This window comes from Escherichia sp. MOD1-EC6021 (assembly GCF_002965245.1).
Classification (GTDB): domain Bacteria; phylum Pseudomonadota; class Gammaproteobacteria; order Enterobacterales; family Enterobacteriaceae; genus Escherichia; species Escherichia coli_F.
The window spans coordinates 1-41103 of record NZ_PTRU01000031.1; the positions used below are offsets into that span (position 1 = coordinate 1).

31 protein-coding genes and 4 pseudogenes are annotated in these 41103 nt (G+C 49.1%); 28 read left to right on the top strand and 7 right to left on the bottom strand.

What is annotated here, in order from left to right:
- The 11 genes and pseudogenes from BEB54_RS23210 to BEB54_RS23260 form a co-directional block, all read left to right on the top strand.
- Window positions 1-375, top strand: a pseudogene (locus BEB54_RS23210) (glutamate decarboxylase); the annotation flags it as partial.
- A gap of 155 nt (window positions 376-530) precedes the next feature.
- Window positions 531-2066: an acid resistance gamma-aminobutyrate antiporter GadC gene (gadC, locus tag BEB54_RS23215; RefSeq protein WP_000246007.1), complete on the top strand. Its 1536-nt coding sequence runs from the start codon at window positions 531-533 to the stop codon at window positions 2064-2066.
- A gap of 130 nt (window positions 2067-2196) precedes the next feature.
- Entirely contained in the window at window positions 2197-3516 is a 1320-nt protein-coding gene (locus tag BEB54_RS23220; RefSeq protein WP_105277748.1) for a family 10 glycosylhydrolase, read from the top strand.
- Between the two features lie 363 nt (window positions 3517-3879).
- Window positions 3880-5262: a diguanylate cyclase DosC gene (gene dosC, locus BEB54_RS23225; protein ID WP_105272217.1), complete on the top strand. Its 1383-nt coding sequence runs from the start codon at window positions 3880-3882 to the stop codon at window positions 5260-5262.
- 24 nt (window positions 5263-5286) lie between these two features.
- Complete coding sequence (gene dosP / locus BEB54_RS23230) at window positions 5287-7686, top strand: oxygen-sensing cyclic-di-GMP phosphodiesterase DosP (RefSeq protein WP_088542343.1); 2400 nt, start codon at window positions 5287-5289, stop codon at window positions 7684-7686.
- 257 nt (window positions 7687-7943) lie between these two features.
- Window positions 7944-8525 (top strand): D-alanyl-D-alanine dipeptidase, encoded by a 582-nt coding sequence (ddpX, locus tag BEB54_RS23235; protein WP_105277750.1) that lies wholly within the window; start codon window positions 7944-7946, stop codon window positions 8523-8525.
- 13 nt (window positions 8526-8538) lie between these two features.
- Window positions 8539-10088, top strand: a pseudogene (locus BEB54_RS23240) (ABC transporter substrate-binding protein).
- Window position 10089: 1 nt separating this feature from the next.
- Window positions 10090-11112 carry an ABC transporter permease gene (locus BEB54_RS23245; RefSeq protein WP_105277751.1) on the top strand — a complete coding sequence of 341 codons (1023 nt, stop codon included), beginning with the start codon at window positions 10090-10092 and terminating at the stop codon, window positions 11110-11112.
- Window positions 11109-12005: a D,D-dipeptide ABC transporter permease gene (gene ddpC, locus BEB54_RS23250; RefSeq protein WP_105277752.1), complete on the top strand. Its 897-nt coding sequence runs from the start codon at window positions 11109-11111 to the stop codon at window positions 12003-12005. Before BEB54_RS23245 ends, ddpC begins: the two co-directional genes overlap by 4 nt.
- Window positions 12002-12988, top strand: coding sequence for an ABC transporter ATP-binding protein (locus BEB54_RS23255; protein WP_032184224.1), 987 nt, complete (start codon window positions 12002-12004; stop codon window positions 12986-12988). The genes ddpC and BEB54_RS23255 overlap by 4 nt, the downstream gene beginning before the upstream one ends.
- Window positions 12981-13907 carry an oligopeptide/dipeptide ABC transporter ATP-binding protein gene (locus BEB54_RS23260; RefSeq protein ID WP_105277753.1) on the top strand — a complete coding sequence of 309 codons (927 nt, stop codon included), beginning with the start codon at window positions 12981-12983 and terminating at the stop codon, window positions 13905-13907. The genes BEB54_RS23255 and BEB54_RS23260 overlap by 8 nt, the downstream gene beginning before the upstream one ends.
- Before the next feature lie 55 nt (window positions 13908-13962).
- Here the strand turns inward: BEB54_RS23260 and osmC are convergent, their stop codons facing one another.
- Complete coding sequence (gene osmC / locus BEB54_RS23265) at window positions 13963-14394, bottom strand: peroxiredoxin OsmC (protein WP_000152305.1); 432 nt, start codon at window positions 14392-14394, stop codon at window positions 13963-13965.
- Between the two features lie 343 nt (window positions 14395-14737).
- Here osmC and bdm point away from each other — a divergent pair, with 343 nt between their 5' ends.
- The 6 genes and pseudogenes from bdm to BEB54_RS23290 all read left to right on the top strand — a co-directional run bounded on the left by bdm (window position 14738) and on the right by BEB54_RS23290 (window position 18778).
- On the top strand, window positions 14738-14953 hold the full coding sequence (gene bdm, locus BEB54_RS23270) for a biofilm-dependent modulation protein (RefSeq protein ID WP_000495766.1): 216 nt from the start codon (window positions 14738-14740) through the stop codon (window positions 14951-14953).
- A 101-nt stretch (window positions 14954-15054) separates the two neighbouring features.
- On the top strand, window positions 15055-15192 hold the full coding sequence (gene sra / locus BEB54_RS23275) for a stationary-phase-induced ribosome-associated protein (RefSeq protein ID WP_000841554.1): 138 nt from the start codon (window positions 15055-15057) through the stop codon (window positions 15190-15192).
- A gap of 156 nt (window positions 15193-15348) precedes the next feature.
- Window positions 15349-17046 (top strand): malate dehydrogenase, encoded by a 1698-nt coding sequence (maeA, locus tag BEB54_RS23280; RefSeq protein WP_000433464.1) that lies wholly within the window; start codon window positions 15349-15351, stop codon window positions 17044-17046.
- A 134-nt stretch (window positions 17047-17180) separates the two neighbouring features.
- Window positions 17181-18191: an alcohol dehydrogenase AdhP gene (gene adhP, locus BEB54_RS23285; protein WP_000642407.1), complete on the top strand. Its 1011-nt coding sequence runs from the start codon at window positions 17181-17183 to the stop codon at window positions 18189-18191.
- Window positions 18192-18376: 185 nt separating this feature from the next.
- A pseudogene (locus BEB54_RS30005) lies at window positions 18377-18454 on the top strand (type II toxin-antitoxin system RelE/ParE family toxin); the annotation flags it as partial.
- 39 nt (window positions 18455-18493) lie between these two features.
- Window positions 18494-18778 carry a HigA family addiction module antitoxin gene (locus BEB54_RS23290; RefSeq protein ID WP_000781370.1) on the top strand — a complete coding sequence of 95 codons (285 nt, stop codon included), beginning with the start codon at window positions 18494-18496 and terminating at the stop codon, window positions 18776-18778.
- A 50-nt stretch (window positions 18779-18828) separates the two neighbouring features.
- Here BEB54_RS23290 and fdnI read toward each other — a convergent pair whose 3' ends face one another.
- From fdnI to fdnG, 3 genes are read right to left on the bottom strand one after another with little or no spacing between them, the layout of a single operon-like run.
- Window positions 18829-19482 (bottom strand): formate dehydrogenase-N subunit gamma, encoded by a 654-nt coding sequence (fdnI, locus tag BEB54_RS23295; RefSeq protein ID WP_000045648.1) that lies wholly within the window; start codon window positions 19480-19482, stop codon window positions 18829-18831.
- Complete coding sequence (gene fdnH / locus BEB54_RS23300; protein ID WP_001240580.1) at window positions 19475-20359, bottom strand: formate dehydrogenase N subunit beta; 885 nt, start codon at window positions 20357-20359, stop codon at window positions 19475-19477. The genes fdnI and fdnH overlap by 8 nt, the downstream gene beginning before the upstream one ends.
- Before the next feature lie 12 nt (window positions 20360-20371).
- Window positions 20372-23419, bottom strand: coding sequence for a formate dehydrogenase-N subunit alpha (gene fdnG / locus BEB54_RS23305; protein ID WP_015912497.1), 3048 nt, complete (start codon window positions 23417-23419; stop codon window positions 20372-20374).
- A gap of 231 nt (window positions 23420-23650) precedes the next feature.
- On the opposite strand from fdnG, the gene yddG reads away from it, so the two are divergent.
- The 10 genes from yddG (at window position 23651) to BEB54_RS23360 (ending at window position 38061) form a co-directional block, all read left to right on the top strand.
- On the top strand, window positions 23651-24532 hold the full coding sequence (gene yddG, locus BEB54_RS23310; protein ID WP_105277755.1) for an aromatic amino acid efflux DMT transporter YddG: 882 nt from the start codon (window positions 23651-23653) through the stop codon (window positions 24530-24532).
- A 259-nt stretch (window positions 24533-24791) separates the two neighbouring features.
- Complete coding sequence (gene ompC / locus BEB54_RS23315) at window positions 24792-25892, top strand: porin OmpC (protein ID WP_000768391.1); 1101 nt, start codon at window positions 24792-24794, stop codon at window positions 25890-25892.
- 169 nt (window positions 25893-26061) lie between these two features.
- On the top strand, window positions 26062-27315 hold the full coding sequence (locus BEB54_RS28705; RefSeq protein WP_123059761.1) for a leucine-rich repeat domain-containing protein: 1254 nt from the start codon (window positions 26062-26064) through the stop codon (window positions 27313-27315).
- Between the two features lie 61 nt (window positions 27316-27376).
- Window positions 27377-28627: a leucine-rich repeat domain-containing protein gene (locus tag BEB54_RS23330; RefSeq protein ID WP_032184217.1), complete on the top strand. Its 1251-nt coding sequence runs from the start codon at window positions 27377-27379 to the stop codon at window positions 28625-28627.
- A 324-nt stretch (window positions 28628-28951) separates the two neighbouring features.
- Window positions 28952-30340 (top strand): nitrate/nitrite transporter NarU, encoded by a 1389-nt coding sequence (gene narU / locus BEB54_RS23335; RefSeq protein ID WP_105277757.1) that lies wholly within the window; start codon window positions 28952-28954, stop codon window positions 30338-30340.
- Between the two features lie 94 nt (window positions 30341-30434).
- The gene (gene narZ / locus BEB54_RS23340; protein ID WP_105277758.1) at window positions 30435-34175 is read left to right on the top strand and encodes a nitrate reductase Z subunit alpha; all 3741 of its coding nucleotides are present in this window, start codon (window positions 30435-30437) and stop codon (window positions 34173-34175) included.
- The gene (gene narH, locus BEB54_RS23345; protein WP_000702558.1) at window positions 34172-35716 is read left to right on the top strand and encodes a nitrate reductase subunit beta; all 1545 of its coding nucleotides are present in this window, start codon (window positions 34172-34174) and stop codon (window positions 35714-35716) included. The genes narZ and narH overlap by 4 nt, the downstream gene beginning before the upstream one ends.
- Complete coding sequence (narW, locus tag BEB54_RS23350; RefSeq protein WP_001166338.1) at window positions 35716-36411, top strand: nitrate reductase molybdenum cofactor assembly chaperone; 696 nt, start codon at window positions 35716-35718, stop codon at window positions 36409-36411. Before narH ends, narW begins: the two co-directional genes overlap by 1 nt.
- Window positions 36408-37088, top strand: a complete 681-nt coding sequence (gene narI / locus BEB54_RS23355; protein WP_000617115.1) for a respiratory nitrate reductase subunit gamma — start codon at window positions 36408-36410, stop codon at window positions 37086-37088. The genes narW and narI overlap by 4 nt, the downstream gene beginning before the upstream one ends.
- A 79-nt stretch (window positions 37089-37167) precedes the next feature.
- Entirely contained in the window at window positions 37168-38061 is an 894-nt protein-coding gene (locus BEB54_RS23360) for a PhzF family isomerase (RefSeq protein WP_105277759.1), read from the top strand.
- A 95-nt stretch (window positions 38062-38156) separates the two neighbouring features.
- Here the strand turns inward: BEB54_RS23360 and nhoA are convergent, their stop codons facing one another.
- Window positions 38157-39002 carry an N-hydroxyarylamine O-acetyltransferase gene (gene nhoA / locus BEB54_RS23365; RefSeq protein ID WP_032184210.1) on the bottom strand — a complete coding sequence of 282 codons (846 nt, stop codon included), beginning with the start codon at window positions 39000-39002 and terminating at the stop codon, window positions 38157-38159.
- A 174-nt stretch (window positions 39003-39176) separates the two neighbouring features.
- On the opposite strand from nhoA, the gene BEB54_RS23370 reads away from it, so the two are divergent.
- Window positions 39177-39746, top strand: coding sequence for a flavin reductase family protein (locus tag BEB54_RS23370; protein ID WP_032184209.1), 570 nt, complete (start codon window positions 39177-39179; stop codon window positions 39744-39746).
- A gap of 391 nt (window positions 39747-40137) precedes the next feature.
- On the opposite strand, the gene BEB54_RS23380 is transcribed toward BEB54_RS23370, so the two are convergent.
- Window positions 40138-40773 (bottom strand): hypothetical protein, encoded by a 636-nt coding sequence (locus tag BEB54_RS23380; RefSeq protein ID WP_032184207.1) that lies wholly within the window; start codon window positions 40771-40773, stop codon window positions 40138-40140.
- Between the two features lie 213 nt (window positions 40774-40986).
- A pseudogene (locus tag BEB54_RS23385) lies at window positions 40987-41103 on the bottom strand (ISAs1 family transposase); the annotation flags it as partial.

Consider the following 41103-nt stretch of genomic DNA (forward strand, 5'->3'; position numbering starts at 1 on the left):
CAGAACGCTTCCTACCAGGTTGCCGCTTATCTGGCGGATGAAATCGCCAAACTGGGGCCGTATGAGTTCATCTGTACGGGTCGCCCGGACGAAGGCATCCCGGCGGTTTGCTTCAAACTGAAAGATGGTGAAGATCCGGGATACACCCTGTATGACCTCTCTGAACGTCTGCGTCTGCGCGGCTGGCAGGTTCCGGCTTTCACTCTCGGCGGTGAAGCCACTGACATCGTGGTGATGCGCATTATGTGTCGTCGCGGCTTCGAAATGGACTTTGCTGAACTGTTGCTGGAAGACTACAAAGCCTCCCTGAAATATCTCAGCGACCACCCGAAACTGCAGGGTATTGCCCAGCAGAACAGCTTTAAACACACCTGATAACGTTTAACGGTAACGGTGTCCCGAAACGAACCCGTTTCGGGACAATTTCCAAAGTCTGTTCACTGGCATTAGCAACGGAAAATATTGTTCTGAATACGCTTCAGAACAAAACAGGTGCGGTTCCGACAGGAATACCGTTTTAGGGGGATAATATGGCTACATCAGTACAGACAGGTAAAGCTAAGCAGCTCACATTACTCGGATTTTTTGCCATAACGGCATCGATGGTAATGGCTGTTTATGAATACCCTACTTTCGCAACATCGGGCTTTTCATTAGTCTTCTTCCTGCTATTAGGCGGGATTTTATGGTTTATTCCCGTGGGACTTTGTGCTGCGGAAATGGCTACCGTCGACGGCTGGGAAGAAGGTGGCGTCTTCGCCTGGGTATCAAATACTCTGGGGCCGAGATGGGGGTTTGCAGCGATCTCATTTGGCTATCTGCAAATCGCCATCGGTTTTATTCCAATGCTCTATTTCGTGTTAGGGGCACTCTCCTACATTTTGAAATGGCCAGCGTTGAATGAAGACCCCATTACCAAAACTATTGCAGCACTCATCATTCTTTGGGCGCTGGCATTAACACAGTTTGGTGGCACGAAATACACGGCGCGAATTGCTAAAGTTGGCTTCTTCGCCGGTATCCTGTTACCTGCATTTATTTTGATCGCATTAGCGGCTATTTATCTGCACTCCGGTGCTCCCGTTGCTATCGAAATGGATGCGAAAACCTTCTTCCCTGATTTCTCTAAAGTCGGCACCCTGGTTGTGTTTGTTGCCTTCATTTTGAGTTATATGGGGGTAGAAGCTTCCGCAACCCACGTCAATGAAATGCGCAACCCCGGTCGCGATTATCCGCTGGCGATGTTACTGCTGATGGTGGCGGCAATCTGCTTAAGCTCTGTTGGCGGCTTGTCTATTGCGATGGTTATTCCGGGTAATGAAATCAACCTCTCCGCAGGGGTAATGCAAACCTTTACCGTTCTGATGTCACATGTGGCACCGGAAATTGAGTGGACGGTTCGCGTAATTTCCGCTTTGCTGTTGCTGGGTGTTCTGGCGGAGATCGCTTCCTGGATTGTTGGCCCTTCTCGCGGGATGTATGTCACCGCGCAGAAAAACCTGCTGCCAGCGGCGTTCGCTAAAATGAACAAAAATGGCGTACCGGTAACGCTGGTTATTTCGCAGCTGGTGATTACTACTATCGCGTTGATCATCCTCACCAATACTGGTGGCGGTAACAATATGTCCTTCCTGATCGCCCTGGCGCTGACGGTGGTGATTTATCTGTGTGCTTATTTCATGCTGTTTATTGGCTACATTGTGTTGGTTCTTAAACATCCTGACTTAAAACGCACATTTAATATCCCTGGTGGTAAAGGGGTGAAACTGGTCGTGGCAATTGTCGGTCTGCTGACTTCAATTATGGCGTTTATTGTTTCCTTCCTGCCGCCGGATAATATCCAGGGGGACTCTACCGATATGTATGTCGAATTACTGGTCGTTAGTTTCCTGGTGGTACTTGCCCTGCCCTTTATTCTCTATGCTGTTCATGATCGTAAAGGCAAAGCGAATACCGGCGTATCTCTGGAACCAATCAACAGCCAGAACGCACCGAAAGGTCACTTCTTCCTGCACCCGCGTGCACGTTCACCGCACTATATTGTGATGAATGATAAGAAACACTAACCATGTCTGAATGGTAATAATACAAGGGAGCGATAATTCATCGCTCCCTTTTTCATGCCTGTTGTCGTATTGACTTAACCGGGATAAGTACGAGAATGAGCGCACATCTGTTTACCGGAAACCAGCATATATGGATATCTGCTCCCGAAACGTGAAATTAGCGATTAGAAGACCAGCGGCACTGGTTGCACTGGCACTTTTACTGAGTAGTTGTAAAAGCACGCCTCCAGAGTCAATGGTGACACCACCAACAGGTTTGAAGCCACCAGCTACGACGCAACAATCGTCACAACCGATGCGTGGCATCTGGCTGGCCACAGTGTCTCGCCTCGACTGGCCACCGGTTTCCTCGGTTAATATTAGTAACCCCACCAGCCGGGCACGTGTACAACAACAGGCGATGATCGACAAACTGGATCATCTGCAACGTCTCGGCATAAACACGGTCTTTTTCCAGGTCAAGCCGGACGGTACCGCACTATGGCCATCGAAAATTTTGCCGTGGTCCGATCTTATGACCGGTAAGATTGGCGAAAACCCGGGTTACGATCCGTTGCAATTTATGCTCGACGAAGCCCACAAGCGTGGGATGAAAGTACACGCCTGGTTTAACCCTTACCGCGTATCGGTTAATACAAAGCCTGGTACTATCAGGGAACTGAATAGCACCCTGTCTCAACAACCGGCCAGCGTCTATGTGCAACACCGCGACTGGATTAGAACGTCCGGCGATCGCTTTGTCCTCGACCCTGGTATTCCTGAGGTTCAGGACTGGATCACATCAATAGTCGCGGAAGTGGTTTCCCGCTATCCGGTAGATGGCGTGCAGTTTGACGACTATTTCTATACTGAGTCACCAGCTTCACGGCTAAATGATAACGAAACGTACCGCAAATACGGAGGCGCATTTGCGTCAAAAGCAGACTGGCGGCGCAACAATACTCAGCAGTTAATTGCGAAGGTATCGCACACCATTAAAAGCATTAAGCCGGAAGTCGAATTTGGCGTTAGCCCGGCAGGCGTGTGGCGTAACCGATCACACGATCCGCTCGGTTCCGATACCCGAGGCGCGGCAGCCTATGACGAATCCTACGCTGACACGCGCCGATGGGTGGAACAAGGATTGCTGGATTACATTGCTCCCCAAATTTACTGGCCGTTCTCACGGAGTGCCGCACGTTATGACGTTTTGGCAAAATGGTGGGCGGATGTCGTTAAACCGACCAGGACCCGCCTGTATATCGGTATCGCCTTCTATAAAGTGGGTGAACCTTCAAAGATAGAGCCAGACTGGATGATTAACGGTGGCGTACCGGAACTGAAAAAGCAGCTCGATCTTAACGATGCTGTACCAGAAATCAGCGGCACAATCTTGTTCCGTGAGGACTATCTGAACAAACCTCAGACTCAACAAGCGGTCAGCTATTTGCAAAGTCGTTGGGGCAGTTAAACTTGTAACATGGCCGGTGCTTTACTCACCGGCTTGTTATCCTCTTGAAATATCCCACTAATAATCATGCTTATTTAAGCCAAATTAACCACGCAATTAACCACTCTTAGTTTAATAGCCATAAAACCCCTAATAAAAATGTATGAATATGAAAACCCTACGGTATTCGCTGTTTCCGAAAAATAATTACGATGGGCTATACTCTTCTGAAGAACAGTAGCGTAGATTGAAACTGTCCTAAGTCGCTTATTTCTTTTCAGTATATCTTCATATTTCAGGAGAATATGTGCAGTTAGTCGATCTCGCACGTTGCGTTTCGTTTTTGATTCCGTCTGCTTTCCCAGCCTTATAAGGGTGTGAATTATGGAGATGTATTTTAAAAGAATGAAAGATGAGTGGACCGGGCTTGTCGAACAGGCAGATCCGCTCATTCGTGCCAAAGCCGCGGAAATTGCCGTTGCGCATGCCCATTACCTGAGCATTGAGTTTTACCGAATTGTCCGTATCGACCCGCATGCCGAAGAATTCTTGAGTAATGAACAAGTTGAGCGGCAGCTGAAAAGTGCGATGGAACGCTGGATTATTAATGTGCTTTCTGCCCAGGTTGACGATGTTGAAAGGCTAATACAAATCCAGCATACCGTCGCAGAAGTGCATGCCCGCATCGGCATTCCAGTAGAAATTGTCGAGATGGGGTTTCGGGTGCTGAAAAAAATCCTCTATCCGGTCATCTTCTCTTCGGATTATTCCGCCGCAGAAAAACTTCAGGTCTACCATTTCTCTATTAACAGTATTGATATCGCGATGGAAGTGATGACCCGCGCGTTTACCTTTAGTGACAGTAGTGCCTCAAAGGAAGATGAAAACTATCGTATCTTCTCGTTACTGGAAAACGCCGAAGAAGAAAAAGAACGGCAAATAGCCTCAATACTTTCATGGGAAATAGATATTATCTATAAAGTCTTGCTGGATTCTGATTTAGGCAGTAGTTTGCCTTTAAGCCAGGCTGATTTTGGCCTGTGGTTTAACCATAAAGGTCGACATTATTTTAGCGGCATTGCCGAAGTGGGTCATATCTCCCGCCTGATTCAGGATTTCGACGGTATTTTTAATCAAACCATACGTAATGCAAAAAATTTGAGCAACAAAACTCTACGGGTGAGATTTTTATTACAGATAAGAAATACCGTATCGCAAATTATTACCTTGCTGCGTGAATTATTTGAAGAAGTATCTCGCCACGAAGTGGGTATGGATGTACTGACAAAATTACTTAACCGCCGCTTCCTGCCGACCATCTTTAAACGCGAAATTGCCCATGCCAACCGGACCGGAACCCCCCTGTCAGTGCTGATTATTGACGTTGATAAATTCAAAGAGATCAACGATACGTGGGGCCATAACACCGGTGATGAAATTTTGCGTAAAGTTTCTCAGGCCTTTTACGACAACGTCCGCAGTAGTGATTATGTTTTTCGTTACGGGGGAGATGAATTTATCATTGTCCTGACTGAAGCTTCTGAAAACGAAACGTTACGTACCGCAGAACGTATTCGCAGTCGGGTGGAGAAAACCAAACTGAAAGCCGCAAACGGCGAAGATATTGCCCTCTCACTTTCCATCGGTGCCGCCATGTTTAATGGTCATCCTGACTATGAGCGCCTCATTCAAATAGCCGATGAAGCTCTGTATATCGCCAAAAGACGAGGTAGAAACCGTGTTGAACTCTGGAAAGCCAGTCTTTAGATGCGCCAGGATGCAGAGGTAATCATGAAGCTAACCGATGCGGATAATGCCGCCGATGGCATTTTTTTCCCCGCCCTTGAGCAAAATATGATGGGCGCGGTGTTAATTAACGAAAATGATGAAGTGATGTTTTTCAACCCCGCCGCAGAGAAGCTCTGGGGATACAAACGTGAAGAAGTCATTGGCAATAACATTGATATGCTGATTCCGCGGGATTTGCGTCCTGCGCATCCTGAATATATCCGTCACAACCGTGAAGGCGGTAAAGCGCGCGTCGAGGGGATGAGTCGGGAGCTGCAGCTGGAGAAAAAAGACGGCAGTAAAATCTGGACCCGTTTTGCGCTATCGAAAGTGAGCGCCGAGGGTAAAATTTATTACCTGGCGCTGGTACGGGATGCCAGCGTAGAAATGGCGCAAAAAGAACAGACCCGACAATTGATTATTGCTGTTGACCATCTCGACCGACCGGTGATTGTCCTCGATCCGGAACGCCATATTGTGCAGTGCAATCGCGCATTTACCGAAATGTTTGGTTACTGCATTAGCGAAGCCAGCGGTATGCAGCCCGATACACTCCTGAACATTCCTGAATTCCCTGCCGATAACCGCATTCGTTTACAACAGTTGCTATGGAAAACCGCCCGCGATCAGGATGAATTTCTGCTGTTGACGCGCACCGGTGAAAAAATCTGGATTAAAGCCTCTATCAGCCCGGTTTATGATGTGCTCGCGCATCTGCAGAACCTGGTAATGACTTTCTCGGATATCACCGAAGAACGGCAAATCCGCCAGCTTGAAGGCAATATTCTCGCCGCCATGTGCAGCAGCCCGCCATTTCATGAAATGGGGGAAATCATTTGTCGTAACATCGAATCTGTTCTCAACGAATCGCATGTTTCGCTGTTCGCGCTGCGCAACGGGATGCCGATACACTGGGCGTCATCTTCACACGGTGCAGAAGTTCAAAATGCGCAAAGCTGGTCAGCGACCATTCGTCAGCGTGATGGTGCGCCTGCGGGGATCCTGCAAATTAAAACCTCGTCAGGAGCAGAAACCAGCGCCTTTATCGAACGCGTGGCAGATATCAGCCAGCATATGGCCGCGCTGGCGCTGGAACAGGAAAAAAGCCGTCAGCATATTGAACAACTAATCCAATTTGATCCGATGACCGGTCTGCCAAATCGCAATAACCTGCACAATTACCTCGATGACCTGGTCGACAAAGCCGTCTCTCCGGTGGTCTATCTCATCGGTGTTGACCATATTCAGGATGTGATTGATAGCCTTGGCTATGCGTGGGCCGATCAGGCATTGCTGGAAGTGGTCAATCGCTTTCGTGAAAAACTCAAACCGGATCAGTATCTCTGTCGTATCGAAGGTACGCAGTTTGTCCTCGTGAGCCTGGAAAACGACGTCAGTAACATTACCCAAATCGCCGATGAGCTACGGAATGTGGTCAGCAAGCCGATAATGATTGACGATAAACCATTCCCGCTCACCTTGAGCATTGGCATCAGCTACGACGTGGGTAAAAACCGCGATTACCTGCTCTCCACTGCTCACAATGCAATGGATTTTATTCGCAAAAATGGCGGTAATGGCTGGCAGTTCTTCAGCCCGGCGATGAACGAAATGGTAAAAGAGCGTTTGGTTTTAGGCGCGGCGCTCAAAGAAGCGATTAGCAATAACCAACTGAAACTGGTTTACCAGCCACAAATCTTCGCAGAAACGGGTGAACTGTACGGCATCGAAGCCCTTGCTCGCTGGCACGATCCCCTGCATGGTCATGTGCCCCCTTCACGGTTTATTCCTCTCGCAGAAGAGATTGGCGAAATCGAAAATATTGGGCGCTGGGTCATCGCGGAAGCTTGCCGTCAGTTAGCAGAATGGCGTAGCCAGAATATTCATATTCCAGCGTTATCCGTTAACTTGTCTGCGCTGCACTTCCGCAGTAATCAGCTGCCTAATCAGGTGTCTGATGCAATGCAAGTCTGGGGCATTGACGGCCACCAGCTAACGGTGGAAATCACCGAAAGCATGATGATGGAACACGATACGGAAATTTTTAAGCGCATCCAGATCCTGCGCGATATGGGCGTGGGTTTATCGGTAGATGATTTTGGCACGGGTTTTTCCGGGTTATCCCGCTTAGTCAGTCTTCCGGTAACGGAAATCAAAATTGACAAAAGTTTTGTTGATCGTTGTCTGACTGAAAAACGCATCCTTGCCTTACTTGAAGCTATTACCAGCATTGGGCAAAGCCTCAATTTAACCGTCGTAGCGGAAGGCGTCGAAACCAAAGAGCAATTTGAGATGCTACGCAAGATCCACTGTCGCGTTATTCAGGGATATTTCTTTTCCCGGCCCCTTCCCGCCGAAGAAATTCCAGGCTGGATGAGCAGCGTGTTACCGCTGAAAATCTGACAAATCCCTCTCGCCCGCACTCGCGGGTTTTCATTTAACGTGACACTGTCACTTAAATACTGTGATTTCAGCTACGATTCCGGGAGATTCCTTCCTTAACTTCCCCTCTTGCACCAAAACTGCACTACGCTGCACAAATGTTGATCAAAAGTTAAAAAATATAACTTTAAGCCAGCATTCTGGCGCTTATCCCGGCATGGCATGAGATCTGCATAAGCGGAAAGCGCAGCAATTTTTGTCTTATACAGGAACCGTTTATGTCGGATACCACCGAACTGGTTGATTTAGCCGTGATCTTCCCTGATCTGGAGATCGAATTGAAATATGCCTGCGCTGATAACATCACAGGTAAAGCTATTTATCAGCAAGCGCGTTGTCTGTTACACAAGGATGCGATTACCGCGCTGGCGAAAAGTATGAGTATCGCCCAGCTGTCAGGCTTACAACTGGTGATTTACGATGCGTATCGCCCACAACAAGCACAGGCGATGTTGTGGCAAACCTGCCCAGACCCGCAATATGTTGTTGATGTGACGGTCGGTTCTAATCACAGCCGTGGCACCGCGATCGACCTGACGCTTCGTGATGAGCACGGGAACATCCTCGATATGGGCGCAGAGTTCGATGAAATGCACGAACGTTCCCATACTTACCATCCTTCCGTCCCGCCCGCCGCTCAGCGCAATCGCCTGTTGCTGAATGCGATTATGACTGGCGGTGGCTTTGTCGGTATCCCGAGCGAATGGTGGCACTTCGAATTACCCCAGGCAGCGAGTTACCCACTACTCGCTGATCAATTCACCTGTTTTATATCCCCTGGCACACAGCACGCCAGTTAATCAGGAAACTGTCATGAAGAGATCGATTTCGTTTCGTCCTACATTGCTCGCGATCGTCCTTGCCACAACAATGCCGGTTGCGCACGCCGCCGTACCGAAAGATATGCTGGTGATCGGTAAAGCTGCCGACCCACAAACCCTCGACCCGGCGGTAACAATTGATAATAACGACTGGACAGTGACCTACCCGTCTTATCAGCGACTGGTTCAGTACAAAACGGACGGTGATAAAGGCTCAACAGACGTTGAAGGCGATCTGGCGAGTAGCTGGAAAGCGTCTGACGATCAAAAAGAGTGGACGTTCACCCTGAAGGACAATGCTAAATTTGCCGATGGCACACCCGTCACTGCCGAAGCAGTAAAACTCTCTTTTGAGCGGTTACTAAAAATCGGTCAGGGGCCAGCAGAAGCATTTCCCAAAGATTTAAAGATTGATACTCCCGACGAACATACGGTGAGGTTTACCCTTAGCCAGCCATTCGCACCGTTCCTCTACACGCTGGCGAATGACGGTGCATCCATTATCAATCCGGCGGTCTTAAAAGAACATGCGGCGATGATGCCCGTGGTTTCCTCGCGCAAAATACCGCTGGCTCAGGACCGTTTATGCTGAAAAGCTGGCAAAAAGGTCAGCAATTAGTTCTGGTGCCAAATCCGCATTACCCCGGCAATAAACCGAACTTCAAACGGGTATCGGTAAAAATTATCGGTGAAAGTGCCTCCCGTCGCCTGCAACTCTCCCGTGGCGACATTGACATTGCCGATGCGCTGCCGGTGGATCAACTCAACGCCCTGAAGCAGGAAAACAAAGTCAACGTGGCAGAGTATCCGTCACTGCGCGTCACCTATCTGTATCTCAATAACAGCAAAGCGCCACTTAATCAGGCGGATCTGCGTCGGGCCATTTCCTGGTCTACCGATTATCAGGGTATGGTTAACGGCATTCTGAGTGGTAACGGAAAACAAATGCGCGGCCCGATTCCGGAAGGCATGTGGGGATACGATGCGACGGCAATGCAATACAACCATGACGAAACGAAAGCCAAAGCCGAATGGGATAAAGTGACGAGCAAACCCACCAGCCTGACGTTTCTCTACTCCGATAACGACCCGAACTGGGAACCTATTGCTCTGGCAACACAATCCAGCCTCAACAAGCTGGGCATCAATGTGAAGCTGGAAAAGCTGGCGAACGCCACCATGCGCGACAGAGTGGGTAAAGGTGATTACGACATCGCGATTGGCAACTGGAGTCCGGATTTTGCCGACCCGTATATGTTTATGAATTACTGGTTTGAGTCCGACAAAAAAGGTCTGCCGGGTAACCGCTCGTTCTATGAAAACAGTGAGGTCGATAAGCTACTGCGCAATGCGCTAGCGACCACCGACCAGACGCAGCGTACCCGGGACTACCAGCAGGCACAGAAAATCGTCATTGATGACGCTGCTTATGTGTATCTGTTCCAGAAAAACTACCAACTGGCGATGAACAAAGAGGTGAAAGGCTTTGTGTTCAATCCCATGCTGGAACAGGTCTTCAATATCAATACCATGAGTAAATAACGTGACCTTCTGGAGTATTTTACGCCAACGCTGCTGGGGGCTGGTGCTCGTGGTGGCGGGCGTCTGTGTGATTACGTTTATTATCTCGCACCTGATCCCCGGCGACCCGGCGCGGTTACTGGCGGGTGACCGCGCCAGCGATGCTATCGTGGATAATATTCGCCAGCAACTGGGACTGGACCAGCCACTGTACGTACAGTTTTACCGCTACGTCAGCGACCTGTTTCAGGGTGACCTGGGAACATCCATTCGTACCGGGCGTCCGGTGCTGGAAGAGTTGCCCATATTTTTCCCGGCGACGCTGGAACTGGCATTTTGCGCCCTGCTGCTGGCACTCCTGGTTGGTATCCCGCTGGGCATACTCTCTGCAGTCTGGCGAAATCGCTGGCTGGATCATCTGGTGCGAATAATGGCCATTACCGGAATCTCCACGCCTGCGTTCTGGCTTGGGCTGGGCGTCATTGTGCTGTTTTATGGTCATCTGCAAATTCTTCCCGGCGGCGGAAGGCTTGATGACTGGCTGGATCCACCAACGCACGTTACCGGCTTTTATCTGCTCGATGCGCTGCTTGAAGGCAACGGTGAAGTCTTCTTCAATGCGCTGCAACATCTCATCTTACCGGCATTGACGCTGGCGTTCGTTCACCTGGGGATTGTCGCTCGCCAGATCCGCTCAGCTATGCTGGAACAATTGAGTGAAGACTACATTCGTACCGCCCGGGCCAGCGGCTTGCCCGGCTGGTATATCGTTTTATGTTATGCGCTACCCAATGCGTTGATCCCCTCGATTACCGTATTGGGGCTGGCGCTGGGCGATTTGTTGTATGGCGCAGTGCTCACCGAAACCGTTTTTGCCTGGCCCGGAATGGGTGCATGGGTAGTAACATCAATACAGGCGCTCGACTTCCCGGCAGTGATGGGCTTTGCCGTCGTGGTTTCATTTGCTTATGTGCTGGTCAACCTGGTGGTGGATTTGCTCTATTTGTGGATTGATCCGCGTATCGGACGTGGAGGTGATGAATGATGCTAAGCGAGGAAACGTCCGTCGTACGCCCACCAAAACAAACGCGATTTAACGGTGCAAAACTGGTATGGATGCTGAAAGGCAGTCCGCTCACCGTGACCGGCGCAGTCATCATTGTATTAATGCTATTGATGATGATTTTTTCACCGTGGCTGGCGACGCATGATCCCAACGCCATTGATTTAACTGCCCGCCTTTTGCCGCCTTCTGCGGCACACTGGTTTGGTACCGATGAAGTGGGACGCGATCTGTTTAGCCGCGTACTGGTCGGCAGTCAGCAATCAATTCTCGCCGGATTAGTGGTGGTCGCCATTGCGGGTATGATGGGTTCGCTACTCGGGTGTCTATCCGGTGTGCTTGGCGGACGCACAGACGCGATCATCATGCGCATCATGGACATTATGCTGTCGATTCCTTCGCTGGTGCTGACAATGGCGCTGGCTGCCGCACTTGGACCGAGTTTGTTTAACGCCATGCTGGCGATTGCTATCGTGCGAATCCCGTTTTATGTGCGCCTGGCGCGGGGGCAAACATTAGTTGTCCGCCAGTACACTTACGTTCAGGCGGCGAAAACCTTTGGTGCGTCACGCTGGCATCTGATCAACTGGCATATTTTACGTAACTCCCTGCCGCCGCTGATTGTGCAGGCATCGCTGGATATTGGTAGCGCGATTTTAATGGCCGCCACGTTGGGATTTATTGGCCTGGGTGCTCAACAACCGAGTGCTGAATGGGGGGCGATGGTGGCGAATGGTCGCAACTATGTGCTCGATCAATGGTGGTATTGCGCATTTCCGGGGGCAGCGATTTTGCTTACCGCCGTCGGGTTCAATCTCTTTGGTGATGGTATTCGCGATCTGCTTGACCCGAAAGCAGGAGGAAAGCAGTCATGACCCAACCCGTTCTGGACATTCAACAACTGCATTTGAGTTTCTCCGGTTTTAACGGCGACGTTCACGCGCTCAACAATGTGTCATTGAAAATCAACCGCGGTGAAATTGTCGGTCTGGTGGGAGAATCCGGCTCGGGTAAATCAGTCACTGCAATGTTGATTATGCGTCTGTTACCGACGGGCAGTTATTGCGTACATCGGGGACATATTTCACTGCTGGGAGAAGATGCTCTTAACGCTCGGGAAAAACAGCTTCGTCAGTGGCGCGGCGCACGAGTGGCGATGATCTTTCAGGAACCGATGACCGCCCTAAATCCGACACGTCGAATAGGTCTTCAGATGATGGACGTGATCCGCCATCATCAACCAATAAGTCGTCGGGAAGCCAGAGCTAAAGCGATTGCCCTGCTGGAAGAGATGCAAATCCCGGATGCCGTGGAAGTTATGTCGCGCTATCCGTTTGAGCTTTCAGGTGGTATGCGCCAGCGGGTAATGATTGCGCTGGCATTCTCCTGCGAGCCGCAATTGATTATTGCCGACGAACCGACTACGGCGCTGGACGTCACGGTACAGTTGCAGGTACTGCGTCTGCTTAAACATAAAGCCCGCGCCAGTGGAACTGCGGTACTGTTCATCAGCCATGATATGGCCGTGGTGTCGCAACTGTGCGATAGCGTTTACGTGATGTATGCCGGAAGCGTGATCGAGAGCGGTATGACGGCAGACGTTATCCATCATCCCCGGCATCCGTATACCATTGGTTTGCTGCAATGCGCACCGGAACATGGAATACCACGCCAGCCATTACCCGCCATTCCAGGGACGGTACCAAACCTCACCCATTTGCCTGACGGCTGCGCTTTTCGCGATCGTTGCTATGCGGCAGGTACACAGTGTGAAAACGTCCCGGCGCTGACAGCGTGTGGTGACAACAACCACCGCTGCGCCTGTTGGTATCCTCAGCAGGAGGTCATTAGTGTCTGACACGTTATTAACGTTACGCGACGTCTATATCAATTTCCCGGCCCGAAAAAACTGGCTTGGTAAAACTACGGAACATGTTCATGCCATCAATGGTATTGATTTACAGATCCGTCGTGGTGAAACCTTAGGGATCGTCGGTGAGTCAGGCTGCGGCAAAAGCACCCTCGCACAGCTTTTAATGGGTATGCTGCAACCGAGCCACGGGCAGTACATCCGTTCAGGATCACAACGCATTATGCAGATGGTGTTTCAGGACCCGCTCTCTTCGCTTAATCCGCGCTTACCGGTGTGGCGCATCATCACGGAACCGCTCTGGATTGCTAAGCGTAGTAGTGAACAACAGCGGCGAGCGTTGGCAGAGGAGCTGGCTGTGCAGGTGGGTATTCGTCCGGAGTATCTCGACCGCTTGCCTCATGCGTTCTCAGGCGGGCAGCGGCAACGTATCGCCATTGCCAGAGCACTCTCTTCGCAGCCTGACCTGATTGTGCTTGATGAACCCACCTCGGCGCTGGATATCTCCGTGCAGGCGCAGATCCTCAATTTACTGGTAACGCTACAGGAAAATCGCGAGCTGACTTATGTGCTGATTTCACACAATGTCTCGGTGATACGTCATATGAGCGATCGGGTGGCGGTGATGTATCTCGGACAGATTGTGGAACTAGGAGACGCGCAACAGGTGCTGACAGCTCCGGCACATCCATACACCCGATTATTGCTGGATTCCCTCCCCGCCATTGATAAACCGCTGGAGGAAGAATGGGCATTACGTAAAACGGATCTACCAGGAAACCGCACGTTGCCACAAGGCTGTTTTTTCCGTGAACGTTGCCCTCTGGCAACCCACGGATGTGAAGTCCGGCAATCATTAACAATAAGGGAGGACGGACGTGAGATCAGGTGCTGGCGGGCGCTGTAGAGACGCTAACAACGCATCAGGCAATCACGCGCCTGACGCGTCATCCGGCAACGCTTTATGATTTCAACTGGTAATCAAGCGTAATTTCAGCTTTCAGTACCTGAGAAACCGGGCATCCTGCTTTTGCTTTCTGGATAATGCCGTCAAAAGTAGAGGCATCAATACCCGGCACCGCAACTTCACTCTTCAGTGCGATTTTCGTAATTGCAAAACCGGCATCCACTTTATCCAGCGAGACATCGGCGGTGGTATCAATCGATGTTGGCGTGAATCCTGCTTCCCCCAGCATTAATGAAAGCGCCATTGAGAAACATGCTGCATGCGCCGCGCCAATTAGTTCTTCAGGGTTAGTTCCTTTTTCGCCTTCAAAACGCGTATTAAATCCATACGGCTGTTGGTTCAGCACGCCGCTCTCGGTGGATACGGTTCCCTTCCCGCGTTTGATATCGCCTTCCCAGTGTGCCTGACCTTTCTTATGGATTGTCATTGTTGCTCTCCTGTGGGCTTAAAAAGGAAATTATAGACTACGTGAGAAACAGCACGAGGATAAGCAGGATATTCCGAATAAAATCCGGCGAAAATATTACTTCTGCACTTAAATTAAATTCCCACAATAGATAACCGGGAATATATAACTCAAGAGATATTGCATCAATATCAATCAACTCACACCAACAATATTCCCATTAATATCATGGGGTTAAAATATAAAAATCATCAACCAGGACTAATCTTAACAACGAAGCGGCAAATATTTGCCATGCTGAATGTGCTTTATAAATCTGCGATCCGTAGCAGACACCAAAAATAAACAGACACGGAGAATCACTATGTTTACTTATTATCAGGCAGAAAATTCAACAGCAGAACCCGCTCTGGTTAATGCCATTGAGCAAGGCCTTCGGGCAGAACACGGTGTTGTCACTGAAGATGACATTCTCATGGAGCTGACCAAATGGGTGGAAGCTTCTGATAACGACATCCTCAGTGATATCTACCAACAAACGATCAATTATGTGGTCAGTGGCCAGCACCCTACGCTTTAAGGTGCTATGCTTGATCGGCAACCTAATTTAGGGGTTTAGCACGTGTTTCTTCGCTACGGCGATGTTGTCCTTAAAACTAGCAACAGGATTGAGGAGTTAAAATGAAATCGAACCGTCAGGCACGTCATATTCTTGGACTGGACCATAAAATTTCTAACCAGCGCAAAATAGTTACCGAAGGTGATAAATCCAGCGTGGTAAATAACCCAACCGGCAGAAAACGCCCCGCTGAAAAGTAATCTTTAACAATCAGTCCTCAATGACGATTAAACACCATTGCCTGCGCAATGGTGTTTTTGTTTTTAACTGCTTTATACTTGGAGCCGACCCCCTGGCGGTAAAGCAAAGACGATAAAAGCACCCCAGGGATGGATATTCAAAAAAGAGTGAGTGACATGGAACCAAAAACAAAAAAACAGCGTTCGCTTTATATTCCTTACGCTGGCCCTGTACTGCTGGAATTTCCGTTGTTGAATAAAGGCAGCGCCTTCAGCATGGAAGAACGCCGTAACTTCAACCTGCTGGGGTTACTGCCGGAAGTGGTCGAAACCATCGAAGAACAAGCGGAACGCGCATGGATCCAGTATCAGGGATTCAAAACCGAAATCGACAAGCACATCTACCTGCGTAACATCCAGGACACTAACGAAACCCTCTTCTACCGTCTGGTAAACAATCATCTTGATGAGATGATGCCCGTTATTTACACCCCAACCGTCGGCGCAGCCTGTGAGCGTTTTTCTGAGATCTACCGTCGTTCCCGCGGCGTGTTTATCTCATACCAGAACCGCCACAATATGGACGATATTCTGCAAAACGTACCGAACCATAATATTAAAGTGATTGTGGTGACTGACGGCGAACGTATTCTGGGGCTTGGTGACCAGGGCATCGGTGGGATGGGTATTCCGATCGGTAAACTGTCGCTCTATACCGCCTGCGGTGGCATAAGCCCGGCGTATACACTGCCGGTGGTGCTGGATGTCGGGACGAACAACCAGCAGTTGCTTAACGATCCGCTGTATATGGGCTGGCGTAATCCACGTATCACTGACGACGAATACTATGAATTCGTGGATGAATTTATCCAGGCTGTGAAACAACGCTGGCCGGACGTGCTGTTGCAGTTTGAAGACTTCGCACAAAAAAATGCGATGCCGTTACTTAACCGCTATCGCAATGAAATTTGTTCTTTTAACGATGATATTCAGGGCACCGCGGCGGTAACAGTCGGCACGCTGATCGCAGCAAGTCGCGCGGCAGGTGGTCAGTTAAGCGAGAAAAAGATTGTCTTCCTCGGCGCAGGCTCGGCGGGGTGCGGGATTGCCGAAATGATCATCGCCCAGACTCAGCGTGAAGGATTAAGCGAAGAAGCGGCGCGGCAGAAAGTCTTTATGGTCGATCGCTTTGGTCTGCTGACCGACAAGATGCCGAACCTGCTGCCTTTCCAGACCAAACTGGTGCAGAAGCGTGAAAATCTCAGTGACTGGGATACTGACAGCGATGTGCTGTCATTGCTTGATGTGGTGCGCAATGTCAAACCGGATATTCTGATTGGCGTCTCAGGACAGACCGGGCTGTTTACGGAAGAGATCATCCGTGAGATGCACAAACACTGTCCGCGTCCGATCGTGATGCCGCTGTCTAACCCGACTTCACGTGTGGAAGCCACACCGCAGGACATTATCGCCTGGACCGAAGGTAACGCGCTGGTCGCCACCGGCAGTCCGTTTAATCCGGTGGTATGGAAAGATAAAATCTACCCTATCGCGCAATGCAACAACGCTTTTATCTTCCCGGGCATTGGGCTGGGCGTTATTGCTTCCGGCGCGTCACGTATCACCGATGAGATGCTGATGTCGGCAAGCGAAACGCTTGCTCAGTATTCGCCGCTGGTACTGAACGGCGAAGGTCTGGTACTGCCGGAACTGAAAGATATTCAGAAAGTGTCCCGCGCAATTGCGTTTGCGGTTGGCAAAATGGCGCAGCAGCAAGGAGTGGCGGTGAAAACGTCTGCCGAAGCTCTGCAACAGGCCATTGATGATAACTTCTGGCAAGCCGAATACCGCGACTACCGCCGTACATCCATCTAAGCCTGCGCCCGGTAGTGACTGCTACCGGGCAATTTTCCTCTTCCTTTTTCAGTTCTCATCCATACTGGGTAGTGGCGAATAAATCTCATTTGCCTCACCTGCTATGCAGAACATCATCCGAAAAGGAGGAAACTATGAAGGCTGCAGTTGTTACGAAGGATCATCATGTTGACGTTACGGATAAAACACTGCGCTCACTGAAACATGGCGAAGCCCTGCTGAAAATGGAGTGTTGTGGCGTATGTCATACCGATCTTCATGTTAAGAATGGCGATTTTGGTGATAAAACCGGCGTGATTCTGGGCCATGAAGGCATCGGTGTGGTGGCAGAAGTTGGCCCCGGCGTTACCTCATTAAAACCAGGCGATCGCGCCAGCGTGGCGTGGTTTTACGAAGGATGCGGTCATTGCGAATACTGTAACAGTGGTAACGAAACGCTCTGCCGTTCAGTAAAAAATGCCGGATACAGCGTTGATGGCGGCATGGCGGAAGAGTGCATCGTGGTCGCCGATTACGCGGTTAAAGTGCCGGATGGCCTGGACTCCGCGGCGGCCAGCAGCATTACCTGCGCGGGTGTCACCACCTACAAAGCAGTAAAACTGTCAAAAATTCGTCCAGGACAGTGGATTGCTATCTACGGTCTTGGCGGGCTGGGCAACCTCGCCCTGCAATACGCGAAGAATGTCTTTAACGCCAAAGTGATCGCCATTGATGTCAATGATGAGCAGTTGAAACTGGCAACCGAAATGGGTGCTGATTTAGCGATTAACTCACGCACCGAAGACGCCGCCAAAATTGTGCAGGAGAAAACCGGTGGCGCTCACGCAGCGGTGGTGACAGCGGTAGCTAAAGCTGCGTTTAACTCGGCAGTTGATGCTGTCCGTGCTGGCGGTCGTGTTGTGGCAGTCGGTCTGCCGCCAGAGTCTATGAGCCTGGACATCCCACGCCTTGTGCTGGATGGTATTGAAGTGGTCGGTTCGCTAGTTGGCACGCGCCAGGATCTCACCGAAGCCTTCCAGTTTGCCGCCGAAGGCAAAGTGGTGCCGAAAGTCGCCCTGCGTCCGTTAGCGGACATCAACACCATCTTTACTGAGATGGAAGAAGGCAAAATCCGTGGCCGTATGGTGATTGATTTCCGCCGCTAAGAAGCCTTTGCTGCGACTGCCATGTTTGAGTCGCAGCCTGTTTTGCGAGACGCTTTCCGCAATTTCACTCTTCTTCTTTTCCTCCCCCATCTTTCCTCTCACAATTCACGAAAACGTAGCGAAATTTGTTGCGCTGCACGGAACAACAGTGATAGTGTTCCTTTCGAAGGAACAAGGATGAAGAGATGATAATGAATTTCAGACACAAGGGATTGCGTGACTTGTGTCTTCTCGGCAAAACCTCCGGCGTTATACCGAGTCAATGGCGATGCATACATACTGGATTACGAGGACTATCACTGATGAAAATGGCCAATCATCCCCGCCCGGGGGACATTATTCAGGAATCACTGGACGAGCTGAACGTCAGCCTGCGCGAGTTTGCCAGAGCAATGGAAATTGCGCCCTCAACGGCAAGCCGATTGCTGACCGGAAAAGCCGCGTTGACGCCAGAAATGGCGATTAAACTTTCCGTGGTGATCGGCAGTTCGCCGCAAATGTGGCTGAATCTACAAAACGCCTGGAGTCTGGCAGAGGCAGAAAAAACGGTAGATGTGTCGCGACTACGCCGTCTGGTTACGCAATAAAAAAATGGCGCCTTTTACAGCGCCATTTTCAGCTTAAAGTTCAAAAGAGATTATATCCCTTCTTCACTCTCTTTTTTCGCTTCTGCCTTTTCGATTTCACGATACCAGCGTGGATGGTGTTTCTTCGCCCAACGACGGCTCACCTTCCCTTCGATCATCCCTTTAATCGACCCTTTCACCCAGAATGCCATATACATATGGATCAGGATGGCGTGGATCAGGATGATACCCGCAGCCGCGTGAATCAACAGGCTATAACGGACAACCTGCATCGGGAAGTACTGCGCAAAGTACGGACGCCAGATAATCACCCCGGTAACCAGCAGCACGAAAATCATGCTCATGATCGACCAGAACATCATCTTTTGCCCGGCGTTGTACTTACCAACATCCGCCACTTTGTGTTCATTGCCTTTTAATACTTCGACAATGTTCAACAGCCACGGAATATCTTTCTTATCCGGGATGTTGTGATGCACAAAACGCACAAACATAAACATCAGCGCGACGAAAATCGCAATGCCGAAGAACGGGTGCAAAATGCGTCCCATCTGCGGCGTACCGAAGGTTTGTGTCAGCCATTGCAGCGTCGGGAAGAAGAACGAAATCCCGGACAGCGCTACCAGGAAGAAGCAAATCACCACGGTCCAGTGACAGGCGCGATCAATAAACTTGGTGCGCACAATCATTTTCGACTTACTCATGATGATCCTCCTCGTCATCGTCCACTTCCTTATTCGGGCCAATACCGATGTAGTGGAAAATTAACCCGGCAAAAGTGGCGATAAAGCCAGCCGCTGCCAGCGGTTTCAACGCGCCTTTCCACAGATTTACCGATGTATCGATCTTCGGATCTTTCGGCAGACCGTGATACAGCTCCGGCTGATCGGCGTGATGCAGCACGTACATGACGTGCGTACCACCGACCCCTTCCGGGTTGTAGACGCCAGCATGTTCGTAACCACGCGCTTTCAGTTTCGCCACGCGCTGTTCCGCCAGCTCCAGCATCTCCTTCTTGGTGCCGAAGTGGATAGCCCCGGTCGGACAAGTTTTCACACAAGCCGGTTCCTGACCGACGCTGACGCGATCGACGCAGAGTGTGCATTTATATACCCGGTTATCCTCTTTGTTGAGACGCGGAATATTAAACGGACACCCGGCAATGCAGTAACCACAGCCGATGCAGTTTTCCGACTGGAAATCGACAATCCCGTTAGCGTACTGAATGATTGCACCAGCAGACGGGCACGCCTTCAGGCAGCCCGGATCTTCACAGTGCATACAGCCATCTTTACGGATCAGCCACTCCAGCTTGCCGTTCTGTTCGGTTTCGCTAAAGCGCATCACCGTCCAGGACTTGGCGCTCAGATCGGCGGGGTTATCATAAACCCCGACGCAGTGCCCCACTTCATCACGGATATCGTTCCACTCCGAACACGCCACCTGACAGGCTTTACAGCCGATACAGGTGGAAACGTCGATAAGTTTCGCGACTTCTGCTTTGTAATCACGCACCTGAGAAGGCGGCGTGATGGAGTTAGTTGCGGACCTTTTGATAATGTCCTGCGTTTCCATAGCCATCTGTTCGCCCCCTTACGCCTTCTCGATGTTGACTAAGAACGCTTTATATTCCGGCGTTTGCGAGTTTGCATCACCGACATTCGGCGTCAGAGTGTTAGCGATATAACCTTTACGCGCGACACCCTCAAAGCCCCAGTGGATTGGAATACCCACCGTTTCAACCTGCTGACCGTTTACATTCAGTGGTTTCAGACGGCGCGTTACCACAGCCACCGCGCGGATAAAGCCACGCTTGCTGGAGACAGTGACACGATCGCCATTGGCAATACCTTTCGCCGCCGCCAGCGTTTCGCTGATTTCCACAAACTGTTCCGGCTGAGCAATTGCGTTGAGCAACGCGTGCTTGGTCCAGGTGTGGAAGTGCTCGGTCAGACGGTAGGTCGTACCCACATACGGGAACTGCTCTTTTTTACCCATCCGCAGCGCGTCTTGTTCATACAGACGAACCACCGGGTTAGACACCACGTTCGGATGCAGCGGGTTAGTGCCCAGCGGCGTTTCAATTGGCTCGTAGTGTTCCGGGAACGGACCTTCCGCCATTTTGTTGATGGCAAACAGGCGTCCCATCCCTTCCGGCTGCATGATAAACGGCCCGGTTGGCGTACCCGGTGCGGCATTGCCGAAGTCCGGAATATCGTTACCCGTCCACTTGCTGCCGTTCCACTGGATCAGCATCCGTTTCGGATCCCAAGGTTTACCGTTAATATCCGCCGAAGCACGGTTGTACAGCACGCGACGGTTGAGCGGCCACGCCCAGGCCCATCCCAGCGTATTCCCCAGACCGGACGGGTCGGAGTTATCGCGGTTGGCCATCTGGTTGCCCTGCTCTGTCCAGCTACCGGTGTAGATCCAGCAAGACGATGCGGTTGTACCGTCATCACGCAGATGCGCAAAGCTACTCAGTAACTGACCTTTCTTCGCAATCAGCACGCCATTGGCGTCATAGAGATCTTCCAGCGCATAGCCGTTATTCTCTTTCGCCACTTCGTCAGACTGCGGTTCGTGCGGCTGCTTGTAGTTCCAGCTCATCTTCATCAGCGGTTCTACGCCTTTACCACCTTCGGCCTGGTACAGCTCGCGCAGATGATGGTAGATACCCGCCAGAATTTCGCCGTCGTTACGCGCTTCGCCTGGCGCGTCCTGACCTTTCCAGTGCCACTGCAACCAGCGACCGGAGTTAGCGATAGAACCATCTTCTTCAGCAAAGCAGGTCGAAGGCAGACGGAATACCTCTGTCTGAATAGATGCCGGATCGACATCGTTCGACTCGCCGTGGTTCTGCCAGAAAGTAGAGGTTTCAGTCACCAGCGGATCGATAACCACCATGTACTTCAGCTTGCTCAGGCAGCTCACCACTTTGTTTTTGTCCGGGAAGGACGCAACCGGGTTAAAGCCCTGGCAGAAATAACCAGTGACTTTGCCTTCGTCCATCATGTTGAAATACTTGATGACGTCGTAGGTCTGGTCCCACTTGGGCAGCCAGTCGTAGCCCCAGTTGTTCTCTTTCTGCGCAGCATCGCCGTAGAAAGATTTCATCAGACTAACGAAGAACTTCGGATAGTTGCTCCAGTAGTTCACCTGATCAGCCAGCGTCGCTTTCGGCGTGTTCGCTTCCAGATACGACTGCAAATCAACCTGTTTTTCTGACGGCAGCGTCAGATAACCCGGCAGGCTGGTAGAGAGCAGGCCTAAGTCAGTCAGGCCCTGAATGTTGGAGTGACCACGCAACGCGTTCACGCCGCCACCGGCCATACCCATGTTACCGAGCAGCAACTGGATCATCGCCATAGTACGGATGTTCTGCGCACCCACGGTGTGTTGGGTCCAGCCCAGTGCGTACAGGAAGGTGGTTGTGCGATCCGGCGCGCTGGTGGAGGCCAGCACTTCACACACTTTCAGGAAGTCGGCTTTTGGTGTACCGCAGATGTTTTCAACAACGTCCGGCGTGTAACGGGAAACGTGCGCTTTCAGCAAGTTCCACACACAGCGCGGATGAGTCAGTGTTTCATCGCGTTTCGCATAGCCGTTTTCATCGAACTGATAGTTCCAGGACGATTTATCGTATTGCCGTTTTTCAGCGTCGTAGCCGCTGAACAGACCGTCTTCGAAAGCAAAATCATCACGCACCAGCAGGCTGGCGTTGGTGTAATGCTTAACGTATTCGGCGTTGATCTTGTTGTTTTCGATCAGGTAGCGCAAAACGCCAGACAGGAACGTAATGTCCGTACCGGAACGAATAGGTGCGTAAATATCCGCCACAGAAGCGGTACGCGTAAAACGGGGATCGACAACGATCAAGGTTGCATCGTTGTTGTTTTTCGCTTCCATCGCCCATCGGAAACCGACGGGATGCGCTTCAGCAGCGTTACCGCCCATCACCATTACGACGTTAGCGTTTTTGATATCCACCCAGTGGTTGGTCATCGCACCACGACCAAATGTTGGAGCAAGACTTGCTACCGTTGGTCCGTGTCAGACGCGCGCCTGGTTGTCTACCGCCAGCATCCCAAGGGAGCGGGCAAATTTTTGAGTCAGCATCCCGGTTTCGTTGCTGGCACCGGAGGCACACAGCATACCGGTAGAAAGCCAACGGTTTACCGTTACGCCCTGCTCATTCTTTTCAATAAAGTTAGCGTCACGGTCTGCTTTCATCAGCTTCGCAATACGGGAGAATGCTTCTTCCCAGCTAATGCGCTGCCATTTGTCAGAACCTGGCGCACGATATTCCGGATAGCGCAGACGGTTTTCGCTGTTCACGTAATCCAGCAATCCGGCCCCTTTCGGGCACAGCGCACCACGGCTTACCGGATGATCCGGGTCACCTTCAATGTGATAAATCGCTTCTCTGGCGTTTTTCGCGCCATCACCCAGGCTATACATCAATAGCCCGCAACCTACGGAACAGTATGTACAAGTGTTACGGATCTCTTTCGCGCGTAATAATTTGTAGTTTCGCGCCTGAGCCAGTGCTTGCTTCGGGGCAAAACCCAATGCCGCGACTGTTGTTCCAGCCATACCGCCCGCGCAGATTTTAAAAAATTGTCTGCGACTGACGTCCATTGCTTTCCTCTTTTTTCAGGGGTATTACTGCGCGAGGAAACTAACAGTAAAATTCTGAATCTTTTTGCGCGAAATCAAAAAGAACAGCTGTTTGCCACAAAATAATCCGCCTGCGCAAATTGACCTACCTCAATAGCGGTAGAAAAACGCACCACTGCCTGACAGGCCAGTTAAAAAAATGCTATAAAATTCAGCTTAATTTTTAACGGCAAGAGAGACAAAACAGCGAGCATGACACGACAAAAAGCAACGCTCATAGGGCTAATAGCGATCGTCCTGTGGAGCACAATGGTAGGATTGATTCGCGGTGTCAGTGAGGGGCTCGGCCCGGTCGGCGGCGCAGCTGCTATCTATTCATTAAGCGGGCTGCTGTTAATCTTCACGGTTGGATTTCCGCGTATTCGGCAGATCCCGAAAGGCTATTTACTCGCCGGGAGTCTGTTATTCGTCAGCTATGAAATCTGTCTGGCGCTTTCCTTAGGGTATGCGGCGAGCCGTCATCAGGCGATTGAAGTAGGTATGGTGAACTATCTATGGCCCAGTCTGACAATTCTCTTTGCCATTCTGTTTAATGGTCAGAAAACCAACTGGCTGATTGTACCTGGAATATTATTAGCCCTGGTCGGTGTCTGCTGGGTGTTAGGCGGTGACAATGGGTTACACTATGATGAAATCATCAATAATATTACCACCAGTCCATTGAGTTATTTCCTGGCGTTCATTGGCGCTTTTATCTGGGCAGCTTATTGTACAGTAACGAATAAATACGCACGCGGATTTAATGGAATAACCGTTTTTGTCCTGCTAACGGGAGCAAGTCTGTGGGTTTACTATTTTCTCACGCCACAACCAGAAATGGTATTTAGCACACCCGTCATGATTAAACTCATCTCTGCGGCATTTACCTTAGGATTTGCTTACGCTGCGTGGAACGTTGGCATTTTACATGGCAACGTCACCATTATGGCAGTAGGTTCGTATTTTACGCCCGTACTTTCGTCGGCGCTTGCTGCGGTACTGCTTAGTGCTCCGCTATCGTTCTCATTCTGGCAAGGCGCACTGATGGTCTGCGGCGGTTCCCTGCTCTGCTGGCTGGCGACACGTCGTGGATAAAATTATTGTCGGGTCATAGCACCCGGCAGTTAACCCGCTAAATTACGACAATAATAAAAAATAAATTTCAAATACCAGTAATTCACCTTATATCTCATTTCGACTTCGATCACATATCGACAAATAATATTATTTCATCTAGTATTCTCATTGTTTTTAATCACCATTCTATTTTAAAAACAGTATGTCATTTGTAAATGACGCCGTTTAAAATTCGTTTAGAAAATAGGTTTAACGATAATTAAAAGGATACTGTTAAATGAAATTAAAAATAGTTGCGGTGGTTGTAACTGGTTTGTTAGCTGCGAACGTAGCACATGCTGCCGAAGTATATAACAAGGATGGTAATAAACTCGACCTTTATGGCAAGGTTACCGCTCTACGTTATTTTACTGATGATAAGCGTGACGATGGTGATAAAACTTATGCCCGTCTCGGTTTTAAAGGAGAAACGCAAATCAATGATCAAATGATTGGTTTTGGTCACTGGGAATATGATTTTAAAGGCTATAACGATGAAGCCAACGGCTCGCGCGGCAACAAAACCCGCCTTGCCTATGCAGGTTTAAAAATTAGTGAATTTGGCTCTCTGGACTATGGTCGTAACTACGGTGTCGGTTATGACATTGGTTCATGGACCGATATGTTGCCAGAATTTGGTGGCGATACCTGGAGCCAGAAAGATGTCTTCATGACATATCGTACCACTGGTGTGGCAACCTATCGCAACTACGATTTCTTTGGCTTAATTGAAGGGCTGAACTTTGCCGCACAATATCAAGGCAAAAATGAACGCACTGACAACGCTCATCTTTATGGTGCTGACTATACGCGTGCCAATGGTGACGGTTTTGGTATCTCCTCAACTTATGTTTATGATGGTTTTGGGATCGGTGCTGTGTATACCAAATCTGATCGGACAAATGCGCAGGAAAGAGCAGCGGCTAATCCTCTCAATGCCTCCGGTAAGAATGCAGAACTGTGGGCAACAGGTATAAAATATGATGCCAACAACATTTACTTTGCAGCTAATTACGCTGAAACATTAAACATGACCACCTATGGTGATGGTTATATCTCTAACAAAGCACAAAGTTTCGAAGTGGTGGCCCAATATCAATTCGACTTCGGCTTGCGCCCATCACTCGCTTACCTGAAATCAAAAGGCAGAGATCTGGGGCGTTACGGCGATCAGGACATGATTGAGTATATCGACGTTGGTGCAACGTATTTCTTCAACAAAAATATGTCGACCTATGTTGATTATAAAATCAACCTGATCGATGAAAGCGACTTTACCCGTGCCGTAGATATTCGCACCGATAACATCGTCGCAACGGGCATTACCTATCAGTTCTAACATCCTCTCCTGACCAGCCCTTCTCTGGGCTGGTTTTTGATTTAAGTGCTGCTGTATGACTCCTTAAGTAAAAATGAGCAATTTTTGATATTTCTGGTCATTCACCTCAATTAATATTCTTCCATACCCTCCGGGGACATCTTAGTATAATATTTATTGATGAGTGATTATGACCAATATTAATACAGCTTGTGTAAAAAATAATGCCAGTTATCAAGTGAATAACGCATTACCTAACAGAGAAACCATCGCCAGCAATTTTTTTGAACAACTGGCACAATGGGGTGAGAAATCGCTTAATAATGGCGTAGAAAAAAGAACTATTCTAGAGCGAATTAATGAAGCTTACAACTCAAACATGGAATCTCTTAATTTGTCATATCTTGATTTGAGTGAGTTACCGCCTATCCCCCCTACAGTTAAAACATTGAATTTGGAGGGGAATTGTCTAACTTTCCTTGACTTTACCGACAATGCTAGTCTTATCAATATCAACCTCACCTTGAATAATATTGAAACGATAACCTTTCCAAATGAATCAAAACTGGAAAATATTTATATCGATTGCAACAAGCTGGAAAGTTTAGATTTAAAAAATCAGCATTCATTGGTTAATCTGGAAGCGCAAAATAATAATCTAAAAGAAATTAATATTTCTGACAGTTATAAACTGAAATTTCTTAACCTTGATAATAACCAGCTAACATCGCTGGATGTTTCTCAACAAGAATCTCTGATTGAGTTAAGTGCTTGTCACAATATGATCAATGATCTTAAATTACACTATCACCCCATGGTGAAAAAAATCGCTTTAAACGACAACCATATTGCAAATTTAAACGCTAAAAGCACTGCGATACTTGAATATTTAGACTTAAGTAACAACAATTTATTGCCAACAGATAACATTAATGAGTTAATATCATCAAAACATCTTTGGTATTTATCAGTTAACGGTATTAACAATGATCCTATTGCACAAATGCAGTACTGGAATGCAATAATGGATTTAGTTGATAATATTGATGAAGTGACCATTAAGATATCTTATGATCTAGCAATTAAAAATATCGATACTAGTAATAAGCATCTTGTAGAAGTAAGCAAAAATACTGAAGGTGATAATAAAGAAAACAATGATTCAATGTCGATTCGTTACCGTTCAAAACCTTATTTCAGCAATTTAACTTTAACAGAACAAGAAACAACACTTTCTGAAGAAGAATTAAAAGCTATTCTGCCTATGTATCGCGCGTGTCGGTTTGATAACGACACTCCCCTATCCTCATCCTCATCCTCAGAACTCAAGGACGCAACAGGCACCCCTATCTGTTATTACATTTATGATGAGAATAAAACTTCCTTAGGTTATGGACCAACATTTCATAATTGGTTAAGCCAATCCTTTACCACAGAGTTATAAAAAACATCCTGATTAATCAAGGATAATAAATCAAAAAATATATTATTGCCATGGAGTAGTTATGAAGTTTCCTTTAATCTTTTTTAAAACAAAGCAGTCCCTACAGCGACTCCCCGAACAGAATTTATATAGCTGGATGCATGAATTGAATAAATGGAAAGAAAAATGCATAGTCACAGGTGAACTTCATCGTCAAGAATGCCGAAAAGAAGCGGCAGAAAGGATAAACCGTGCTTTTTTGTCGAAGCAGAATGACATTGATTTATCTGGACTTAATTTAACTACTCAACCACCAGGGCTGCAAAACTTCACCTCTATCAATCTTGATGAGAACCAACTCAAACATTTTGATGCAACCAACTACGATAAACTCATCAACCTTAGTCTGAATAGTAATGCTCTTGAGTCTATAAATTTTCCTCAAGGCAGAAATGTAAGCATTAAACATATATCTGTGAATAATAATGCTCTCAGAAATATTGATATAGATGGGCTTTCATCAGTTACTTATTTTAGTGCGGCACATAATCAACTAGAGTTTGTGCAATTAGAATGTTGCGAAAGGCTGCAGTACCTGAATCTCAGCCACAATCAATTAACTGATATTGCTGCAGGAAATAAAGATGAACTCTTACTTCTGGATCTATCCCATAATAAACTAACAAGTTTACATAATGCCTTATTTCCCAACTTGAATACGTTACTTATCAACAACAACTTGCTTTCTGAAATTAAAATATTCTTTAGCAACTTCTGCAATGTACAGACATTAAACGCTGCGAACAATCAGTTGAAAAAAATAAACCTTCATTTCCTGACTTATCTTTCATCTATCAAAAGTTTAAGGCTGGACAATAATAAAATAACCCGCATTGACACTAAGAATACATCCGATATTGGAACTTTATTCCCCATAATAAAACAGAGCAAAAACTTAAATTTTTTAAATGTTTCTGGGAAGAACAATTGCCCTACTATGCAGCTCATGTTATTTAATTTGTTTTCCCCAGCACTTAAGCTTAATACTGGCCTGGCAATTCTTTCGCCTGGTGCATTTGAAGTTCACTCTGACGGAGTAGATGTGGATAACGAATTGTTTCACTATACTTTTAAAGAAGCATACACCCCATATAATATACACACTTATAAAACAGAAGAAGTTGTAAATCAGATGAATATAAAAATTAAAAATATGACCTTAGATGAAATAAACAATACTTACTGTAATAACGATTATTACAATGAGGCGATAAGAGAGGAACCGATAGACTTTCTGGACAGATCGTTTTCCTCCAGCTCATGGCCTTTTTAGTGAATAAATCATCACTAATTCTATAAGTGTCTGGTCTTATTAAGAATATAGTTAATATGCAACCCTTTAGATTCACGATCTGAAGGGTTGAAACATGGCATACGTTCAAAGATTAACCCCCGTTTGAAGGTTAGCCTGTTAGTTACATTTAGTAACACATATCTGTCTGCTTAATCCCCATTCTGCCCCCGCGGTTACACTTTCTTATCTATTCTTTGAATCAGCACTTCACCTAATTCATCCTTAATTCTAATAACTGGCTATTGCGCCTTACCTCCTGTTTTGTCTTTTTTTCATTACCAATGTGTACATGTGAGGAACAATATGGCACTGCAAAATGAGAAAAATAGTCGTTATCTTTTGCGCGACTGGAAACCAGAAAACCCGGCCTTCTGGGAAAATAAAGGAAAGCATATTGCACGAAGAAACCTCTGGATATCAGTCAGTTGTCTACTTCTTGCCTTCTGTGTCTGGATGCTATTTAGCGCAGTTACTGTTAATCTCAATAAAATCGGTTTTAATTTCACTACCGATCAACTCTTTTTATTAACCGCATTACCCTCCGTTTCTGGCGCATTATTGCGTGTCCCCTACTCCTTTATGGTGCCTATATTTGGTGGACGCCGATGGACGGTTTTTAGTACTGCAATCCTGATTATTCCTTGCGTCTGGCTCGGAATTGCCGTGCAGAATCCGAATACTCCTTTTGGGATATTTATCGTTATCGCTTTGCTATGCGGTTTTGCAGGTGCGAACTTTGCTTCGAGCATGGGCAATATCAGTTTCTTCTTCCCAAAAGCCAAACAAGGGAGCGCACTTGGGATTAATGGCGGATTAGGAAACTTAGGTGTAAGTGTGATGCAGCTGGTTGCACCGCTGGTCATTTTTGTACCCGTATTTGCCTTTCTCGGCGTCAATGGCGTACCGCAGGCCGACGGTTCGGTGATGTCGCTGGCGAATGCCGCATGGATTTGGGTGCCATTACTGGCGATTGCCACTATTGCCGCCTGGTTAGGGATGAATGATATCGCCAGTTCACGCGCGTCAATCGCCGATCAATTGCCTGTATTACAACGTCTGCATCTCTGGCTGCTCAGTCTTCTCTATCTCGCCACCTTCGGTTCGTTTATCGGTTTTTCTGCGGGTTTTGCCATGCTGGCGAAAACTCAGTTCCCTGATGTGAATATTCTGCGCCTGGCGTTCTTTGGCCCATTTATTGGTGCCATCGCGCGGTCGGTTGGTGGTGCTATTTCCGATAAATTCGGCGGCGTGCGGGTGACGTTGATCAACTTCATTTTTATGGCGATTTTCAGCGCCCTGCTGTTCCTTACCTTACCGGGCACAGGCTCCGGTAATTTCATCGCATTTTACGCCGTCTTTATGGGGTTGTTTCTGACCGCAGGTCTGGGAAGTGGTTCTACTTTCCAGATGATCGCCGTCATCTTTCGCCAGATAACCATTTATCGGGTGAAGATGAAAGGCGGTAGTGATGAGCAAGCTCAGAGAGAAGCCGTCACCGAAACGGCGGCGGCTCTGGGCTTTATCTCAGCCATTGGCGCAGTGGGCGGCTTTTTCATTCCGCAGGCGTTTGGCATGTCGCTCAATATGACCGGCTCGCCGGTAGGCGCGATGAAAGTGTTTTTAATCTTCTACATCGTTTGTGTGCTGCTGACCTGGCTGGTTTATGGTCGGCGGAAGTTCAGCCAAAAATAAGAAATCGATGCCTGACACGTCTTATCAGGCTACAACCGTGTCGCATCCGACAAGGCATCAGATCCCAATTCATTCCTGGAGCAGGAGTTATGTCATGAGTAAACTTTTGGATCGCTTTCGCTACTTCAAACAAAAGGGCGAAACCTTTGCCGATGGTCACGGACAGGTGATGCATAGCAACCGCGACTGGGAGGACAGCTATCGCCAGCGTTGGCAGTTCGACAAAATCGTGCGTTCCACCCACGGCGTTAACTGTACAGGCTCCTGTAGCTGGAAAATCTACGTTAAAAATGGTCTGGTGACCTGGGAAATCCAACAGACCGACTACCCGCGCACTCGCCCTGACCTGCCCAATCATGAACCTCGCGGCTGCCCGCGTGGCGCAAGTTACTCCTGGTATCTTTACAGCGCTAACCGCCTGAAATACCCGCTCATTCGTAAACGACTGATTGAACTGTGGCGCGAAGCCCTCAAGCAACACAGCGATCCGGTACTGGCGTGGGCATCGATTATGAACGATCCGCAAAAGTGCCTGAGCTACAAACAAGTGCGTGGGCGTGGCGGCTTTATCCGCTCCAACTGGCAGGAGCTAAACCAGTTGATTGCCGCCGCTAACGTCTGGACCATCAAAACTTACGGTCCTGATCGCGTTGCCGGTTTCTCGCCGATTCCGGCGATGTCGATGGTTTCTTACGCCGCCGGAACACGTTATCTGTCGCTGTTAGGTGGCACCTGTTTAAGTTTCTATGACTGGTATTGCGACCTGCCGCCTGCCTCGCCGATGACCTGGGGCGAGCAAACCGACGTGCCAGAATCTGCCGACTGGTATAACTCCAGCTATATCATCGCCTGGGGTTCTAACGTACCGCAAACGCGCACACCAGACGCCCACTTCTTTACCGAAGTACGTTACAAAGGTACCAAAACTATCGCCATTACCCCGGACTACTCTGAAGTAGCCAAATTGTGCGACCAGTGGCTGGCACCGAAACAAGGCACTGATAGCGCCCTGGCAATGGCAATGGGCCATGTGATTTTAAAAGAGTTCCATCTCGATAATCCCAGCGACTACTTTATCAATTACTGCCGCCGCTATAGCGACATGCCGATGCTGGTAATGCTTGAACCGCGCGACGATGGCAGCTACGTTCCCGGACGGATGATCCGTGCATCTGACCTGGTGGATGGGTTGGGCGAAAGCAACAATCCGCAGTGGAAAACCGTAGCAGTTAATACAGCAGGTGAACTGGTGGTGCCGAACGGTTCGATTGGTTTTCGCTGGGGAGAAAAAGGCAAATGGAATCTGGAATCCATTGCCGCCGGTACGGAAACCGAATTGTCGTTAACTCTGCTCGGTCAACATGATGCCGTTGCAGGCGTGGCCTTCCCCTACTTTGGCGGCATTGAAAATCCGCATTTTCGAAGCGTAAAACACAATCCGGTCCTGGTGCGCCAATTGCCCGTTAAAAACCTGACATTAGCCGATGGCAACACCTGTCCGGTCGTCAGCGTTTATGATTTGGTACTGGCGAATTATGGCCTCGATCGCGGGCTGGAAGATGAAAACAGCGCGAAAGATTACGCTGAAATTAAACCTTACACCCCTGCCTGGGGCGAGCAAATTACCGGCGTACCGCGCCAGTATATTGAAACCATCGCCCGTGAATTTGCCGATACCGCCCATAAAACGCATGGGCGCTCGATGATTATCCTCGGTGCTGGCGTCAACCATTGGTATCACATGGACATGAACTACCGTGGGATGATCAACATGCTAATCTTCTGCGGTTGTGTCGGGCAAAGCGGTGGCGGCTGGGCACACTATGTCGGTCAGGAAAAACTGCGCCCGCAAACCGGCTGGTTGCCGCTGGCCTTTGCGCTCGACTGGAACCGACCACCGCGCCAGATGAACTGCACCTCGTTTTTCTACAATCATTCCAGCCAATGGCGCTATGAAAAAGTCTCTGCTCAGGAGTTACTTTCACCGCTCGCCGATGCCAGTAAGTACAGCGGTCATCTGATTGATTTCAACGTTCGCGCCGAACGTATGGGCTGGCTACCTTCTGCGCCGCAGCTGGGGCGTAACCCGCTCGGGATTAAAGCTGAAGCCGACAAGGCCGGATTATCCCCCACAGAATTTACCGCCCAGGCTCTGAAATCGGGCGATTTACGTATGGCCTGCGAACAGCCAGATAGCGGTAGCAATCATCCGCGTAACTTGTTTGTCTGGCGCTCTAACCTGCTTGGCTCCTCCGGCAAAGGTCACGAGTATATGCAGAAGTATTTGCTGGGTACGGAAAGCGGGATTCAGGGTGAGGAACTCGGTGCCAGCGACGGGATCAAACCAGAAGAAGTCGAGTGGCAAACTGCGGCGATTGAAGGCAAGCTCGACCTGCTGGTGACGCTCGACTTCCGTATGTCCAGTACCTGCCTGTTCTCCGATATCGTTCTGCCCACCGCCACCTGGTACGAAAAAGACGATATGAATACCTCAGATATGCATCCGTTTATTCATCCGCTTTCTGCGGCGGTCGATCCGGCGTGGGAATCACGCAGCGACTGGGAAATCTACAAAGGTATTGCCAAAGCATTTTCGCAAGTGTGCGTAGGGCATCTTGGCAAAGAAACCGACGTGGTATTACAACCCCTACTGCATGACTCTCCGGCAGAACTCTCCCAGCCGTGTGAAGTGCTCGACTGGCGCAAAGGCGAATGCGATCTGATCCCGGGTAAAACCGCGCCCAATATTGTAGCGGTGGAACGCGACTACCCTGCTACCTATGATCGCTTTACCTCGCTCGGGCCATTGATGGACAAACTTGGCAACGGCGGTAAAGGGATTTCGTGGAATACCCAGGATGAAATCGATTTCCTCGGCAAACTCAATTACACCAAGCGTGATGGCCCGGCACAGGGGCGACCGCTGATTGACACCGCCATTGACGCATCAGAAGTGATTCTGGCGCTGGCACCGGAAACCAACGGTCATGTTGCAGTCAAAGCGTGGCAGGCGCTGGGCGAGATCACCGGACGCGAACATACCCATCTGGCGCTGCACAAAGAGGACGAAAAGATTCGCTTTCGCGATATTCAGGCGCAGCCACGTAAAATTATCTCCAGCCCCACATGGTCTGGTCTGGAAAGCGATCACGTCTCCTATAACGCGGGATACACCAACGTTCATGAGTTAATTCCGTGGCGCACGCTGTCGGGACGCCAGCAGCTTTATCAGGATCATCCGTGGATGCGTGCCTTTGGTGAAAGTCTGGTGGCTTATCGCCCGCCTATCGACACCCGTAGCGTCAGTGAAATGCGCCAGATACCGCCAAACGGCTTCCCGGAAAGAGCACTTAACTTCCTGACGCCGCATCAGAAATGGGGCATTCACTCAACCTACAGTGAAAACCTGCTAATGCTAACGCTCTCTCGCGGTGGACCGATTGTCTGGATCAGCGAAACCGATGCCCGTGAATTGACCATTGTCGATAACGACTGGGTGGAAGTGTTTAACGCCAACGGCGCGCTGACTGCCCGCGCGGTGGTCAGCCAACGTGTACCGCCGGGTATGACCATGATGTATCACGCTCAGGAACGCATTATGAATATTCCTGGTTCGGAAGTAACCGGCATGCGCGGCGGCATTCATAACTCGGTCACCCGCGTTTGTCCGAAACCAACGCATATGATTGGCGGTTACGCGCAGCTGGCCTGGGGCTTTAACTACTACGGCACCGTCGGCTCGAACCGCGACGAATTCATCATGATCCGCAAGATGAAAAACGTTAACTGGCTCGATGATGAAGGTCGCGATCAGGTACAGGAGGCGAAAAAATGAAAATACGTTCGCAAGTCGGCATGGTGCTTAACCTCGATAAATGTATCGGCTGCCATACCTGTTCGGTGACCTGTAAAAACGTCTGGACCGGACGCGAAGGCATGGAGTACGCATGGTTTAACAACGTCGAAACCAAACCGGGCATTGGTTATCCGAAAAACTGGGAAGATCAGGAAGAGTGGCAAGGCGGCTGGGTGCGTGATGTCAACGGTAAGATCCGCCCGCGTCTGGGCAGCAAAATGGGCGTAATAACCAAAATCTTCGCCAACCCGGTGGTGCCGCAGATTGATGATTACTACGAACCTTTCACCTTCGACTACGAACATTTGCATAGCGCACCGGAAGGCAAACATATCCCTACTGCTCGCCCGCGTTCACTGATTGACGGCAAACGGATGGACAAAGTGATCTGGGGGCCAAACTGGGAAGAATTGTTGGGCGGCGAATTCGAAAAACGCGCCCGTGACCGCAACTTCGAGGCCATGCAAAAGGAGATGTACGGACAGTTTGAAAACACCTTCATGATGTACCTGCCGCGCCTGTGCGAACACTGCCTCAATCCCAGTTGCGTGGCGACCTGCCCAAGCGGCGCTATCTACAAACGCGAAGAAGACGGCATTGTGCTGATCGATCAGGATAAATGCCGTGGCTGGCGTTTGTGCATAAGCGGTTGTCCGTACAAAAAAATCTACTTCAACTGGAAAAGCGGCAAGTCAGAAAAATGCATCTTCTGTTACCCACGAATTGAGTCAGGCCAACCCACCGTGTGCTCAGAAACCTGCGTGGGTCGCATCCGGTATCTGGGCGTGCTGCTTTACGACGCCGACCGCATCGAGGAAGCGGCGAGCACCGAGCGCGAAGTTGACCTCTATGAACGCCAGTGCGAAGTGTTCCTCGATCCGCACGATCCCTCAGTGATCGAAGAAGCCCTGAAACAAGGTATTCCACAAAACGTGATTGAAGCTGCCCAGCGTTCACCAGTCTACAAAATGGCGATGGACTGGAAACTGGCGTTACCGCTGCACCCTGAATACCGCACCCTGCCGATGGTCTGGTACGTTCCTCCGCTGTCACCGATTCAGTCCTATGCAGATGCGGGCGGCTTGCCGAAAAGCGAAGGCGTGCTGCCCGCCATCGAAAGCCTGCGTATTCCGGTGCAATATCTCGCCAATATGTTGAGTGCCGGTGATACCGGTCCGGTACTGCGGGCGCTGAAACGGATGATGGCGATGCGCCACTATATGCGTTCACAAACCGTGGAAGGTGTTACCGATACCCGCGCCATTGACGAAGTAGGCCTGAGCGTCGCCCAGGTCGAAGAGATGTATCGCTACCTCGCCATTGCCAACTATGAAGACCGTTTTGTCATTCCAACCAGTCATCGGGAAATGGCGGGTGATGCCTTCGCAGAACGCAACGGCTGCGGCTTCAGCTTTGGCGACGGTTGCCACGGCTCAGACAGCAAATTCAACCTGTTCAACAGTAGCCGTATCGATGCCATCAACATTACCGAAGTGCGCGATAAAGCGGAGGGAGAATAATGCAGATCCTCAAAGTGATCGGCCTGTTGATGGAGTACCCGGACGAGCTGTTGTGGGAGTGTAAGGACGACGCGCTGGCATTAATCCGCCGCGACGCGTCGATGCTCACCGATTTTGCACTCGACCTGCTCAACGCGCCGCTGCTGGATAAACAGGCCGAATGGTGTGAAGTGTTCGACCGCGGGCGCACCACGTCGCTGCTGCTGTTCGAACATGTTCATGCCGAATCCCGCGATCGAGGCCAGGCAATGGTGGACCTGCTGGCGGAGTATGAAAAGGTCGGTCTGCAACTGGATTGTCGGGAACTGCCCGATTATCTGCCGCTGTACCTGGAGTACTTAAGTGTGCTGCCGGACGATCAGGCAAAAGAAGGCTTGCTCAACGTTGCGCCGATCCTCGCCCTGCTTGGCGGACGCTTAAAACAACGCGAGACACCGTGGTACGCGTTATTTGACGCCCTTTTGCAACTGGCAGGAAGTCCCCTGTCAAGTGACAGTGTCACAAAACAAATTCGTAGTGAAGAGCGTGACGACACCCGCCAGGCGCTGGATGCGGTGTGGGAAGAAGAACAGGTGAAGTTTATTGAAGATAACGCCACGGCGTGTGACAGCTCGCCGCTTAATCAATATCAGCGACGCTTTAGCCAGGATGTCGCGCCGCAGTACGTCGACATCAGTGCGGGAGGTGGGAAATGATTCAGTATCTGAACGTCTTTTTTTACGATATCTACCCATACATTTGTGCGACGGTGTTTTTCCTTGGCAGCTGGCTGCGCTATGACTACGGGCAGTACACCTGGCGCGCCTCCTCGAGCCAGATGCTCGATAAACGCGGGATGGTGATATGGTCGAATCTGTTCCATATCGGCATTTTGGGGATCTTCTTCGGGCACCTGTTCGGCATGTTAACGCCGCACTGGATGTACGCGTGGTTTTTGCCAGTGGCAGCGAAACAACTAATGGCGATGGTGCTCGGCGGTATTTGCGGCGTGTTGACGTTGATTGGTGGTGCAGGACTGCTGTGGCGCAGGCTGACAAATCAGCGTGTGCGTGCTACTTCCACCACGCCGGATATCATCATCATGAGCATATTGCTGATCCAATGTTTGTTGGGGCTAAGTACCATACCGTTTTCAGCACAGTATCCTGATGGTAGCGAAATGATGAAACTGGTGGGTTGGGCGCAAAGTATCGTCACTTTCCGTGGAGGATCGTCAGAAATGCTTAACGGCGTAGCGTTCGTTTTCCGCCTGCATCTGGTATTGGGAATGACCATCTTCCTGCTCTTTCCGTTCACCCGACTGGTGCATGTGTGGAGCGCGCCTTTTGAGTACTTTACTCGTCGGTACCAGATTGTGCGCTCGCGGCGATAATTCTCCCCCTGGCCGGATAGTCCTTCGCTCTCCGGCCACTTGCAGGCTATGATAGTTCTCCAGCCACAGGAGAACGTTAATGAAACCGCAGGTTTATCACGTCGATGCTTTTACCGCTCAACCGTTTCGCGGCAATTCTGCCGGTGTTGTTTTTCCCGCCGATAAACTTAGCGAAGCGCAAATGCAGCTTATCGCCCGCGAATTAGGTCATTCGGAAACTGCTTTTCTGCTGCACTGCGACGACAGCGATGTACACGTTCGATACTTTACGCCAACGGTTGAAGTGCCAATTTGCGGTCACGCAACGGTGGCTGCGCACTATGTGCGTTCAAAGGTATTAGGTTTGGGAAATTGCACGGTCTGGCAAACGTCGCTGGCAGGAAAACATCGCGTGACTATCGAAAAGCACAACGATGATTATCGTATTTCGCTGGAACAAGGTACGCCGGGCTTTGAGCCACCGCTGGAAGGTGAAACACGTGCGGCGATTATCAACGCATTGCATCTTACCGAAGACAATATTCTGCCGGGTTTGCCGATCCAGGTGGCAACCACAGGACACTCAAAAGTGATGATTCCACTGAAACCGGAAGTGGATATCGACGCCCTTTCGCCTGACCTTGCTGCGCTGACCGCAATCAGCATGCAGATTGGCTGCAATGGTTTTTTCCCGTTCCAGATCCGCCCTGGCAAAAATGAAACCGATGGTCGTATGTTCTCACCTGCGATTGGTATTGTGGAAGATCCGGTGACCGGGAATGCCAATGGCCCGATGGGCGCATGGTTGGTACATCACAACTTACTACCCCACGATGGCAGCGTGTTGCGTGTTAAAGGCCATCAGGGGCGCGCACTGGGGCGTGACGGCGTGATTGATGTGACGGTGACAATTCGAGATAACCAACCGGAGAAAGTTACCATTTCCGGCACGGCGGTGATTCTTTTCCATGCTGAATGGGCCATTGATTTTTGATACCGTTGCCTGATGCGCTTCGCTTATCAGGCCTACAACCGGGCTAATGTGGGCCGGTTGTAGGCGTTTACGCCGCATCCGGCCCCTGGCACAAACTATTTCCCCGCCTCCGGATGCGTATCAAACGCCGCCATCACCAACGCCAGTTCATCCACGGTAAAGCCATGCTTTGCGTCACCTACGCCCAGACCAAACTGCTCCTGCATCACGGCATATAACGACGCCACATCCGCTAGATTTCGCTGCTCCACCGCGTGCCCATTTTCATAATGGGTAAAATGAAAATTGGTCAGTGTCAGTTTGCCACCGTCCGGCAAATGGCGGCACATCAGCAAATGATGGCGAAAATGCGATTGCGGCCAGTGCGCAGACCAGAAATTGCCCATTACATAATCGCTTTGTTGCTGCTCGCAGAGATCAAAACGGTACATCGACTGCCAGTGCTGATGATGATTAAACTGCAACACCCAATCATCACCCTCCTGTAACAACCGATACTCTCCGTGTGGCGTGATCTGCACGAGATCGGGAACTAAACGAATCGGCGCGGTTAGCGTCTGTCCACCGAAACCGACATCAGCAATCCATTTTTCCCCTTCCAGTTCCACCAACAACAAACGATGGGTGCGCGGCGGTAATGCTGGCGGATTAGATAACACTACGCGCCCTAACAGACTGCGTACCTGAAAACCCAGCTCGCGTAACACCCGCTCAAACACGCCATTCTGCTCAAAGCAGTAACCACCACGCCGGGCGAGCACCAATTTCTCTTCCAGCGATTGATCATCAAGCTGCATTTCCCTCGGCAGCAGAACATCGAGATTTTCAAATGGAATGGTGCAATTGTGTTTCAGGTGTAATGCACGAAGCGTATCGATATTGACCGCAGCCGCTCCCGACCAGTTAATGCGGGCAAAATAATGATTCAGAATGGGCGTCATCAGGCGTTTCCGTTTGTGGTTTTCTCAATTTATAACCTGGAATAGACGCCGCACCGGCTATTTTGTGCGATCGCGGACATGCATCACGTTCGCAAATCGCCAATCCCGTTAATTTCGTTACTTATTGCGTTACGAGCTACGCTTTTAAAACAACCTTCTTAGCGAGGCGATACCGTGAGCCGATTCATCCCCGTCGAATTACACCATGCCAGCCGTCTGTTAAACCACGGCCCCACAGTTTTGATAACAACTTTTGATGAAAAATCACAGCGACGTAATGTGATGGCTGCGGCCTGGTCGATGCCGGTGGAGTTTGAACCGCCACGCATAGCGATTGTGGTAGATAAATCGACATGGACCAGGGAGTTGATTGAGCGTAACGGTAAATTTGGCATTGTAGTCCCAGGTGTTGCAGCGACTAACTGGACGTGGGCGGTGGGAAGTGTCTCGGGTCGTGAAGAAGATAAATTTAATTGCTATGGCATTCCGGTTGTGAAAGGTCCGGTGCTTGGATTGCCGCTGGTTGAAGAGAAATGTCTGGCATGGATGGAGTGTCGATTGCTACCAGCGACTTCTGCGCAAGAAAAATACGATACGCTATTTGGCGAAGTGGTATCGGCAGCGGCAGACGCACGAGTATTTGTCGAAGGCCGCTGGCAGTTTGATGATGACAAACTCAATACACTACATCATTTAGGTGCTGGCACGTTTGTTACCAGCGGCAAGCGAGTCACCGCGGGATAAAGAATCATATGCAGCAACCAAGTTGCTTAAGCAATTTTCCATATGAGTTAAAAACATATTTTATCTCACGATTGCATATTTTTAGTGAAGATTAATTTATCCTCACCAACATCATAGTAATTGCGTATTATCGCCTCATTGATAAAGCCCTGTTTTGTATAAAATGCGCGGGCGGCACTAAAATCGATATGGCTAGAGATCTCTACTAAAAGTAGTCTTGCGTGATTGGGACAGGTCAAGAAAAAGCAGTTTTGCAGTTTTTTATTTCAGGGCACAGTTGCGAAAATTGAATACCGTATGGACTAATGTGAGAAAATTCCGAGGTATGACTGTTTTGATATAGTGGACAATCAAGCGTCTCGAATTAACAATGAATTTCAGGTGCCAAGCCTTACAATTTGTAGCATGACGGATATAGGACAACATTAGGAAATCGGACAGAAAATTCATTATAATAAAATGACAACTTATCTCTTTCTCTCACGTTCTGTGAAATTTCACAAAAGTATAAACTGAGCCAATATGCCTTTATATATAAAAAATACTCATGTTTATTATTATCGGAAAAAGCCAAGATTTGATTAAGGCCATCAAAAATATCTTTCTCATGATCTATATGTACTCTTGATGATTTTACAATATCTTTTAATTCGCGGTAAATCTTATTAAATAGCGCAACCGATTCACTGTTATTGAATCCATAGTTGATAAAAAGACATGATTTAACATCCGATATTAGTAAGTCGTCATAATCTATCTCAATTCCACACAATTTCACGATATACTCAGCTATAGTATTACTTTGCAAGGACTCAACAACTGACAGTAAAACAGATGGATGCAATAATATTTCAAGAAGACTTCTGTCGATATTTTTATACACATTTATTGCAAATTCATCACTCGTCCCATCGATGATGTCAGATATTAAAAAAAATACATACTCGGGGAGTTCATACCACATATTAATTTTAATAATATCACGACACATATCTTCTAACTGTTGTAATCTATTACCTTTATTCATAACAACCTTAATATTATATGGAATCTTTGGCGGAATCTTCTTACTCCGCGGAATTTTACTAAAGCTTTGTTAGATAAAATATGCGTATCACTGACAGCATGTTATTAATTCACTCTGGTGTTATTTGACAAAAATACCCCCTCCTGTTTTCACCTCTTTGTATTTATGATAATTAAGGGGAGTGCTAATTTAATATAAACACCCAGGGCAAGATTACGAAAGCCCGCTCCCCGCAAGGACTGACGCCAGGTAGTTTCTGTCCATGGCTGCTTTTCGCATCTTACGTCTTAACCCTGCCTTGAATACCTTATCATTCGTCAAAATATTAAT

Bases quoted from the DNA above. Each gene is read 5' to 3' on its own strand.
- gadC (WP_000246007.1), top strand. From the start codon at position 531: ATGGCTACATCAGTACAGACAGGTAAAGCTAAGCAGCTCACATTACTC.
- BEB54_RS23220 (WP_105277748.1), top strand. From the start codon at position 2,197: ATGGATATCTGCTCCCGAAACGTGAAATTAGCGATTAGAAGACCAGCG.
- dosC (WP_105272217.1), top strand. From the start codon at position 3,880: ATGGAGATGTATTTTAAAAGAATGAAAGATGAGTGGACCGGGCTTGTC.
- dosP (WP_088542343.1), top strand. From the start codon at position 5,287: ATGAAGCTAACCGATGCGGATAATGCCGCCGATGGCATTTTTTTCCCC.
- ddpX (WP_105277750.1), top strand. From the start codon at position 7,944: ATGTCGGATACCACCGAACTGGTTGATTTAGCCGTGATCTTCCCTGAT.
- ddpC (WP_105277752.1), top strand. From the start codon at position 11,109: ATGATGCTAAGCGAGGAAACGTCCGTCGTACGCCCACCAAAACAAACG.
- BEB54_RS23255 (WP_032184224.1), top strand. From the start codon at position 12,002: ATGACCCAACCCGTTCTGGACATTCAACAACTGCATTTGAGTTTCTCC.
- osmC (WP_000152305.1), bottom strand. From the start codon at position 14,394: ATGACAATCCATAAGAAAGGTCAGGCACACTGGGAAGGCGATATCAAA.
- bdm (WP_000495766.1), top strand. From the start codon at position 14,738: ATGTTTACTTATTATCAGGCAGAAAATTCAACAGCAGAACCCGCTCTG.
- sra (WP_000841554.1), top strand. From the start codon at position 15,055: ATGAAATCGAACCGTCAGGCACGTCATATTCTTGGACTGGACCATAAA.
- maeA (WP_000433464.1), top strand. From the start codon at position 15,349: ATGGAACCAAAAACAAAAAAACAGCGTTCGCTTTATATTCCTTACGCT.
- adhP (WP_000642407.1), top strand. From the start codon at position 17,181: ATGAAGGCTGCAGTTGTTACGAAGGATCATCATGTTGACGTTACGGAT.
- BEB54_RS23290 (WP_000781370.1), top strand. From the start codon at position 18,494: ATGAAAATGGCCAATCATCCCCGCCCGGGGGACATTATTCAGGAATCA.
- fdnI (WP_000045648.1), bottom strand. From the start codon at position 19,482: ATGAGTAAGTCGAAAATGATTGTGCGCACCAAGTTTATTGATCGCGCC.
- fdnH (WP_001240580.1), bottom strand. From the start codon at position 20,359: ATGGCTATGGAAACGCAGGACATTATCAAAAGGTCCGCAACTAACTCC.
- yddG (WP_105277755.1), top strand. From the start codon at position 23,651: ATGACACGACAAAAAGCAACGCTCATAGGGCTAATAGCGATCGTCCTG.
- ompC (WP_000768391.1), top strand. From the start codon at position 24,792: ATGAAATTAAAAATAGTTGCGGTGGTTGTAACTGGTTTGTTAGCTGCG.
- BEB54_RS28705 (WP_123059761.1), top strand. From the start codon at position 26,062: ATGACCAATATTAATACAGCTTGTGTAAAAAATAATGCCAGTTATCAA.
- BEB54_RS23330 (WP_032184217.1), top strand. From the start codon at position 27,377: ATGAAGTTTCCTTTAATCTTTTTTAAAACAAAGCAGTCCCTACAGCGA.
- narU (WP_105277757.1), top strand. From the start codon at position 28,952: ATGGCACTGCAAAATGAGAAAAATAGTCGTTATCTTTTGCGCGACTGG.
- narZ (WP_105277758.1), top strand. From the start codon at position 30,435: ATGAGTAAACTTTTGGATCGCTTTCGCTACTTCAAACAAAAGGGCGAA.
- narH (WP_000702558.1), top strand. From the start codon at position 34,172: ATGAAAATACGTTCGCAAGTCGGCATGGTGCTTAACCTCGATAAATGT.
- narW (WP_001166338.1), top strand. From the start codon at position 35,716: ATGCAGATCCTCAAAGTGATCGGCCTGTTGATGGAGTACCCGGACGAG.
- narI (WP_000617115.1), top strand. From the start codon at position 36,408: ATGATTCAGTATCTGAACGTCTTTTTTTACGATATCTACCCATACATT.
- BEB54_RS23360 (WP_105277759.1), top strand. From the start codon at position 37,168: ATGAAACCGCAGGTTTATCACGTCGATGCTTTTACCGCTCAACCGTTT.
- nhoA (WP_032184210.1), bottom strand. From the start codon at position 39,002: ATGACGCCCATTCTGAATCATTATTTTGCCCGCATTAACTGGTCGGGA.
- BEB54_RS23380 (WP_032184207.1), bottom strand. From the start codon at position 40,773: ATGAATAAAGGTAATAGATTACAACAGTTAGAAGATATGTGTCGTGAT.